This is a genomic window from Ancylobacter radicis, assembly GCF_018449475.1.
Taxonomy (GTDB): domain Bacteria; phylum Pseudomonadota; class Alphaproteobacteria; order Rhizobiales; family Xanthobacteraceae; genus Ancylobacter; species Ancylobacter radicis.
Window position 1 is genome coordinate 11,772 of the sequence record NZ_JAHCQH010000021.1, and the last position, 56,867, is coordinate 68,638.

At 67.9% G+C, this 56,867-nt stretch carries 49 protein-coding genes, 2 pseudogenes and 2 riboswitches (1 of these 53 only partly in view); of the genes and pseudogenes, 18 read left to right on the forward strand and 33 right to left on the reverse strand.

The features are described 5' to 3' along the window. The 6 genes and pseudogenes from KIP89_RS16280 to KIP89_RS16305 form a co-directional block, all read right to left on the reverse strand. Positions 1-2,974, reverse strand: a 2,974-nt coding sequence (locus KIP89_RS16280) for a beta strand repeat-containing protein (RefSeq protein WP_213756649.1), incomplete at its 3' end; no start/stop codon positions are given. Positions 2,975-3,255: 281 nt separating this feature from the next. Further along, positions 3,256-4,396: pseudogene (locus KIP89_RS16285) on the reverse strand (IS3 family transposase). Between the two features lie 30 nt (positions 4,397-4,426). Next, complete coding sequence (locus KIP89_RS16290; protein WP_213756650.1) at positions 4,427-5,206, reverse strand: anti-sigma factor family protein; 780 nt, start codon at positions 5,204-5,206, stop codon at positions 4,427-4,429. Then, entirely contained in the window at positions 5,203-5,721 is a 519-nt protein-coding gene (locus KIP89_RS16295) for a sigma-70 family RNA polymerase sigma factor (protein ID WP_213756925.1), read from the reverse strand. The genes KIP89_RS16290 and KIP89_RS16295 overlap by 4 nt, the downstream gene beginning before the upstream one ends. 79 nt (positions 5,722-5,800) lie before the next feature. Continuing rightward, positions 5,801-7,258 carry a YncE family protein gene (locus KIP89_RS16300; protein WP_213756651.1) on the reverse strand — a complete coding sequence of 486 codons (1,458 nt, stop codon included), beginning with the start codon at positions 7,256-7,258 and terminating at the stop codon, positions 5,801-5,803. A gap of 10 nt (positions 7,259-7,268) precedes the next feature. Next, entirely contained in the window at positions 7,269-7,790 is a 522-nt protein-coding gene (locus KIP89_RS16305) for a DUF305 domain-containing protein (protein WP_213756652.1), read from the reverse strand. A gap of 218 nt (positions 7,791-8,008) precedes the next feature. On the opposite strand from KIP89_RS16305, the gene KIP89_RS16310 reads away from it, so the two are divergent. After that, positions 8,009-8,434 (forward strand): nuclear transport factor 2 family protein, encoded by a 426-nt coding sequence (locus tag KIP89_RS16310; protein WP_213756653.1) that lies wholly within the window; start codon positions 8,009-8,011, stop codon positions 8,432-8,434. A gap of 475 nt (positions 8,435-8,909) precedes the next feature. On the opposite strand, the gene KIP89_RS16315 is transcribed toward KIP89_RS16310, so the two are convergent. From KIP89_RS16315 to KIP89_RS16335, 5 genes are read right to left on the reverse strand one after another with little or no spacing between them, the layout of a single operon-like run. Next, positions 8,910-9,869 carry an ABC transporter substrate-binding protein gene (locus KIP89_RS16315; RefSeq protein WP_213756654.1) on the reverse strand — a complete coding sequence of 320 codons (960 nt, stop codon included), beginning with the start codon at positions 9,867-9,869 and terminating at the stop codon, positions 8,910-8,912. Between the two features lie 25 nt (positions 9,870-9,894). Next, the gene (locus KIP89_RS16320; protein ID WP_213756655.1) at positions 9,895-10,893 is read right to left on the reverse strand and encodes an ABC transporter permease; all 999 of its coding nucleotides are present in this window, start codon (positions 10,891-10,893) and stop codon (positions 9,895-9,897) included. After that, positions 10,886-12,385, reverse strand: a complete 1,500-nt coding sequence (locus KIP89_RS16325) for a sugar ABC transporter ATP-binding protein (RefSeq protein ID WP_213756656.1) — start codon at positions 12,383-12,385, stop codon at positions 10,886-10,888. Before KIP89_RS16325 ends, KIP89_RS16320 begins: the two co-directional genes overlap by 8 nt. Then, the gene (locus tag KIP89_RS16330) at positions 12,385-13,533 is read right to left on the reverse strand and encodes a Gfo/Idh/MocA family protein (protein WP_213756657.1); all 1,149 of its coding nucleotides are present in this window, start codon (positions 13,531-13,533) and stop codon (positions 12,385-12,387) included. Before KIP89_RS16330 ends, KIP89_RS16325 begins: the two co-directional genes overlap by 1 nt. Next, positions 13,530-14,588, reverse strand: a complete 1,059-nt coding sequence (locus tag KIP89_RS16335; protein ID WP_213756658.1) for a sugar phosphate isomerase/epimerase family protein — start codon at positions 14,586-14,588, stop codon at positions 13,530-13,532. Before KIP89_RS16335 ends, KIP89_RS16330 begins: the two co-directional genes overlap by 4 nt. Positions 14,589-14,764: 176 nt before the next feature. Here KIP89_RS16335 and KIP89_RS16340 point away from each other — a divergent pair, with 176 nt between their 5' ends. The 4 genes and pseudogenes from KIP89_RS16340 to KIP89_RS16355 all read left to right on the forward strand — a co-directional run. Then, complete coding sequence (locus tag KIP89_RS16340) at positions 14,765-15,760, forward strand: LacI family DNA-binding transcriptional regulator (protein WP_213756659.1); 996 nt, start codon at positions 14,765-14,767, stop codon at positions 15,758-15,760. Between the two features lie 233 nt (positions 15,761-15,993). Beyond that, positions 15,994-16,335 (forward strand): ArsR/SmtB family transcription factor, encoded by a 342-nt coding sequence (locus KIP89_RS16345; RefSeq protein WP_213756660.1) that lies wholly within the window; start codon positions 15,994-15,996, stop codon positions 16,333-16,335. Next, positions 16,332-17,252 (forward strand): SRPBCC family protein, encoded by a 921-nt coding sequence (locus KIP89_RS16350; protein ID WP_213756661.1) that lies wholly within the window; start codon positions 16,332-16,334, stop codon positions 17,250-17,252. The genes KIP89_RS16345 and KIP89_RS16350 overlap by 4 nt, the downstream gene beginning before the upstream one ends. Positions 17,253-17,289: 37 nt before the next feature. Further along, positions 17,290-18,112, forward strand: a pseudogene (locus KIP89_RS16355) (integrase core domain-containing protein); the annotation flags it as partial. A gap of 38 nt (positions 18,113-18,150) precedes the next feature. Here the strand turns inward: KIP89_RS16355 and KIP89_RS16360 are convergent. The 4 genes from KIP89_RS16360 to KIP89_RS16375 all read right to left on the reverse strand — a co-directional run bounded on the left by KIP89_RS16360 (position 18,151) and on the right by KIP89_RS16375 (position 22,647). Continuing rightward, positions 18,151-19,365 (reverse strand): beta-ketoacyl-[acyl-carrier-protein] synthase family protein, encoded by a 1,215-nt coding sequence (locus KIP89_RS16360; RefSeq protein ID WP_213756662.1) that lies wholly within the window; start codon positions 19,363-19,365, stop codon positions 18,151-18,153. Beyond that, a complete protein-coding gene (locus KIP89_RS16365; protein WP_213756663.1) occupies positions 19,365-19,643 on the reverse strand; it encodes an acyl carrier protein in 279 nt (92 codons plus the stop codon). The genes KIP89_RS16360 and KIP89_RS16365 overlap by 1 nt, the downstream gene beginning before the upstream one ends. Positions 19,644-19,800: 157 nt before the next feature. After that, positions 19,801-21,267, reverse strand: coding sequence for a GH1 family beta-glucosidase (locus KIP89_RS16370; RefSeq protein ID WP_213756664.1), 1,467 nt, complete (start codon positions 21,265-21,267; stop codon positions 19,801-19,803). A gap of 51 nt (positions 21,268-21,318) precedes the next feature. Next, complete coding sequence (locus KIP89_RS16375) at positions 21,319-22,647, reverse strand: GntT/GntP/DsdX family permease (protein WP_213756665.1); 1,329 nt, start codon at positions 22,645-22,647, stop codon at positions 21,319-21,321. 372 nt (positions 22,648-23,019) lie between these two features. Here KIP89_RS16375 and KIP89_RS16380 point away from each other — a divergent pair, with 372 nt between their 5' ends. Both KIP89_RS16380 and KIP89_RS16385 read left to right on the forward strand, forming a co-directional pair. Next, on the forward strand, positions 23,020-24,363 hold the full coding sequence (locus KIP89_RS16380) for a glycoside hydrolase family 5 protein (protein ID WP_213756666.1): 1,344 nt from the start codon (positions 23,020-23,022) through the stop codon (positions 24,361-24,363). 99 nt (positions 24,364-24,462) lie between these two features. After that, positions 24,463-25,098 (forward strand): LysE family translocator, encoded by a 636-nt coding sequence (locus KIP89_RS16385; protein ID WP_213756667.1) that lies wholly within the window; start codon positions 24,463-24,465, stop codon positions 25,096-25,098. Between the two features lie 27 nt (positions 25,099-25,125). On the opposite strand, the gene KIP89_RS16390 is transcribed toward KIP89_RS16385, so the two are convergent. Beyond that, positions 25,126-25,401 carry a metal-sensitive transcriptional regulator gene (locus KIP89_RS16390; RefSeq protein WP_213756668.1) on the reverse strand — a complete coding sequence of 92 codons (276 nt, stop codon included), beginning with the start codon at positions 25,399-25,401 and terminating at the stop codon, positions 25,126-25,128. A gap of 86 nt (positions 25,402-25,487) precedes the next feature. On the opposite strand from KIP89_RS16390, the gene KIP89_RS16395 reads away from it, so the two are divergent. Beyond that, complete coding sequence (locus KIP89_RS16395; RefSeq protein ID WP_250152577.1) at positions 25,488-28,034, forward strand: heavy metal translocating P-type ATPase; 2,547 nt, start codon at positions 25,488-25,490, stop codon at positions 28,032-28,034. A gap of 173 nt (positions 28,035-28,207) precedes the next feature. Here the strand turns inward: KIP89_RS16395 and KIP89_RS16400 are convergent, their stop codons facing one another. The 4 genes from KIP89_RS16400 to nadA all read right to left on the reverse strand — a co-directional run bounded on the left by KIP89_RS16400 (position 28,208) and on the right by nadA (position 33,525). Beyond that, positions 28,208-29,503 (reverse strand): D-amino acid dehydrogenase, encoded by a 1,296-nt coding sequence (locus tag KIP89_RS16400; RefSeq protein WP_213756670.1) that lies wholly within the window; start codon positions 29,501-29,503, stop codon positions 28,208-28,210. Positions 29,504-29,574: 71 nt separating this feature from the next. After that, a riboswitch (glycine riboswitch) is annotated at positions 29,575-29,689 on the reverse strand. Position 29,690: 1 nt separating this feature from the next. Continuing rightward, a riboswitch (glycine riboswitch) is annotated at positions 29,691-29,792 on the reverse strand. Between the two features lie 117 nt (positions 29,793-29,909). Further along, complete coding sequence (nadC, locus tag KIP89_RS16405; protein WP_213756671.1) at positions 29,910-30,788, reverse strand: carboxylating nicotinate-nucleotide diphosphorylase; 879 nt, start codon at positions 30,786-30,788, stop codon at positions 29,910-29,912. Positions 30,789-30,929: 141 nt separating this feature from the next. After that, the gene (locus KIP89_RS16410) at positions 30,930-32,435 is read right to left on the reverse strand and encodes an L-aspartate oxidase (protein WP_213756672.1); all 1,506 of its coding nucleotides are present in this window, start codon (positions 32,433-32,435) and stop codon (positions 30,930-30,932) included. A gap of 22 nt (positions 32,436-32,457) precedes the next feature. Continuing rightward, on the reverse strand, positions 32,458-33,525 hold the full coding sequence (gene nadA / locus KIP89_RS16415) for a quinolinate synthase NadA (RefSeq protein WP_213756673.1): 1,068 nt from the start codon (positions 33,523-33,525) through the stop codon (positions 32,458-32,460). Between the two features lie 204 nt (positions 33,526-33,729). Between nadA and ku (KIP89_RS16420) the strand changes: the two genes are divergently transcribed. Next, positions 33,730-34,539: a non-homologous end joining protein Ku gene (gene ku, locus KIP89_RS16420; RefSeq protein WP_213756674.1), complete on the forward strand. Its 810-nt coding sequence runs from the start codon at positions 33,730-33,732 to the stop codon at positions 34,537-34,539. A 2-nt stretch (positions 34,540-34,541) separates the two neighbouring features. Here the strand turns inward: ku (KIP89_RS16420) and KIP89_RS16425 are convergent, their stop codons facing one another. The 11 genes from KIP89_RS16425 to KIP89_RS16475 all read right to left on the reverse strand — a co-directional run bounded on the left by KIP89_RS16425 (position 34,542) and on the right by KIP89_RS16475 (position 44,680). After that, complete coding sequence (locus KIP89_RS16425) at positions 34,542-35,081, reverse strand: MgtC/SapB family protein (RefSeq protein ID WP_213756675.1); 540 nt, start codon at positions 35,079-35,081, stop codon at positions 34,542-34,544. Positions 35,082-35,085: 4 nt separating this feature from the next. After that, positions 35,086-37,551: a DNA ligase D gene (gene ligD, locus KIP89_RS16430; protein WP_213756676.1), complete on the reverse strand. Its 2,466-nt coding sequence runs from the start codon at positions 37,549-37,551 to the stop codon at positions 35,086-35,088. A 6-nt stretch (positions 37,552-37,557) separates the two neighbouring features. Next, on the reverse strand, positions 37,558-38,475 hold the full coding sequence (gene ku / locus KIP89_RS16435) for a non-homologous end joining protein Ku (RefSeq protein WP_213756677.1): 918 nt from the start codon (positions 38,473-38,475) through the stop codon (positions 37,558-37,560). 113 nt (positions 38,476-38,588) lie between these two features. After that, positions 38,589-39,041: a type II 3-dehydroquinate dehydratase gene (locus KIP89_RS16440; protein ID WP_213756678.1), complete on the reverse strand. Its 453-nt coding sequence runs from the start codon at positions 39,039-39,041 to the stop codon at positions 38,589-38,591. Between the two features lie 27 nt (positions 39,042-39,068). Next, positions 39,069-39,698, reverse strand: a complete 630-nt coding sequence (locus tag KIP89_RS16445; RefSeq protein ID WP_213756679.1) for a glutathione S-transferase — start codon at positions 39,696-39,698, stop codon at positions 39,069-39,071. Next, on the reverse strand, positions 39,695-40,132 hold the full coding sequence (locus tag KIP89_RS16450; protein WP_213756680.1) for a GlcG/HbpS family heme-binding protein: 438 nt from the start codon (positions 40,130-40,132) through the stop codon (positions 39,695-39,697). Before KIP89_RS16450 ends, KIP89_RS16445 begins: the two co-directional genes overlap by 4 nt. A 155-nt stretch (positions 40,133-40,287) precedes the next feature. Further along, complete coding sequence (locus KIP89_RS16455) at positions 40,288-40,965, reverse strand: DUF1028 domain-containing protein (protein ID WP_213756681.1); 678 nt, start codon at positions 40,963-40,965, stop codon at positions 40,288-40,290. 13 nt (positions 40,966-40,978) lie between these two features. Further along, a complete protein-coding gene (locus KIP89_RS16460; protein WP_213756682.1) occupies positions 40,979-41,401 on the reverse strand; it encodes a RidA family protein in 423 nt (140 codons plus the stop codon). A gap of 39 nt (positions 41,402-41,440) precedes the next feature. After that, entirely contained in the window at positions 41,441-42,703 is a 1,263-nt protein-coding gene (gene argE, locus KIP89_RS16465) for an acetylornithine deacetylase (protein ID WP_213756683.1), read from the reverse strand. 4 nt (positions 42,704-42,707) lie between these two features. Further along, positions 42,708-43,199: a flavin reductase family protein gene (locus KIP89_RS16470; protein WP_213756684.1), complete on the reverse strand. Its 492-nt coding sequence runs from the start codon at positions 43,197-43,199 to the stop codon at positions 42,708-42,710. Positions 43,200-43,219: 20 nt separating this feature from the next. Continuing rightward, a complete protein-coding gene (locus KIP89_RS16475) occupies positions 43,220-44,680 on the reverse strand; it encodes a 4-hydroxyphenylacetate 3-hydroxylase family protein (protein ID WP_213756685.1) in 1,461 nt (486 codons plus the stop codon). Between the two features lie 90 nt (positions 44,681-44,770). Between KIP89_RS16475 and KIP89_RS16480 the strand changes: the two genes are divergently transcribed. The 7 genes from KIP89_RS16480 to KIP89_RS16510 all read left to right on the forward strand — a co-directional run bounded on the left by KIP89_RS16480 (position 44,771) and on the right by KIP89_RS16510 (position 51,836). Continuing rightward, entirely contained in the window at positions 44,771-45,715 is a 945-nt protein-coding gene (locus tag KIP89_RS16480; protein WP_213756686.1) for a LysR family transcriptional regulator, read from the forward strand. A 165-nt stretch (positions 45,716-45,880) separates the two neighbouring features. Beyond that, entirely contained in the window at positions 45,881-46,471 is a 591-nt protein-coding gene (locus tag KIP89_RS16485; protein ID WP_213756687.1) for a HutD/Ves family protein, read from the forward strand. A 268-nt stretch (positions 46,472-46,739) separates the two neighbouring features. Beyond that, positions 46,740-47,675, forward strand: coding sequence for a 2-hydroxyacid dehydrogenase (locus KIP89_RS16490; RefSeq protein ID WP_213756688.1), 936 nt, complete (start codon positions 46,740-46,742; stop codon positions 47,673-47,675). 57 nt (positions 47,676-47,732) lie between these two features. Continuing rightward, positions 47,733-48,758 (forward strand): ABC transporter substrate-binding protein, encoded by a 1,026-nt coding sequence (locus KIP89_RS16495; protein ID WP_213756689.1) that lies wholly within the window; start codon positions 47,733-47,735, stop codon positions 48,756-48,758. Between the two features lie 276 nt (positions 48,759-49,034). Next, positions 49,035-49,892 carry an ABC transporter permease gene (locus tag KIP89_RS16500; protein ID WP_213756690.1) on the forward strand — a complete coding sequence of 286 codons (858 nt, stop codon included), beginning with the start codon at positions 49,035-49,037 and terminating at the stop codon, positions 49,890-49,892. A gap of 10 nt (positions 49,893-49,902) precedes the next feature. Beyond that, positions 49,903-50,694: an ABC transporter permease gene (locus KIP89_RS16505; RefSeq protein WP_213756691.1), complete on the forward strand. Its 792-nt coding sequence runs from the start codon at positions 49,903-49,905 to the stop codon at positions 50,692-50,694. Positions 50,695-50,723: 29 nt separating this feature from the next. After that, on the forward strand, positions 50,724-51,836 hold the full coding sequence (locus KIP89_RS16510) for an ABC transporter ATP-binding protein (RefSeq protein WP_213756692.1): 1,113 nt from the start codon (positions 50,724-50,726) through the stop codon (positions 51,834-51,836). Between the two features lie 78 nt (positions 51,837-51,914). Here the strand turns inward: KIP89_RS16510 and KIP89_RS16515 are convergent, their stop codons facing one another. After that, positions 51,915-53,942 carry a putative bifunctional diguanylate cyclase/phosphodiesterase gene (locus KIP89_RS16515; RefSeq protein ID WP_250152603.1) on the reverse strand — a complete coding sequence of 676 codons (2,028 nt, stop codon included), beginning with the start codon at positions 53,940-53,942 and terminating at the stop codon, positions 51,915-51,917. Positions 53,943-54,263: 321 nt separating this feature from the next. Between KIP89_RS16515 and KIP89_RS16520 the strand changes: the two genes are divergently transcribed. Together KIP89_RS16520 and KIP89_RS16525 are read left to right on the forward strand one after the other, a co-directional pair. Continuing rightward, on the forward strand, positions 54,264-54,416 hold the full coding sequence (locus tag KIP89_RS16520) for a hypothetical protein (RefSeq protein WP_213756694.1): 153 nt from the start codon (positions 54,264-54,266) through the stop codon (positions 54,414-54,416). Positions 54,417-54,471: 55 nt separating this feature from the next. Further along, positions 54,472-55,059 (forward strand): SCO family protein, encoded by a 588-nt coding sequence (locus KIP89_RS16525; protein WP_213756695.1) that lies wholly within the window; start codon positions 54,472-54,474, stop codon positions 55,057-55,059. On the opposite strand, the gene KIP89_RS16530 is transcribed toward KIP89_RS16525, so the two are convergent. Next, positions 55,004-56,867 carry the 3' portion of a glycosyltransferase gene (locus KIP89_RS16530; protein WP_369807180.1) on the reverse strand. 47 nt of this gene lie beyond the right edge of the window, so 1,864 of the gene's 1,911 nt are visible here — the last part of the coding sequence; the start codon falls outside the window, past its right edge; the stop codon is at positions 55,004-55,006. The two genes, KIP89_RS16525 and KIP89_RS16530, sit on opposite strands and share 56 nt — an antisense overlap.

The window sequence follows — 56,867 nt, forward strand, 5'->3', positions numbered from 1 at the left end:
TGGAAGCGAAGCGCACATCGTTGCGCGCCAGCGTCAGATAGACATTGCTGGCATCATAGCTCAGCGAAGGCAGCAGATAGGCGTAATTGGTGGTGACGGTGGCGAAGCTGCCGGTCACGCCTCCCTGCGCGGTGAGGATGGTGTAGGTGGCGAGCGGGTTGGCATAGCCGGCCTGCGCCAGCACCGCGACGGTGCCGCCCGACAAAGTGGCGGTCCCGGTGGCGCTGATCAGGTCATGCGTGCCGTCGGCCCACACCTCGACCGTGTAGGTCGAGCCGGCCGCGAAGCTGACATTGCCGGCGACCGTGACCGTGCCCGGCGAATAGCCGGGCGAGACGGTGCCGCCGCTCAGCACGGTGAGCCCGCCAATGGTGCCGGTGCCGCCGATCGTGCCGCCGCTCTCGACGGTGAAGCTCGAGCCGGTGGTGGAGCCGGCCGCCAGCACGAGGCTGGCCTCCTCGACCGCGATCGGGCCGTCATAGCCGCCGGAGCCGGTGAAATTGACCGTGCCGCCGAGAATGGTCACCGAGCCCGACCCGGTGATGGTGCCGGGGAAGTCATAGGTGCCGGACCGGTAGAACACCAGCGCCGCATTGTTGACGATGCTACCGATCACCGAGCCCGTCGTGCCGCCATTGCCGATCTGCAGCGTGCCCGCGGAAATGGTCGTGCCGCCGGTATAGGTGCTGTCGCCGGTCAGGATCAGCGTGCCCGCCCCGGTCTTCACCAGCGCGCCAGAACCGGTGATCGACCCGGCATAGGTGCCGGTAGTGGTCTGGGCGAATTCCACCGTGCCATTATTGACGATGTTGCCGGTGCCGAGGCTGGCGGTGCTGCCGATCAGCGTGCCGGCCGCGACCGTGACGCCGCCGCTGAAGCTGTTGGCGCCGGTAAGGGTGAGAGTGTTGCCCGCGAGATAAAGCGCGCCATTGCCGCTGATGGTCGAGGAGAAGGTGTAGCTGGCATTGGAGAAGTTGAAGACCAGCCGACCCGTCCCGTCGCCGAACACCACGGAGGGCGCGTCGATGGTGCCGGCCAGCGCCGCCGTGGCGCCCTGCGCCGCGCCGATGTTCAGCGTGCCGGTGCTGTTGGCGCCATAGGCGATGACGACCTCGCGGGTGGTCACCGAGCCGCTGTCGGTGAGGGTCAGCTCGCCATCGCCATCGGTGCCGACGAACAGGCGCCCGGTGGTCGTGGTCCAGTTGGAGCCGGCGCCGGTGACCAGCACCTCGCCCGAGCCGCTCTCCTCATTGCCGAGATAGCTGCGATTGCTGATCACCACGCCGCCGTCGGAAATGGTCAGGTTGCCGGTGCCGAAGCGGCCGACATTGAGATCGCTGGTGTTTTCCCAGCGCGAATTGGCGCCGGTCACCGTCATCGTACCGGAGGAACCCTCGAGGTCGCCGAGCAGGCCCTGCACATCGGTGATCTTGCCGCCGTCGGAAATGGTGACCGTGCCCACCGAACCGGCGCTATGCCCGACGAAGAAGTCGCCCGAATTGGTCCAGACCGAGCCCGCGCCGTCGATCGTGGCGGAGCTGACGGAGCCGAGCTCGGTGCCGACATAGCCGTCGACGCCGGAAAGCGAGGCGCCCAAGAGCACGGAGAGCGTGGCGTCGCCGAAATTGCCGGCATAGATGTTGGCCGTGCTGGTCCAGCTGCTGCCGGTCCCGGTGATGGTGACGGTGGCGGTGCTGGTCGCCTCATTGGCAAAGTTCGCGCCGACGCTGGTCACGTCGCCCCCGTTCGAGACGGTGATCTCGCCCGTGCCGGCGCGACCGATGAAGATGCGCCCGGTCGATTCCAGCAGCGAGCCGCTATCCGTCACGGAGATGGTGGCGCTCGCGCCGCCCACATCGCCGGCGCTGACGCCGCTGGTGCTGACCTTGCCGCCATCCTCGATGGTCAGCGTGCCATCGCCGCCGAGATCGGAGGTGGCGCCGTCGAAGCCACCAACGCGCAGGTCGCCCGCCTCCCAGAGCGAGCCCGTCCCGGTGACCGTCGCCGAGCTGGTGCTGCCGTCGAGACGGGCGATGATGGACAGCGCGCTCGTGACCTTGCCGGCATCCTCGATGGTCAGCGTGGCATCGCCGAAATTGCCGATGAACAGGTCGCCGGTCACGGTCCAGGTGCTGTCCGTGCCACTTACCTCGACCGAGCTTCCGTCGGCGCCGACGAGATTGCCGACACCGGCGCTGCCGGTTTCCACCGTGCCGCCGCCGGAGATGGTCAGCGAGCCGACGCCACCGCCGCCGACCGTCATCAGCCCGGTATTGGTCCAGGTGGAATCGGCACTGGTGAGCGAGGCCGCGCCCTTCGAGCCGACGCCATCGGCGATGATGGCGGTGCCGCTGGTGACGGTGCCGGAGGTGACATTGAGCTCGCTGGTCGCGCTCGACAAGGCATAGCCGACGAACAGCGTGTTGGTGACGTCCAGCGCGCCGCTGTCTTCCAGCGTCACGGTGCCCGCGCCGGCGCCGCCGCCCGCGCCGATATAGAGCGTGTCCTGAATGGTGGCCTGCGCGCCGTCGCCGGTGATGGTGAGGGTGCCCGCGCCCTCATTGCCGATATAGGCCGCGCCGCTATTGGTCCAGCTGGCCTGCGACCCGGTAACGAGCAGCGATCCGAGCGAGCCTGCGGCATAGGCGACAGAGGTGGTCGTGGTGGCAAGGGTGGCGGTCGTGCCGGTACCGTCAATCGTCAGGGTGCCGGTGGTGGAGGTGACGCCGACGAACAGCGAGCCGGCCGCGGCACCCGTCGAGGAAATGATCGGGCTGTTGGGGGACGTCCCGTTGATCTGGGCGGTGTCGTCGGCATCGGGGACATGGCCGTCCCATACCCAGTTCGAATCGGTGAACCAGTCGGAACTGGTGCCGCCCTCCCAGGAAACCGAATCAGCGAAGGCAGTGCTGACGGTGGCGTTTGAGAACAACAACAGGCTGGCGGCGAAGGCCGCATGCGCAACTTTGGACACAGACCACTCCCCCAAGCGCTGCCTGCCTCGACGACGATTCGTGGCCGGCGACACTCCCCTTCCCATCCCTACATACCGTCTGATCTTCTACCGATAAAGAGCTACGTGCCGAAGCGTCAGCCCGGGCTCCACCGGACAGCCGCTTTCTAGCCTTTTGCGACGAGACCGACCTCACGAATGAACCAACCTCGACGATGGTCGGGAACATTCACTTGCACGCCGCCGTGGTCGTGCACGGCGACCCTGGCGGGGTGAAACCGCGGTGACGTTCCCCCCAATTTTTATTCAGCTTTGAGTTCGTTTCCGGCGGTTTTAGAGCCCGTTCGGGCAGGTGAAGCGACGGGTTCTGGCGCTGGCTTGTCACACAGCGCGGCGCCGGGGCCCGGCGCGGGGTGAAGGTCGAGGCGAAGGCCGTGGCCGTCTGCCAATCGAGCTGGGAGTACGGCCGCGCGGTGTTGTAGTCGGTGCGCCAGTTGGCCAATGCGGCCCGCGCCTGCGAGAGGGACGAGAAGAGCGTTTCGTTGAGCAGTGCGTCTCGCTGGCGGCCATTGAAGCTTTCGATGAAGCCGTTCTGCATCGGTTTGCCTGGCGCTATGTCGTGCCATTCGAAGCGGGCCTGATCCGCCCATGCGAGGATCGCTTTACTGGTGAACTCGCTCCCGTTGTCGCCGACGTTCATTTTTGGCCTGCCACGTTCGTCGATCACGCGGTCGAGTTCGCGTGCGATCCGAAGCCCCGACAGCGAGGTATCGGCGATCAGCGCCAGGCTCTCACGCGTGCAGTCATCCACGATGGCCAGGATCCGGAAGCGGCGGCCATCCGTGAACGGATCGGAGACAAAGTCGAGCGACCAGCGCTCGTTCGGCCCGAGCGGAATCCGCATGGGCGCTCTTGTGCCGATGGCTCGTTTGCGGCCACCGCGCCGGCGCACCACCAACTTCTCCTCACGATAGAGCCGGAAGAGCCGCTTGTGGTTCACGACGTGCCCCTCGCGCTTGAGCAGCACATGCAGGCGCCGATAGCCGAAGCGGCGGCGTTCGCGGGCGCTCGCGATCATCAGCTCCCGCAGAGCGCGGTCATCTGGGCGCGCGGATTGTTATCGGACGGTCATGCGGCAGCAACCGATGGCTTTACACGCCTGCCGTTCGCTCATCGCGTGATGCTCCACGAGAGGCGCGACGGCTTCCGCTCGGCGGCGGGCGTCACTATTTCTTTCCCAGCAGCTCCTTCAGCACGACGTTGTAGCATCTCATCGGCCAGCATCCGCTTCAGCTTTGCGTTCTCATCCTCGAGCGTCCGCAGGCGCCTGGCTTCCGAGACATCAATCCCGCCAAACTTCGCTTTCCACTTGTAGATGCTGGCGTCGCTTACACCGTGCTTGCGGCACAGATCGGCGACCGAGACCCCGGACTCCTGGCTCAAGAATAAGCAGCCAGCTGATCGTTGTCCCGCTTAGGCCTCGCTGCGGATTTGGCGGCGCACCTCGTCCGCCAGCGGGTGCAGCCGGTCCGGCGCCACCATCCCGACGAGGCTGTAGCCGAGGCCGTCGTCGGCCCAGGCGAAGCCGTTGAGGGCGCCGTCGGCGTGAGGTGACATCGGCAGTGCCGGCTCGGCCTTCATCGGGCGCGCCAGCATCACGAGGCGCGTTCCGCGATCATCGTCGAACATGAACAGCGCGGCGGGACCGTGCTCGGTCGGCACCACGCGCCCGCCCATGAGCCGGTAACCCGCCGCCGTCAGGTCCGGAATGCCGATCGGACGACCAACGCGCTTGGCGGTCCAGGCCGCGAGCACGTCGCGATCGCTGGCACGGATCTCGACCGGCCGCACCTGGTCGGGCACATAAGTCGCATAGCTCGCGGCCGCCTCGCGGGCGAGCGCCTGGACACCTTCGGAGGCCGAAGGCCCCATGCCGCGCAGCGACCAGCCGCCGACGGCGCCCACCGACAGCAGCAGCACCGCCGCCGCGGCCATCGCCCAGCGCGGCGCCTGCCGGGGAAGGCGGCGTTCCGCCATCATGCGCGACAGGTCGAGCTCCGTCGGCACCGGCTCGTCGATCACCGGCGCGAAGGCGTCGCGCAGCATGTCGCGCTGCTCGCCATAAACCGCGATGCGTCGGCCAATGTGCGGATGTGCGTCGAGATAGGCGCTCACCTCGGCGCGGCGGTCGGGAGTGAGCGTGCCGTCGACGAAACCGTTCAGGTCGTCTTCGGTGATCGGAAGAGGGGTCATTTCACGCTCCGGAGATGGGGCGACTGGCGGGCTGTCCGCGGCTCGGCGGACATCAGCTTCGCAAGGCGTTCGCGGGCGCGCGACAGGCGCGACATCACCGTACCGATCGGAATGTCGAGCACGCGGGCCGCATCGGCATAAGAGAGTTCCTCGACGGTGACCAGCAGGAGAACGGTGCGCTGCTCCTCCGGCAGTTGGGCCAGCGCGTCGAGCAGGTCGCGGTGGCGCAGCCCGTCCTCCTGCCGCGCCGCCGAGGCGAGGCTCGCCGGATCGGCGTCGTCGAGCCCGATATGAACCGGGCGCTGCGTCGTGCGGCGCAGGCGCGTCATGGCGAGATTGTGCAGGATGGTGAACATCCAGGCCCGCGAGTCGTCGCCCGGCCGCCGCTGGTGCCAGCGGCTGATGGCGCGCTCCAGACAATCCTGCACCAGGTCGTCCGCGGCCGCCCGCTCGCGCATCAGCGCGCGCGCATAACGCCGCAAGGCCGGGATCAGCGGCTCGATAAGGCGCACCATCTCGTGATTCACGGCGTCTCCTTTCGAGAAGAAGCGAACCTCCGCCGGGAGCTACTCTCCTGGCGGAGGCGGTGGTCCGTCAATCCAGCGTCTGGCGCTGGACGATGGCGCCGGGCTGCGCGGCCGTGCCCTCCGTGATGACGAGATAGCGGCGCTGTGCCCTGGCCTCGCTGTGCACGATCTGGCGGATCGGTCCGGCGGCGTTGACGATCGCCGCGCCGGCGGGATTGGACATGAAGGCCGAGAGCGGCTCGACCGCGCCCTTGCCGTCGGGCTGGCTGGCCAGCGCCAATACATACGGCTTCTTCGGCGCGAGGCCGGTCACTGACGCCTGCAGGACCTGGATCAGCCCCTGGTCGAACAGCGTGACGCTGGTCGGTGCCTTGTCGGCGGCTTTGCCATCCTTGGTCAGGCTGAGATGGGCCGCCTGTCCGGCGACGCCCAGCGGCTGGAGGTTCTGGGTGCCGTCGCCCTCCGGCACGGCGCCGGGCACATAGGTCACGGCCTGCGGCGCCTGGCCGATCGGGATGGTCGCGATCACCGTGTTGGTCAGCGTGTCGATGGCCGCGAGGGCATCGGCGTTCTCCAGCCCGATATAGATCCGTGAGCCGTCGCCCGACGGCCAGAGGCCATGCGGCAGCTTGCCGACCGGGATGGTGGCGACCTGCGAGAAGTCATCGGTGCGGAACACCTTGACCTCGTTCAATCCGCCGATGGTCACATAGGCGAAGCTGCCATTGGCATTATGGGCGAAGTTGACGTGGTTGGTGAGCGGGCCGGTGTCGATCATCGTGATCACGTCGAAAGGCGGCTGCGCGTTGAACACCTGCGTCTTGCCGATGTCCTTCAGCGTGAACCAGACCTGCTTGCCGTCCGGCGTCGCGGCGATGTCCGGGCAGAACGGGCTCGCCTGCTTCACATGGCCGACAATGGCGTGGTCGGCGACCGAGATCACCACCGTTTCCTGCATGAAGGACGAACAGACATAGCCGTATTTGCCGTCGGGCGAGAAGATCTGCATGCCCGGCCCGTTCGGCACCTTGATGCGCGTCGTCTCCTCATAGGTCGCCGCGTCCAGCACGGCGATATAGTCCTCGCCGCGCACCGTGACCCAGACTTCCTTGCCATCCGGCGTGAAGAACGCCTCGTGCGGCGAGCGGCCGACATAGGTGGTGTGCTTCACTTTGTTGGTCGCGGTGTCGATGAAGGTGACGGAGTTCGAGCCGATCGACACCACGGCGAGGGTCTTGCGGTCCGGCGCGAAGCCCATGCCGTGCACCAGCACCTGCCCCTTGTAGAGCGGGCTGAAATTGACCGGCTGCGGCTCGCCCAGCCGGATGACGCCGACCAGCTTGTTGGTGGCGGGATCGGTGACGGAGATGGTGTTGGAGAACTGCTCGGCGGCATAGACGCGGTCGCGGCCGCTCAGCGGGATGTCGGGGGCGGAGGCGGCGAACGGCGCCTGTCCGGCGAAGGCGGGCACCGCACAGGCGAGCATGACGCCCGCGAGCAGGCCGGTCAGGAGGGGGTTCTTCATGGATGATTTCCTACTTCGTCGGCATCGACAGGCCGAGCACGGACGTGCCGGCGGACAGCGCGCCGTGAGACATCGCGGTGTGAGACATCGCGGTGTGAGGCGCGGCGGAATGGTCGTGCGCCGTGCTTGCCGCCGGCTCGGTCGGGGCCGGCGCGGAGGGCGGCAGGGGCTGGCCGAGCGCGAGCCGCATGGCGGCGATCTCCTGCTGCTGCTCGATGATGATCTCCTGCGCGAGGCGGCGCAGCTGCGGGTTCTGGCCGTAGCGCAGATAGGCCACCGCCATGTCGATGGCGCCCTGATGGTGCGGGATCATCATCGCCGTGAAGTCGGCGTCGATGTCGCCGGTCGGCTTCACCTCCATGTCCGCCATCATCTTGTCCATGGCGGCGGCGTTCTCGGCGAGGAAGGGCGTTTCATCGCTGGCGGCTGCGGCGGTGCCGGCACCGTGATCGTGGTCATGTGTTTCGGCAGCGGCGCCGGTGAGGCATGCCGCAAGCAGCACGCCGACACAGGCGAGGTGTCGCTTTCGCATGGGATTTTCTCCATCCGGCGCGATGGCGCCTTCGGGAAGTGGGACTCCCGGCCCGGCCGATTATTCCGGGACGACACATATTTTCTTCAAGCCCTGGCATCGGCCCGTCCGATGCACGGCCGCGCGGAAAGAAATTCAGCAATCGAAGTCCTGCGGGTGGAATAAATCGGTGTGGCGCGAGTCTCCGGGGTGCAGACCCCATTTGGAGAGACACGCACATGCATCTTTCAACCTTCGCCGCCACCCTCGTCCTCGTCGCCGCTTCCGGCTCGGCCACGCTGGCGGGCCCCATCGAGACCCTTGCCAGGTCGCATATCGATGCCATCGCCAGCGGCGACCTCGCCACCGTGACTGCCGCCTACGACCCGGCGGCCACCCTGCACTGGGTCGGCGGCCCGCTCGACGGCACCTATGGCCAGCCGGAGAAAATCAAGCAGGTGTGGTCGAAGTTCTTCGCCGCCCAGGGCGCCCAGAAGGCGAGCATCGCGGCGACCACCGAGGCGGCCAACCCCAAGGGCGGCACGGTGACGGTGGATGCCACCTTCACGGGCAAGAACACCGTTAAAGTGCGCTACGTGCTGCTCTATCGCGACGGCAAGCTGGTCGACGAAATCTGGCAGGTCAATCCCGCCGCATCCTATTGAGGGATCAATAAGCATCGGCCGGCAGAGGCCGGACCTCCATCATCACCAATCTGACAGCACGGCATCGCGACGGGCGCCAAGTCGTGATGCCGCGTCGTGATGCAGCCCGGGCCGATGTGTTCGATTACATCGCGCACGTCTACAGCACGGGTCGCAGGCACTCGGCCATCGGCTGCATCAGCCCGATCGAATTCGAGGAGAAGGCTGGATGAGGGATGAGGGATGAGGGGCAACGTCCGAACCGTCATGCCCATGAGGCCGACGATGCGCCTGCCGGCAGGGCTTCCACGCCAGCGTCACTTTGGGCGCGGTCTCCGATGGCGCGGGTCGACGGGCCGGATATAGCGGCACGCAGGCCGGTATCGGCGAGCAAGGCCCGCAGGGCCTGATCGGCGGAAGCTGCCGCCCCTACGGCGCTGCTCCCGTGGGAGCAGCGCCGCCATGGCAATGTCGGTCGGCCGGAGGCTCGGCCGCCTCAGAACGGGCTGTTGGGGAAGTAGAACGCGGCGGCGTTCTCCGGGGTGATCAGCGTCGAGCCGATGATGAAGCGGCCATAGACCGGCGTGTCGGAGACGAAGCGCAGCGCGGTGACTTCCAGCGCGGTGGAAATCTGCGCCGGCGGGTAGGAGACGTCGACCGGGACCTGCGGGTCCTTGTCCATCACCCGCTTGATGATTTCCTTCATGCCGGCGCCGCCGACGATCCACATTTCCTTCTGGCGGCCCGACTGCGCGATGGCCTCCATCACGCCGATCGCCATGTCGTCATCCGCCGCCCAGACGGCATCGATCTTCTTGTGCTTGGACAGGTAGTCCTGCATCACGGAAAACGCCTTGTCGCGGTTCCAGTTGCCGTGCTGCATGTCGAGGATCTCGATCCCCGAGCCCTCGATCGCCTTCTGGAAGGCGTCGACGCGCTCATTGTCGAGCGTGGTCGGGATGCCGCGCAGCACCACGATCTTGGCCCCGGGCTTGAGGTTGGCGCGGAAATACTCGCCCGAGACCCGGCCGAAGGCGGTGTTGTCGCCGGCGACATAGAGGTCCTCGATGCCGGGCTGCGACAGGCCGCGATCGACCACCGTCACCCATTTGCCGGCGTCCTTCACCGCCTTGACCGGGCTGGTCAGCGGCTCGGATTCGAACGGCAGGACGACCAGCGCGTCGATATTGCGGGTCGCCACCATGTCCTCGATGTCGTTGACCTGCTTACCGACATTGCCGGCGGTGGCGAGCACGAAATCGAGTTGCGGGTAGGTGGCCTTCAGCCGCTTGATGGTTTCCTGCGCGTGCCAGTTCAGCCCGCCCATGAAGCCATGCGTGGCCGAAGGAATCGAGACGCCGATCACCGCCTTCTTGCCCTGCGCGGAGGCCGGCACGGCGAGGCCGGTCGCGAGCGCCGCCGCGGCGGATGTGGCCAGGAATGTCCTGCGTTCCATGTTGCTTCCTCCCATTGCTCCGCTCTCAGGCGGATGATTTTCCACGCTGCAGAACCACAGCGAGAACGATGATGACGCCCTGGATCGTGCCGTTGAGATAGGGGGACACGAGGTCGGCAAGGATCAGGATGTTGTCGATCAGGCTGAGGATCAGCACACCGACCACGGTGCCCCAGACGCGGCCATAGCCGCCCTTCAGCGCGGTGCCGCCGATGATGACGGCGGCGATCGCCTCCAGCTCCCACAGCGTGCCGGTGGAGCCCGAGGCCGAGCCGAGGCGCGGCACGTACATGATGGTGGCAAGGCCGACGAGCAGGCCGAGCAGCACATAGGTCATCAGCCGGACGCCATCGACGCCCACCGCCGAATAGCGCGCCACCTTGTCGTTGGAGCCGATGGCCTCGCAGTAACGCCCGAAGCGGGTATGGCGCATGGCGATCTGGCCGGCGATGGCCACCACGGCGAACACCAGGATCGGCCAGGCGATGCCGAACAGGCCGGAATAATATACCGGCCGGTAGAGCTGGCGCACCGCGAAGTCGAGGCTGATCGTGCCGCCATCGGCCAGCCAGGTGATGAGCGAGCGGAAAATGCCCATCGTGCCCAGCGTCACGATGAAGGGCTCGATCCGCGCCTGGGTCACCAGCAGGCCGTTCGCCAGCCCGGCGAGCAGGCCGACGACCAGGGCGACGGCCATGCCGGCGAGGATCAGCGGCACGCCGACTCCCATGGCGGGCAGCAGCGCGTTCATGGCGAGGATCATCACGCCGGCGACGAATGCCGCCATCGAGCCGACCGACAGGTCGAGCCCGCCGGAGGTGATCACAAAGGTCATGCCGACCGCGATCATGCCGATGAAGGCGGAGCGCGCCAGCACGTTGGTGATATTGCCCTGCGACAGGAAATTGTCGTTCAGGAAGGCGCCAAGCACGACCAGCAGGATCAACGCCAGCAGCGGACCGAGCGCGGAGAGGCCGGGCAACTGCGCGGTGCGGGCGGGCTTCTGGACGGCAGCATCAGACATAAGCGGGTTCCTCAGCCGTGCCCATCACCAGCCGGACGACGGCCTTTTCGCAGATGCGCTCGCCGTCAAGTTCGCCGGCGACCCGGCCCTGCCGCATCACCAGCACGCGGTCGGACAGGCCGAGGATTTCCGGCATGTCGGACGAGATGACGATGACGCTGCGGCCCTCGGCCGCCAGCGCATCGATGAAGGCGTAGATCTGGCTCTTGGTGCCGACATCGATGCCGCGTGTCGGCTCGTCGATGATCACCACCTCGGGGCTGGACAGCATGGTCTTGGCCAGCAGCAGCTTCTGCTGGTTGCCACCGGACAGGTTGCCAACCGCCATGTCGCGGCGCGGCGCGCGTATGTCGAAATCGCGGATCGCCTCCGTCAGCGCGGTCTCTTCCCGCGCGGCGGAGATGAAGGGCGAGCCGAAGCGCGGCAGGGTGGAGAGCGTCAGGTTCTCGCGCAGCGTCTTGTCGAGCAGCAGGCCGTGCTCCTTCCGGTCCTCGGTGAGATAGGCCATGCCGTGTGCGGCGGCCTCGCGCACGCTGCGGATATGAACCGAAGCGCCATTGCGAAACACCTGCCCGGCGGCGGGGCGCAGCCCCACCAGCCCCTCGGCCAGTTCCGTGCGCCCCGAGCCGACAAGACCGGAAATGCCCAGCACCTCGCCCCGGCGCAGCGTGAAGGAGATGTCCTGAACCAGCGGGGGCACGGAGAAGCCGCGCACGTCCAGCGCGATCTCGCCCATCGGATGGCGGCGGGCGGGGTAGATGTCCTGAAGGTCGCGCCCGACCATGGCGGTCGCCATACCGTCCTCGGTCAGCTCGCCGCGCAAGGCCCGGCGCACCACGGCCCCGTCGCGCAGCACGGTGAGACGGTCGGCAAGACGGGTGACCTCTTCCAGCCGGTGCGAGGTGTAGAGGATCGCCACCCCTTGCGCGCGCAGACGGTCGATCTGGCGGAACAGCACCTCGACCTCCTTATGCGTCAGCACCGCCGAGGGCTCGTCCATGATCAGCACGCGCGCCTTGCGCGACAATGCCTTGGCGATCTCCACCATCTGCCGGTCCGAGACGGGCAGGTCGCGGATGCGGGCGTCCGGGCTGATCGTGCTGTCGAGCTGGTCGAGCAGCGCCTGCGTGCCCGCGCGCATGGCGCGGTGGTCGAGGAACACCCGGCCGAGTTCGCGCCCCAGCCAGACATTCTCGCTGACCTTCAAATCGGCGGCCAGGTTGAATTCCTGATGGATCACCACGACGCCCACCGCCTCGGCCTGCGCGCCGCTGGCATAGGGGACGGGCCGGCCTTCAAGGAGGACCTGCCCCGACGTAGGGGGCAGAAATCCGCCAAGAATCTTCATGATGGTCGACTTGCCGGCGCCGTTCTCGCCGATCAGCGCGTGGACCTCGCCCGGATGCAGCGCAAAGTCGATGCCGTGCAGAATCTCGATCGGACCGAAGCTCTTGCGCACCTCGCGCAGTTCCAGCATCGGGGCCGCCGCCATTACAGCGTCACCCAGGCGGCATTGGCCTGAGAGGACTGCACGCAGGCTTCCACGAAGCGCATCCCCGCCAGCCCATCCGCCAGCGTCGGGTAGGTCGTGCCGAGCGGCGGCGCCTCGCCCGCCTGATGCGCGCGGATCGCCCGCGCGGCCTCGGCATAAAGGTTGGCGAAGGCTTCCAGATAGCCTTCGGGATGGCCCGGCGGAATGCGCGACATGCGTGCCGCCTCAGGGCCGGCGCCGGCGCCGTTGCGGGTGATCAGCCGCTTGGGCTCGCCAAACGGGGTGAACCACAGCCGGTTCGGGTCTTCCTGCGCCCACTCAAGGCCACCCTTCTCGCCATAGACACGCAGGCGCAAACCGTTCTCATTGCCCGGCGCCACCTGGCTGGCCCACAGCATGCCCTTGGCGCCACCGGCAAAGCGCAGCAGCACATGGGCGTTGTCGTCCAATGCCCGGCCCGGCACGAAGCTGGAGAGGTCGGCGGCCAGCGCCTGTGGCTCCAGCCCCGAGACGAAACAGGCAAGGTTATAGGCATGGGTGCCGATATCGCCGGTGGCCCCGCCCGCGCCTGAGCGCGCCGGGTCGGTGCGCCATTCCGCCTGCTTGGAGCCCTTGGTCTCGGCCGCCTCGGTCAGCCATTCCTGCACATATTCCACCTGCACCAGCCGGATGGTGCCGAGGTCGCCCGCCGCGACCATGGCGCGGGCTTGGCGCACCATGGGGTAGCCGGTGTAATTGTGGGTCAGGATGAACAGCGCCCTGGACGCGCGCGCGACCTCGGCCAGCTGGCGCGCCTCGTCCATGGTCGCGGTCAGCGGCTTGTCGCAGATGACGTGGATGCCGCGCTTGAGGAACTCGATCGCCGGGCCGGCATGCCGATGGTTCGGCGTGACGATGGCAACCGCTTCAACGCCGTCCGCGCGCGTTGCCTCCGCTTCCGCCATCGCGGTGAAGTCGTCATAGGAGCGGTCAAGGCCGAGCGCCTGCGCCGAAGCGTGGGCTTTTTCCGGCGTCGACGACAGGGCACCGGCAACCAGCTCGAACTGCCCGTCGAGGCGGGCCGCGATGCGATGCACGCCGCCGATGAAGGCGCCCTCGCCGCCACCGACCATGCCGAGCCGGATCGGGCCGCGGATCGGCGCGCTCATCGGTCCAGCCCCAGCAGGCGGCGATTGGCGGCGCGGTCGGTGCCGGAGGCCGCGAAATCGTCGAATGCCTTTTCGGTGACGCGGATGATGTGGCTTTTCACGAACGCCGCACCCTCGCGCGCCCCGTCCTCGGGATGCTTGAGGCAGCATTCCCACTCGACCACCGCCCAGCCGTCGAAATCCATCGCCGCCAGCTTGGAGAAGATGGCGCCGAAATCGACCTGCCCGTCGCCGAGGCTGCGGAACCGCCCGGCGCGGTTCAGCCAGGGCTGGTAGCCGCCATAGACGCCCTTGCGGCCGGTCGGATTGAACTCGGCATCCTTGACGTGGAACATGCCGATGCGTTCGGCATAGATGTCGAGATGGTCGAGATAGTCGAGCTGCTGCAGCACATAATGCGAGGGGTCGTAGAGCATTTTCGCCCGGGGATGGTGCTCGACCCGATCGAGGAACATCTCGAACGTGTCGCCGTCGTGCAGGTCCTCGCCGGGATGGATCTCGAAACAGATGTCGACGCCGCAGTCGTCGGCATGGTCGAGGATCGGGCGCCAGCGGCGCGCGAGTTCGTCAAACGCCTCCTCGATCAAGCCGGCCGGCCGCTGCGGCCAGGGATAGACGAAGGGCCAGGCCAGCGCGCCGGAGAAGCTCACCATGGCGGTGAGGCCGAGATGCTTGGAGGCGGTGAGCGCCTTCCTGACCTGATCGACCGCCCATTCCTGCCGCACGGCAGGCTTGCCGTGAACGGCCGGCGGCGCGAAAGCGTCGAACATCGCGTCATAGGCCGGATGCACCGCGACAAGCTGGCCCTGCAGATGGGTGGACAGCTCGGTGACCGCGACGCCATTGGCCTTGGCCTGCCCCGCCCAATCCTCGCACCAGCCGCGCGAACCGGCGGCGGCATCGAGGTCGAGAATGCGGGGATCGTTGGTCGGCACCTGGACGCCGGCATAGCCGCAATCGGCCGCCCAGCGCGTGATGCTGTCCCAGCCATTGAAAGGCGCATCCGCGCCAATGAACTGAGCCAGGAAGAGTCCTGGCCCCTTGACGGTCCGCATGGCGTCCTCCCGGCCGGACTTTTTGCCGACCAACCGTTTGTTTTTGTAATCGGTTGCAGGCAGCCTAACCGGCGGATGTAATCGGTTGCAAGAGGATTCGGCAGGCCGTCATGCCGGTTCGCCAGGACGCGCCCGGGCGATTGCAATCCGCCCTGCGGCACGGCTAAGGAGAGGCCATGCAGCACCAGAGGCCGAAGATTGGCGATGTGGCGCGGCTTGCCGGCGTTTCCACCGCCACGGTCAGCCGCGTCTTGTCGAACCCGCAGATCGTCAGCGCGGAAACCCGCCGGCTGGTCGAGGAGGCGATCCGCACGACCGGCTATCGGCTCAACCAGGCCGCCCGCAACCTGCGCCACCGGCGCACCGGCAGCGTCGTCGCGCTGGTGCCGGATCTGTCGAACCCGTTCTTCTCGCAGATCCTGTCCGGCATCGCCTCGGTGCTGGCGCCGGCCGGCTATAATCTTCTGGTGTCCGACACGCGGGCGGAAGGCGGCAACTCGATCCTGCGCTATGCCGAGCCAAGCCGGGCCGATGGGCTGATCGTGCTCGACGGATCCCTGCCCTCCGAAGGGCTGTCACCCCGCATGCCGATGGTGCTGGCCTGCGAATGGATACCCGGCTTTGACGCGCCACGGGTGAAGATCGACAACCGGCAGGCGGCGATGATGGCCGTGAACCACCTCGCCGATCTCGGCCACCGGCGGATCGCCCATGTCGCGGGGCCGCCCGGCAATGTACTGACCCTCGCCCGACTGGCCGGCACCGAACAGGCGCTGGCGGCGCGGGGCCTGCCCCCACCCCAGGTATTTGCCGGCGATTTCAGCCTCGCCTCGGGCCGCCGCGCCGGCGAGGAATGGCTGGCGCTGGCACCCGCCGAGCGCCCGACTGCGGTGTTTCTGGCCAGCGACGCGATGGCCTGCGGTTTCATCGGCGAGGTCCAGCACCATGGGGTGATGGTGCCGCGCGATGTCTCGGTCATGGGGTTCGACGATATCGAGCTCGTATCGCATATGACACCCGCGCTCTCCACCATCCGCCAGCCCCGCGAGGCCATCGGCCGCCAGGCGGCACAACGCCTGCTGGACCGGATCGCTGGAGATGACCGGGCGGACGACACGGTGCTGCCGGTGGAGCTTGTCCTGCGGGGCAGCACGGGACCGGTTTTCAGATGACCGGAAGTGGGAATGGGCGACGGCCGATGTTGCTGGCCATTCCGAAGGAGCCACATCGGACAGTAACGATGCGCGGTGACCCGGCGGCTCGCGGTCCGGCATGCCAAGGCTCTAAATTATTCTTCTAACGCATTTTCTTCACGCGAACCGGAATCCACGCGGCTCGAGAATGCTCCAGCATGTTGACGACGTTTCTCTTGCGCGCCCGCCGCATCGGGATAATAGTTAGCAACATGGCTAAGCATGATCCCAATCTCTCGCGGCTCTTCCACGCTCTGTCCGACCCGACCCGTCGGTCGATCCTGACCCGGCTCGCAGAAGGGCCGGCGCGGGTCACGGAGCTGTCGGAACCCACCGGCCTGCGCCTGCCCACGGTGATGCGGCACCTGTCGGTGCTGGAGGAAGCGGGACTGATCGCCACCTCCAAGGATGGGCGGGTACGCACCTGCGCCATGGTACCCGAGGCCCTGCGACCGGTCCGGACATGGCTCGACGAGCAGCGAGCCCTGTGGGACTCCCGCCTCGACCGGCTGGAGGCCTTTGCGATGAAGTCGATGAAGGAGCGCACCAAATGACAGCGAATTTCAATCCGGTCCGCACGCCTGCGCGCGACCCTGCGAAGGGCCATTTCGCGACCCTTACTTTCGAGCGGGACGTGGCCGCGCCCTTGTCCGTGCTGTGGCAGGCCTGGACCGCCCCCGCCGCGCGGGAGGCATGGGCGGCTCCGACGCCCTCGACCGTCGTGGAGTTCCTGGAGGCCGACACAAGGGTGAGTGGGCGCGAGGTCTCGCTCTGCAAGGTCGAGGGCCAGCCGGATATCCGCTGCGAGTGCGGCTGGCTCGAATTGCAGCCGGCGCGGCGCAGCGTGAACTACGAGGTGGTCTCATCCGAGGGCGTGACGCAATCGGCGGCGCTGGTGACGGCCGATTTCTCCGGCATGGAGGAGCATAGCCGGCTGGTCGTCACGGTGCAGCTTTCCTCGCTGGCCGAGGATATGGAGGCCGGCTACCGGCAGGGCTTCGGCGCGGGACTGGACAATCTCGCGGGAGTGGCCCGGCGAACCATGGTGCTCCAGCGCCTGATACGGGCGCCGCGAAGCGTCGTCTGGAGCACATGGATGAATCCCGAGACGCTGCCGCAATGGTGGGGACCGGACGGATATTCCTGCCGCACCCGGAAGATCGACCTGCGAACGGGCGGCGAATGGGTGTTCGACATGATCGGGCCCGACGGCACGATCTACCCGAACCACCATCGCTACATCGAGGTCCGTCCCGAGGAGAGGATCGGCTATGCGCTGCTCTGGGGCGAGAACGGGCCGAAGCACGCCGACGCCTGGGTCTTGCTGGAAGATCAGGACGGGGCGACCAAGGTGACGCTGGGCATGGTGTTCAGCACGGAGGCCGAGTTCCAGAATGCGAAGGGCTTCGGCGCCATCGAACTGGGCCTGCAAACGCTGGGCAAACTGGAGCGTTTCGTCACGTCTGGCTGAGATGCGGTGAGTTCACGATCAGGCGGAAGCGGCGGCCCTGCCGATGGACGATTGTCTCTACGCGCTCCAGGCTTCGATCCCGCATCTGACGCGCTCGGCCCTGCACCGCTGCTTCCAGCGCCACGGCATCAGCCGGCTGCCTGAGATCGGGAGCGACAAAGCGACGAAGAAGGCCTTTAAGCCCTATCCGATCGGATTCTTCCACATCGACATCGCTGAAGTGCGGACCGAGGAAGGCAAGCTTTATCTCTCCATCGCCGTTGACCGGACCTCGCAATTCGCTTTCGCCCGGCTAATGCCGAAGGCGACCACGCGTGAGGCTCGGACCTTCCTGGAGGCGTTTGGTGGTACCGATTCCCTACGAAATTCACACAGTGCTCACCGACAACGGCATCCAGTTCGCCGCCCTGCCCAGGAACCGCGAAGGGCCGACCGCCAGATTCTGCCGACACCCCTTCGATTGCACCTGCTGGGGTCATGGCATCGAGCACCGCCTCACCAAGCCCAATCACTCATGGACCAATGGTCAGGTCGAACGGATGAACCGCACCCTTAAGGAGGCTACCGTCTGGCGCTACCATCACGAAAGCCACCGGCAACTTCAGGATCATCTCGCCGCGTTCCTAGGCGCCTATAATTTCGCTAGGCGTCTGAAGAACTTACGCGGCCTCACGCCCTACGAGGCTGTCTGCAAGGCATAGGCAGCCGAACCCGAACGCTTCAGGCTCAATCTCGACCACTTGACCTCGGGACTGAACACCTGGCGGCACCTTTCCGTTCAGCGGATCCGGGAAATCTCAAATCTCGCTCACGAGCGTATGTCGGAATCGGTTGAGACAAGCCCGGGGATGACGGTGTGAGAGGATCGCCAGCCGTTCCGACTATCGGAAACCGGCGCTCACCCCGCATACCGCCTCAGCGCCAGCACCGCGTTGAGGCCGCCAAAGGCGAAGCTGGAGGAGATCGCCGTTTCGATCGCGGCGGTGCGCGCGGCGTTCGGCACGCAGTCGAGGGCGCAGTCGGGGTCGGGCTCGTTATAGCCCATGGTGGGGGGCAGGAAGCCCTCGCGCAGCGCCAGCACGGTGGTTACGAAATCCAGCGCGCCGGAGGCGTTCATGGTGTGGCCGTATTGCGATTTCGACGAGGATACCGGCAGCTTCTCGAGATGCGCGCCGAACACCTGACGCAGCGCGGCGGTCTCGGTCTTGTCGTTGAGCGCCGTGGCGGTGCCGTGGGCGCTGACATAGTCGATCCGCTCGGGCGACACCCCGGCATCCTCCAGCGCGAAAGCCATGGCGGCGGCGGCGCTGTCGCGGTCAGGCGCGGTGATGTCCATGCCGTCCGCGCTCATGCCGAAGCCGATCATCTCGGCATGGATGGTGGCGCCGCGGGCGATGGCGCGGTCCATGTTTTCCAGCACCACGGCGCCGGCGCCCTCGCCGATGACGAGGCCGGCGCGGTCCTTGGAGAAGGGCCGGCAGGCTTCCGGGGCGAGCACGCGCAGCGCCTCCCAGCTTTTCAGCATCCCGTAGGTGAGCTGCGATTCGCCCCCGCCGGCCAGCGCGACGTCGAGCATCCCGCTGCGGATCATCTGGAAGGCGGTGCCGATGGAATGGGAGGCGGAGGAACAGGCCGAGGCGATGGAGAAGGCCGGGCCGTGAATGCCGAGATCCATCGTCACATGGCTCACCTGACCGCTCGGCATGGCGCGCGGCACAGTGAAGGGATGCGGGCGCGGCGCCTGCTCCAGATAGAGCTTGCGGTAGCTGTCATCGACCGCATGAAAGCCGACCGAGGCGGCGAAGATGGCGCCAACGCGGTGGCGCGCGACGCCTTCCAGCGCCGGGCCGGCATCCGCCAGCGCCTGACGCGCAGCGACCACGGCGAATTGCGCGGTGCGGTCGACAAGGCCGAGCTGGCGCGAATCGAAATGGTCTTCCGGCACGAAGCCGCGCACCTCGGCGGAGATCTTCGTCTTCATCGCGGAGACGTCGATGCCCTGGGTCGGGCCGATGCCGACCGTGCCGGCGCGCAGGCCGGCCAGATGCGCCGCCACGTCATTGCCGAGGGCGGAGAGCGAACCGAGGCCGGTAATGGCGACGCGCGCAGCCATCAGGCGGACGGGGCGCGGCGCGCGCTCTGGGCGGCGAGCAGTTCGGCGACATGCTCGACCAGCGTGCCGACGGTCACGTCATTGCCGCTGAGCGGCCCGTCATTGGGAATCTCGATGCCGAAGCGGGTTTCCAGCTTGAAGATGGTCTCGATCAGATCGAGCGAGGAAATGCCGAGGTCGGCGATCGGCGTGTCCGCCGTCAGGAGACTGGCATCGACGCCCACTTCGCCGGAGATGAAGGCGACGATTTCGGCAATGGCGGGGTCGTCAGTCTGCATCGATCTGCCCAGGTTCGAGACGTGTGGGAAACGCCACCATGGCCGGCCCGGCGTTTCTCTTTCGGTGTGGTAGCACAAACAGCGGCGGTTCCAGAACCTGCGTCAATTGGCCGACATATGTGTCGGCTGCATGTCAGTGGCACGGCGAGCGCCGCGCTCACGGCACCGCGCCGGCTCCGGTGGCGTGGGCGCGCATGAGCTGGGACAGATAGAGCAGGGAGGATTTCGGCGTGCGCGCCTGCGTGTCGAAATCGACATGGGTGACGCCGAAGCGCCGCCGCTTGCCCTCGGCCCATTCGAAATTGTCGAGCAGCGACCAGACGAAATAGCCGTTCAGCGCGCAGCCCTGGCCGATGGCGCGGGCGCAGGCGTCGAGATGGGCGCGGATATAGGCGGTGCGCTCGGGGTCCTGAACGACGCCATTCGCCGGGGCGGGGTCCTCATAGCAGGCGCCGTTCTCGGTGATGAACACCGGCGGGTTGCCATACTGGTCGCGCAGCCGGGCGAGCACCGCGACCAGTCCGTCGGCGCTGATCGGCCAGCCGAGCAAGGTGCGCGGCGTGCCGTCCGGCACCGCGCCATAGCCGGCTTGGGCCAGAAAGGCGGCGGGGTCGTGCTTGATCCAGGACGGGCCATAGTAATTCACGCCGAGGAAATCGACGGGCACACGGATCGCCTGCATGTCGCCGGCCTGCACCAGCGGGGCGAAGCTGGATTCGAACGCTGCCGGGTAGCGGCCGAGGAACAGCGGGTCGAGATTGATGGTGTTCCAGCAGGCGTCGAAGCGCGCGGCGGCGGCGATGTCCTGCGGCTGCTGCGAGGACGGGAAGATCGGCTGCAGCGAGAACACGGTGCCGAGCTTGAGGTCCGAGCGCATGGACCGCAACGTCGAGATGCCCACCCCCTGGGCGAGGTTCTGGTGGTGCTGGGCGCGGACATAGCTGTCCCAGCCGGTGAGGCCCGGCGCGTGATTGCCGAAGCCATGGCCGAAAATGGCGTGCACCGAGGGCTCGTTCAGCATCGCCCAAGGCTTCACCCGGTCGCCGAGGCGTTCGACGCAGGCGCGGGCATAGTCGGCGAACCAGTTGGCGATGTCGCGATTGTGCCAGCCACCCCGGTCCTGCAATGCCTGCGGCAGATCCCAGTGATAGAGGCACGCCATGGGCAGGATGTTGGCAGCGAGCAGCCGGTCGACCAGCCGGTCGTAGAAGTCGAGCCCCTTGGCGTTCACCGCGCCCGTGCCGTCCGGCATGACGCGCGGCCAAGCGATGGAGAAGCGATAGGCCTGGAAGCCCATTTTCCCCATCAGTTCCACATCCTCGGCATAGAGGTTGTAGTGGTTGCAGGCGACATCGCCATTGGTGCCGTCGGCGATGCGGCCGGGCGTGTGCGAGAAGGTATCCCAGATCGAGGGCTTGCGGCCATCGGCCGTCACCGCGCCCTCGATCTGATAGGCCGAGGTCGAGGCGCCCCAGACGAAGCCGGGCGGAATGCGCGCGCCGCCGGCCGGCGCGGCGCTCTGGCCCGCGCTCTGGGCGAGGCCCGCGCGGGTCAGTGCCGGCAAGGTGGCCGTAGCGGCCGCGGTCGCGGCGGCGGAGGCGAGGAAGTCACGGCGGCGAAGCATGCGGCGTTGCTCCTTCGGGGCCATCACGGCCCAAGCGAGGCTCTGGCGAATTCAGGCGGTGATGGCGCGCAGCGCCACCAGCAGCAAAGCGGCGAGGAGCCCCTGCGCCAGCGTGACCAGCGAGAAGCGCGCGATCATGCTGCCGGCGGGAAGCCGCGCCGCCTGCCCAACCAGCCAGAAGAATCCGTCATTAATGTGCGAGGCGCCCATCGCCCCCGCACCGATGGCGAGCGCGGTGAGCGCCCGGCCCATCGGATCGCCGAGGCCGAGCGGGGCGACCAGTTCCATCATCATGCCGGCGGCGGTGATGGCGGCCACCAGCGAGGAACCCTGCAGCGTCTTCACCGTGGCGGCGAGCGCGAAGGGCAGCAGCAGCGCCAGCGCGCCGAGCGGCGCATAGGCGATGAGGCGCTCGGCGTTCATCTCCGCCATGCCGGTTTCCTGCGCGATCTTGGCGAGGCCGCCGGCGGCGCCGATGAGCAGGACGAGGCCGGCGACGCGGGTGATGGCCCGCCCGGCCCAGCCGGCCTGCGTGAGCCCGCCCGGCTCCCAGTGCCAGCTCAGCAGCAGGAGCGCGCCCGTGCCGGCGAGCAGCAGCACGACGGGACGCCCGAGGGCGATGAGGAGTTCGCGGTTCGAGCCGCCGCCCAGCGGCTCGGAGGCGATATCGCCGAGCGACTGGGTGATGAGCAGCGCGATCAGCCCGAGGCTGACCGCCCACAGCGCCAGCGCGCCGCGCCGGGGCGCGTGCATCGTGTCGCCGTCGATCAGCGGGGCGGTGTCGACCGGGTTCGGCTGGTCGCTGGTCGCGCGGGCGGACAGCATGCCGAAGGCGGCCAGCAGCAGGGCGAGCGGCAGGCCGATGGCCAGCGTCAGCCGCCAGTCGGCGCCGAGAATGGTGAAGCTCGCCAGCATGACCGGGGCGGGCACCAGCAGGCCATGGCCGGCGGAGAGCGCGAGGCCGAGCACCAGCGCCGCGCGCGGGCTGTCGCCGCCGATGCCCCGCCGCAGCGGGTCCAGCACGGCGAAGGCGGCGGCGGGCGCCGAGGCGACGCTGGCGATGAGGCCGAGCACGGCGAGGGGCAGCGAGCGCCGCCTGCGCCCGGCGGCGCCGGCCTGAAGCCGCGCGGTGGCCCCGGTCGCATCCGCGATCTCCGCCATGAAGGCGGCGCCGACCACGATCAGCCCGAGTGCGTTGAGGCTCTGCGCGAAGCCGAGGCTGAAGGCTTTCGCCACATGGCTGGTCGACATGCCCGCCGCATAGCCGAAGCCGATGGCGGTCAGCGTGAGCGCCAGGAAAGGCTGGACGCGGCCCCGCTGGGCGAGCAACGCCAGAACCAACACGGCGACGGCGAAGAAGGCGGCTTGTTGAAGCGACATGAGCGGGAACAGACCGGGCAGGAGACGGCCTTTCGCTTAGCGTGGCGCGGGGCGGGTGTCCATGTGCCCTTGGATGGGGGACGGGGGAGGGGCCGGGCGTTCCGGCGCGGGTCGCGCTCTCCATCCCTCACGCCGTCATCCCCGGACTTGATCCGGGGATCCACGACTTGGGGCCGGGCGCTGCGGGGGCAAGACGTGGATGGCCGGGCTGATCCCCGGATCAAGTCCGGGGACGGCCATGACGTTGTTCATGACGTTGTTTGGGTGGCCAGCCGGCACTCCGCTCACCGTGCCATTGCCCGCGCGCGGCGGCTTGACTAGGTTGCCGGCCATGGCGGCAGACATTGGCCGCAGGCATCGGTTTCCGCGCGCATGGTCTCGACGACGCTTTCCCGTCTCAAAACCCGTTCCCGTTCGGGCGTTATCCTCGCTGGCCTTGCCGCCCTGCTGCTGGCTGGCGCGCCTGCGCGGGCGCAGAATGGCGCCGGGGTTGCCGCATCCCCGGCGCCCGCCGGGACGAGCACGCAGACGGTAGCCACGCCCGTCGTCGCCACGCCCGCCGCCGGTTTCATCCGCACGGAGGGCACGCGCTTCGTGCGGCCGGACGGCTCGACCTTCCCGGTGCGCGGCATGAGCTTCGGCAACTGGCTGCTGCCCGAAGGCTACATGTTCAAGTTCAAGGTCCACCGCTCGCCGCGGGAGATCGAGGACGTGATTTCCTATCTCGCCGGGCCGGAGGAGGCCGCGCGCTTCTGGAAGGCGTTCCGCGAGGTGTACATCCAGGAGCCGGATCTTGCCTTCATGCAGGCGGCGGGCTTCACCACGGTGCGCATTCCCCTGCACTGGAAGTTCTTCCTCGACCCGGCCGACCCGTCAAAGGTCGACCCGAAGGGCGAGGGCTGGGCGCTGATCGACCGCGTGCTCGGCTGGGCGAAGGCGCATGACATCAAGGTCATTCTCGACATCCACGCCGCGCCGGGCGGGCAGACCGGGGTGAACCATGATGACGGCGTCGGCTACCCGCTGACCTTCTATGTGCCGGAGTTCCAGCGCCGCACCATCACGCTCTGGCGCGCCATCGCCGAGCGGTATCGCGATGAGACGACGGTGATGGCCTATGATCTGCTCAACGAGCCGATCTCGCCCTATCACGACACGGATTACCTGAACCCGCGCCTTGAGCCGCTCTATCAGCGGATCGCCGCGGCCATTCGCGCGGTCGATCCCAACCACCCGATCATCCTCGCGGCGGCGCAGTGGAGCACGAATTTCGGCGTGTTTGGCCCGCCCTTCGATGACAATCTCGCCTACACCTATCACAAGTTCTGGGCGAGCCCGGAGCGGCGCGAGGTGCAGGATTATGTGAACTTCGCCAATCGCTGGGGGGTGCCGATCTTCCTCGGCGAGACCGGCGAGCTGACCGACGAGTGGAACGCCAAGTACCGGGCGATGAATGAGCGCTTCGGCATTGGCTGGAGCTTCTGGACCTTCAAGAATCTCGATTCCCGCTCCACCGTCGTCTCCATCACCAAGCCGGAGGGCTGGGACGCCATCGCCGCCTTCGGCTCGGCCCCGCGCGATGAGTGGGCTACCATGCCGAAGCCCTCGCGCGAGGCCGTGAAGGCGACGCTCGACGCCTATATCGAGAACGCCAAATTCGCCAACGCCACCGTCAATCGCGGCTATGTCGCCTCGCTCGGGCTTGAGGCGCCGTAACCGGCGCGCGGGCACGCCGGAGGCAGCCCTTGATGGCTGGTGCGGCACCCTTCATGCTGGAGCCACGCGGTTCCGCCCTGGGCCCGCCGGGAACACGCCATGCCGCGCGCTGAACTGTTTGTCGCCTTCCTTGTCACCGCCGGCCTGTTCGCCTGCATACCCGGCCCGGCCATGCTCTATACGGCGGCGCAGACGCTGGCGCGGGGGCGGGTTTCCGGGCTGATGGCGGTGCTCGGCCTGCATCTGGGTTGCTATGTCCATGTCATCGCTGCGGCGGCCGGGCTTTCCGTGCTGTTCCACGCGGTGCCGGCGCTCTACATGGCGGTGAAGCTGGCCGGCGCGGCCTATCTGATCTGGCTCGGCGTGGCGATGCTGCGCGCCAGGGCGAAGGGGCAGGAGACCGCGCTCCCCGCCTTTGGTGCCAAGTCGGCGCGGCGGGCCTTTCTGGAGAGCGTGGCGGTGGAGGTGCTGAACCCCAAGACCGCGCTGTTCTTCGTGGCCCTGCTGCCGCAATTCATCGACCCGGCGGCGAGCCTGCCGGTCTGGGGGCAGTTCCTCATCCTCGGCACGCTGGTCAACGTGCTGTTCACCTCCGCCGACCTCGTCTGCGTGCTGATCGCCGGGGCGCTGGTCGAGCGGCTGCGCCGATCCGACCGGGCGCAGCGCCTGATGCGCCGGGCGGGCGGAGCGGTGCTGGTCGGGCTCGGCACGCATCTGGCCCTTCAGCGCAACTGAAGGCGCCCGCGCCGCGCGCGCCTGACGTCACCCCTTCAGCTTGCCGAGCACCGCGATCAGCTCGGAAACCTTGGCGCGCTGCTGGTCGGCGTCGCCGGAGCTGATGGCGTGCTCGACGCAGTGCGCGACGTGATCGCGCAGCACCTCCTCCTCCACCTTCTTCAGCGCCGCGCGCACCGCCGCCACCTGGGTGACGATGTCGATGCAATAGCGGTTGTCCTCGACCATGCGGGAGAGGCCGCGGACCTGGCCCTCGATCCGGCTCAGGCGTTTCAGGCAGGCGGTGCGGGTGTCGTGCTGCATGCTTGTCATATACCTATACGGGGTATATACCGCAACTGCTGGATACCCATATGGGGTATGTGGCAGCGCAGCAGAAGGAGGGTGTCATGGCAGAGCACGAGCATAAGCACGGGCATGAGCCGGTGCCGCCGGCCGATGCCGCCGCCAAAACCGCCACCAAAACGGGCGGCTGCTGCGGTGGGTCCGGTAACCACGACCCTCGACCCGAGCCCGCCCATCATGCCCCTGCCAGCGGGCCCGGCCATGCGCAGGACCACGCATGCTGCGGCGGGAAGGGGCATGAGGCGGGGCACGACCACGCCTCTCACGACCACGCGCATGACCCTGCCGGTTGCGGGCACGCCCACATGGCCAAGGATCCGGTCTGCGGCATGGATGTCGATCCGCACACGGCCCAGCACCGGGCCGAGCATGGCGGGCGCACCTATTATTTCTGCTGCAATGGCTGCCGCACCAAATTCATGGCCGACCCCGGCAAATATCTGGAGGGCCGGCCGGACGCGGAGCCGGTGCCGGAGGGGACGGAATTCACCTGCCCGATGCACCCGGAGATCGTGCAGATCGGGCCGGGCACCTGCCCGATCTGCGGCATGGCGCTGGAGCCGATGCTGGTCAGCCTTGATGACGGGCCGAACCACGAACTGATCGACATGACCCGCCGGTTCTGGATCGGCCTGGCGCTGACCCTGCCGGTCTTCGCGCTGGAAATGGGCGCGCATCTGATCCCCGCCCTGCATCACCTCGTGCCGCCGGCCATCTCCGCCTGGGTTCAACTCGTGCTGGCGACCCCCGTGGTGCTGTGGGCCGGCGCGCCTTTCTTCGTGCGCGGCTGGCAGTCGGTGGTGACACGCCATCTCAACATGTTCACGCTGATCGCCATCGGCACCGGCGTCGCCTATGGCTACAGCCTCGTTGCCGTGCTGGCCCCCGGCCTGTTCCCGGCGACCTTCCGCGGCCCGGATGGGTCCGTCGCGGTCTATTTCGAGGCGGCGGCGGTCATCACCGTGCTGGTGCTGCTCGGCCAGGTGCTGGAACTGCGGGCGCGCGAGCGGACCTCCGGCGCGCTGAAAGCCCTGCTCGACCTCGCGCCCAAGACCGCGCGGCGCCTCAATGACGACGGCAGCGAAGCGGAGATCCCGCTCGATCAGGTGATGGTCGGCGACCGGTTGCGCGTGCGGCCGGGCGAGAAAGTGCCGGTGGACGGGCAGGTGGCGGAGGGCCGCTCGGCGGTCGACGAGGCACTCGTCACCGGCGAATCCATGCCCGTCACCAAGGCGGAGGGCGACGCGGTGATCGGCGGCACGCTGAACCGTTCCGGCGGGCTGGTCATCGTCGCGCAGAAGGTCGGCCGCGACACCCTGCTCGCGCGCATCGTGCAGATGGTGGCGGAGGCGCAGCGTTCGCGCGCGCCGATCCAGCGCCTCGCCGATCGCGTCGCCGGCTGGTTCGTGCCGCTGGTCGTCGGCTGCGCGCTGCTGGCTTTCGCCGCCTGGGCAACGTTCGGGCCGGAGCCGCGCTTTTCCCACGCGCTGCTGGCGGCGGTGGCGGTGCTGATCATCGCTTGCCCCTGCGCGCTGGGCCTTGCCACGCCGATGTCGATCATGGTCGGCATGGGGCGCGGGGCGCAGATGGGCGTGCTGATCAAGAACGCCGAGGCGCTGGAGCGGCTGGAGCGGATCGACACGCTGGTGGTCGACAAGACCGGCACGCTCACGGAAGGCGCGCCTTCGGTGACCCGGATCGTTACGGCGGAGGGTTTTGCGGAAGACGAGGTGCTGCGTCTCGCCGCCGCTGTCGAGCAGCCCTCCGAGCATCCGCTGGCGCAGGCCATCGTGAACGCGGCGCAGGCGCGCGGGATCGCGATACCCAAGGTGCGCGGCTTTGACTCACCGGTCGGCAAGGGTGCCTATGGGCTGGTCGAGGGCAAGCGGGTGGTGCTCGGCAGCGCGGCGTTTCTGCGCGAACTCGGCATCGACGCCAGCGGGCTCGCGGCCCCGGCCGATGAGTTGCGGCGCGAGGGAGCAAGCGCGATCTTCATCGCGGTCAACGGCACGCTGGCCGCCACAATCGCCATTGCCGACCCGATCAAGGCGACGACGGCGCAGGCGCTGGCCGATCTCGCGGCCGAGGGTATTCGCGTCGTCATGCTGACCGGCGACAACCGCACCACGGCCGAGGCGGTGGCGCGCCGGCTCGGTATCACCGAGGTCGAGGCCGAGGTGGCGCCCGACCAGAAGGCGGCGGTGGTGGCACGGCTGCGCGCCGAGGGCCGCGTGGTCGCCATGGCCGGCGACGGAGTGAACGACGCGCCGGCGCTGGCCGGCGCCGATGTCGGCATTGCCATGGGGACGGGCACGGATGTCGCCATCGAGAGCGCGGGGGTGACGCTGCTGCGTGGCGATCTCGGCGGCATCGTGCGGGCGCGCCGGCTCTCGCAGGCGACCATGCGCAACATCCGGCAGAATCTGTTCTTCGCCTTCGCCTACAACGCCGCCGGCGTGCCGATCGCCGCTGGTGTGCTGTACCCGATTTTCGGGCTGCTGCTCTCGCCCATGGTGGCGGCGCTGGCCATGTCGCTCTCCTCGGTGAGCGTCATCGCCAACGCGCTGCGGCTGCGGAGCGTGCGGCTGTAGGCCGGGTAGGGTTGTCGAAGCGCCTTCTCTGAGGAAGCGTCTTCTCTGAGAACGTCCTATCTCCACAAGAAAAACCCCGCCCCCGGATGTGCGCCGGAGGCGGGGTGGGAGCCGGAAGGGAACGGCTCCAATTTTCCCGGACGGTTGGAAGGCCCGGGGCGGGGTTGGTGAACCTATTCGGCGGCCATGCGCAGCATCGGGGCGGGGGTCTCGATGGGCATGGCGTCGGCGACCTTGGCGGCGATGATCTCGGCGGTGGCGCAGGACAGCGTCCAGCCGAGATGGCCATGGCCGGTGTTGTAGAACACGCCCGGCTTCTTGCCGGCGGCGACGCGCGGCATCATGTCCGGCATCATCGGGCGCAGGCCCGCCCAGGGCACGACCTTCTCGGTCGAGACGCCCGGAAACAGCTTGCGCACCCAGTCGGTCAGCGGGCGGATGCGGTCGGAGCGGATGTCGCGGTTCTCGCCGTTGAACTCGGCGGTGCCGGCGACCCGGAAGCGGTCCTTGCCGAGGCGGGAGGTGACGATCTTGGTCTTGTCGTCGAGCAGGCTGACCCACGGCGCCGCCTGCTGGCTGCGCTCATCGTCGAGCATCACCGTGATCGAGTAGCCCTTGACCGGATAGATGTTGACCCGGTCGCCGAGGCTGGCGGCGATGGCGCGCGAGCCGACGCCGGCGCACACCACCACCGCATCGAAGCTCATCACCTCGCGCTGCGGGGCGGCATCTTCCTCGTCGGGCAGCAGGGTCAGCGCGATCTCGACGCCGGTGCCATCGGGGCCGCGGCCGGTATGGGTGATGCGCTCGACCGCCGCCTCGTTGACGAAGCGCACGCCGCGGGCGCGGCAGACTTCGGCGAGGCCGAAGGTGAATTTGTGGATGTCGCCGGTCGAATCGGAGGGGGTGTAGAAGCCGCCATAGAACTGGCCGTGCAGCGTCGGCTCGATGGCGCGGATCTCGTCCGGCGTCACCTCGCGGCGCTCCAGCCCACCCTGCGCATAGAGGCCGGAGACGAGGCGGGCATTATCCTGCGCCGCCTTGTCGCGGTAGATGTGCAGGATGCCGCGGGTCTCGTGGTTGAAGTCGATCCCCTCGCGCTTGGCGATGTCGAACATATGGTTGCGCGCCTGAATGGCGAGGCGTGTGGTCTGGACCGTGTTCGCCGTGTAGTTGGGGATGTTGGCGAGGAACTCGGCCATCCAGCTATATTTGTGCCAGGACGGCTTGGGGTTCATCAGCAGCGGCGCGTCGGGGGTGAGCATCCACTTGATGCCCTTGAGCACCGTAGACCAGGAGTTCCACACCTCGGCATTGGAGGCGGAGAGCTGGCCGCCATTGGCGAACGAGGTCTCCATCGCCGCATAGCGGTGACGGTCGATGACGGTGACGTCATAGCCCTTCTCGGTGAGGGCGTAAGCGGTGGTGATACCGGTGATGCCGGCGCCGACAACAGCAATATGGCGCATGGGGAACTCCCGCGCTTGAGGACGACAAGGCCATGGTCGCGGCAACACCGCGTTTCCTGGCCGACTGTCCCCAATCTGTCGCGGTACCTGAGAGCTCGCCCCGAGACGTCCAGCATAGCCGGGCGACGCGGGCTTCCCCTTCGGTGGACGTCCTAGCGCGATGCGCCGACGCCTCTCTCCAGATCGTCCTGTCTATGCGGTCCGTGGTGCCTGAGAGTTTCCTGGGGGGTTGCTCCGTCGGCGTCGACACGTGTCCGGGAGGACTGTCGATCTCTCCCGCATAGTCATTATCAGACGGTTATATGCATCGCACAAAAGCATGCCCGTTTCAAGGGCAGTTCGGCTGCTCACGGCAGGTTGAGGGTGCGACCTTGGGAGGGGAGGGTTGAAAATCGCGGCGCCAGCCTCACGCCTGCGCCGCATCCAGCCCGAGGTCGAGGATCGGCGCGGAATGGGTGATCCAGCCGACCGAGATGAGGTCCACCCCGCTCGCGGCGATCGGCCCGACCGTTTCGGCGGAGACGCGACCCGAGGCTTCGGTGAGCGCGCGCCCGCCGACGATGCCGACCGCCTCCGTGAGCTGCTCCGGCGTCATGTTGTCGAGCAGCACCGCGTCGACGCCCTCCGCCATCGCCTCGTGAAGCTGGGCCAGCGTGTCGACCTCCACCTCGATCTTCACGAGATGGCCGGCATGGGCGCGGGCGGCGCGGATGGCGGGGATGACGCCGCCGGCCACCGCGATGTGGTTGTCCTTGATCAGCACGGCATCATCGAGCCCGAAGCGGTGGTTCGAGCCGCCGCCGGCCTTCACCGCGTGTTTTTCCAGCGCGCGCAGGCCGGGCGTGGTCTTGCGGGTGCAGACGATCCGCGCCTTGCCAAGGGACGGGGCATGCTGGCGGGCGATGGCGACGAGGCCGGCGGTCGCGGTGGCGATGCCGGACATGCGGCAGGCGATGTTCAACGCCACGCGCTCGGCGGTGAGGATGGCGCGGGCCGACCCATCCAGCCGCAGCACCACGTCACCCGGTGCCACCGCGCTGCCGTCGCCGCGCTCGACCGTTACCGTGAGAGACGGGTCGATCAGGTTGAAGGCGATCACCGCCGCGTCGATGCCGGCGATGACGCCGCTCTGGCGCGAGGCGATCACCGCCGTGAAGCGCGCATCGGCCGGCACCACCGCATCGGTGGTGATGTCGCCGGCGCGGCCGAGATCTTCCAGCAGCGCGGCGCGCACGATGGGTTCGACCAGCAGGCGGGGCAGGGGCGATAGGAGGGGCGTGAGCATGGCGGGTATTCCTGCGAAGGCAACGTCATCCTGAGGTGCGAGCGGAGCGAGCCTCGAAGGATGGGACTAAGGGACATCCTTCGAGGCCCGGCTATGCCGGGCACCTCAGGATGACGGTGCGCCGCAAAGGCGCCGGTGTTCTCACGCCACCCGCCGCACCTCGGCGGTGCGTGAGGCGTCCTCGAACCGCGTCTCGGAATGCCGGGCCGCTGTCGCGGGGGTGGGATGGTCGGCGCGGTAATGGCCGCCACGGCTTTCCACCCGGCGCAACGCCGCTTCCGCGACCATCAGCGCGACGAGGGAGAGGTCGTCGCCGTCACGGTCGGCGATCGTGCCGAGGCGGGCGGCGGCTTCCTCCAGCCCGGCGGCGTTGCGGATGACGCCCACTTTCAGGTCCATCAGCGCCCGGATCTCGGCGCGAGCCGGGGAGAGCGGACGCGCCGGGCCGGCGGGCGTGGGCGTGCCGGGGCGGGCATCCTCGCCGGCAATGTCGGCGGCGATCCAGCCGGCATAGGCGAGGGCTTCCAGCAGCGAGTTGCTGGCCAGCCGATTGGCGCCATGCAGCCCCGTCGAGGCGACTTCGCCGCAGGCCCACAGGCCCGGCACGCTGGCGCGGCCGGCTTCATTCACGGCGATGCCGCCCATATGGTAATGCGCGGCCGGGCGCACCGGGATCGCCGCCGCCGCCGGGTCGAGCCCATGGGCCCGGCACAGCGCGACCACGCCGGGAAAGCGTGCCGCGATATCTTTCAGCCGGGCGTCCAGCACGACCGACTGCCCGGTGGCGATCTCCGCGAAGATGGCCCGCGCCACGACATCGCGCGGCGCGAGCTCCTGGCCGGGCACGTCCAGCATGAAGCGTTCGCCGCGCGCATTGAACAGCCTGGCGCCTTCCCCGCGCAGCGCCTCGGTGGCGAGCGGCATCGGGTCGGCGCCGACCGCCATCGCGGTCGGGTGAAACTGCACGAACTCCATGTCGCGCAGCACCGCGCCTGCGTGGGCGGCCAGTGCGAGGCCGGAGCCGACGGCGCCGAGCGGGTTGGTGGTCGAGCCATAGAGCCCGCCAAGCCCGCCGGTCGCCAGCACCATGGCGCGGGCGGGGAGCGCCTGCACCCGCGCCTCGCGGTCGCGCAGCGCGACGCCGGCGACGCGGCCGGTCTCGTCCTTCAGAAGCTCACAGGCCCGCACACCCTCGATCACCGTGATGGACGGGCAGGCGCGGGCGGCGCGGGTGAGGGTTTCCAGCACCACGCGGCCGGTGCCGTCGCCTTCGGCATGAACGATGCGGCGGCGCGAATGGGCGGCCTCCAGCCCCAGCGCGAGGCTGCCATTGGGATTGCGGTCGAAGGGCGTGCCGATCTCCAGCAGCCAGTCGATGGCGGCGGGCGCGGCACCCGCGACGCGCCGCGCCACCGGCGGCTGCGAGAGTCCGGCGCCGGCCGAGAGCGTGTCGATGGCGTGGAAATCCGGCCGGTCGTCGGCGCCGATGGCGGCGGCGATGCCGCCCTGCGCCCAGCCGGTGGCGGCCTCGGCGCCGAGCGGGGCGGCGACGACCAGCGTCACCGGCAGCGGCGCGAGGCGCAGGGCGGTGGCGAGGCCGGCGACGCCGCCGCCGACCACGACGATCGTGTCAGGCGAATGGTTCACGGATGGTGCTCCCGAACGGGGATCAGCTGAGGGCGAGCATGCGTTCCACCGCCGCGCGGGCGCGGACGGCGAGGGCGGGGTCGATCTCGACCTGCGGGCTCATGGTTTCCAGCGCCCGGCGGATGTTCGCCAGCGTGATGCGGCGCATGTGCGGACACAGATTGCAGGGGCGCACGAACTCGACGTCGGGATGGTTCACCGCGACATTGTCGGCCATCGAGCACTCGGTGATGAGCACCACGCGGGCCGGCTTCTCGTCGCGCACATAATCCGCCATGCCGGCGGTGGAGCCGGCGTAATCGGCCTCCGCGACCACTTCGGGCGGGCATTCGGGGTGGGCGAGCACGACCACGCCGGGATGGTTTTCGCGCAGATCGCGAATGTCCTGCGGGGTGAAACGCTCATGCACCTCGCAATGGCCCTTCCAGGCGATCAGCTCCAGCTCGGGCACCTGTTTCTGGACATTCTGCGCGAGATATTCGTCGGGCAGCATGAGGATGCGGGTAACGCCCCATTCCTTCGCCACGGCGCGCACCACCTTCACGGCATTGCCGGAGGTGCAGCAATAGTCGCTCTCGGCCTTCACCTCAGCCGAGGTGTTGACATAGGTGACGACCGGCACGCCCGGATAATGCTGGCGCAGCAGGCGGATATCGGCGGCGGTGATGCTGTCGGCGAGCGAGCAGCCGGCGCTCATGTCCGGCATCAGCACGGTCTTGGAAGGGTTCAGCAGCTTGGCGGTCTCGGCCATGAAATGAACGCCGGCCATGACGATCACATCGGCATCGACCGTTACGGCCTCGCGGGCCAGCGCCAGGCTGTCGCCGACGATGTCGGCCACCGTGTTGAAGATTTCCGGCGCCTGATAGTTGTGGCCGAGCACGACGGCGTTGCGCTCGCGCTTCAGCCGCTCGATGGCCTCGACCTCGCGGGCGATGAGCGGCCATTCGGCGGGGGTGATGTGCTTGGCGACACGCGCATAGAGATGGGGCAGCGGCAGGCTGACAGGTGCCCCGGCAAAGGCGGTGGCGGCGCCGGCAATGCTGTCGGCGGCGTGGTCGGCACGGGCGGCGATGGGCATGTCCAGCATCGCGTCCTCCCTTATGCTCGTTATGAGTATAACTCGGGCCAAACAATACCGGGCTCACGCCCGGCAGACCACTTATGCTAGAACTGAGTATAAGCCTCTGTCAACTGTCTGTCACAAAGCTCCGCCGCGCGTCTGCGCGACGGAACCGACGGTGCTCCGCTCACGTTGAAACCGGCGACCGGTGGATCGATAGGGGGAAGCGGGATGGCGCAGCGCAGCTTCTGGAAGGGCTATCTCAAGCTCTCGCTCGTCACCTGCCCGGTGACGATGATGTCCGCGACATCCGACGCCGAAAAGGTGCGCTTCCACACGCTCAACCGCGCCTCCGGCAACCGGGTCGAGGGCATCTATGTCGACGACGAGACCGGCCGGACGGTCGATGACGACGATCAGGCGCGCGGCTATGAGCGCGGGCCGGGCGAGTTCGTCATTCTGGAGGATGAGGAACTGGACGCGGTGGGGCTGGAGAGCACCCGCACCATCGACATCGAGATGTTCACCCCTGCCGACAGCGTGCAGTGGCTCTGGTACGACAAGCCGCATTTCCTCCTGCCGAACGATCCGGTCGGCGAGGAGGCCTTCGCCGTCATCCGCGAGGCGATGGCGGCGACCGGAACGGTCGGCATCGCCCGCCTCGTGCTCTATCGCCGCGAACGGCCGGTGATGCTGGAACCGCGCGGGCGCGGCATCGTGGTCTGGACCCTGCGCTATGCCGAGGAAGTGCGCCCGCCGGAGGGCTATTTCGAGGATATCGACGCGCAGCCGGAGAGCGAGCTGGTCGATCTCGTCGCCAAGCTGATCGACCGGCGCACGCGCAAATGGGAGGCGAGCCTCGTCCATGATCCGCTGCAGGACAATCTCAAGGCGCTGATCGCCAGCAAGAAGAAGCAGCGCCGCGCGCCGCGCGCCCGCAAGGGCAAGGAGGCGCCGGAGGCCCCGACCAATGTTGTCAACATCATGGACGCGCTGAAGAGGAGCCTCGCCAGCGAGAAGGGCGTCCGCCCGCGCAAATAGCCCTATGGCGCGTCCGTGGTTTCCCGGTTTGTCGAGGGCGGGGTCGGTTTGGGCTCGGCCGGCTTCGGGTCTTCCGCCCGGGATTCGATCATCCGCTCCAGCGGCAGGACCAGAGCGAGCAGCACCAGCGTCACCACAAGGGCGAGGACGATGAGGTGCCAGGTGGCCAGCGCGCAGGCCACGCCCAGCGCCGCCGTGACCCAGACCGTGGCGGCCGTTGTCAGGCCATGGATTTCCAGATCGCGGTGATTGCGCAGGACCACGCCGGCGCCGAGAAAGCCGATGCCGGTCATCACCCCCTGGATGATGCCCTGCACGACGCGGCTCATCGCGTCGGGGTGACCGGCCATGCCATCGACCCGGACGGCGGTCAGCGAGATCAGCGCCGCGCCCATGCAGACGAGGCCCAGCGTGCGCATGCCGGTCGGCTTGCCGCGCAGATCGCGGTTGATCCCGATCAGCATGCCGCAGGCGGCCGCCATGAGAAGGCGCAGCAGAGCCTCGATGTCCGCCGGCGGCAGGAAGGGAAAGGCGGCTGTCATGAGCTTAGCGCCGTCCGCGTCGGTGTTTTGGCACCTCCGGCAGCGGCGCGGCGCTGGCGCGGAAGTCGGTCCATGGGTCTCGTTCGAGATTGGCGAGCCGCGCGGGCGCGTTCTCCAGCGTGAACTGGGCGGCGCTGGCGAGAGCGTCGATCTCCTCCCATGCCACCGGCATGGCGACACCGGCGCCCGGCCGGGCGCGCGTGCCATAGGGGGCGATGGCAGTGGCGCCGCGCCCGTTGCGCAGATAGTCGATGAAGATGCGCCCCTCGCGCTTCGCCTTGGTGGCGACGGCAATGTAGCGGTCCGGCGCGTCCCCGGCCATCGCTTCCGCCAGCGATTTGGCGAAGCCCTTCACCGCATCCCAACCCGCTTCCGACTTCAGCGGGACAACGACATGCAGGCCCTTGCCGCCGGAGGTCTTCACGAAAGCGGGCAGCCCCGCCTCTTCCAGCCGGGCCCGCACATCCTTCGCGCCGGCCACCACATCCGCCCAGCCAAGGCCGGGGCCGGGATCAAGGTCGAAGATCATCGTGTCGGGCGCCTCAAGGCTCGCCAGCGGCGCGCCCCAGGGATGGATTTCAAGTGCTCCCGCTTGCACCAGCGCAATGAGGCCGTCGCGATCCTCGATGAACAGCATCTCCTCGCCATCGCTGTCCTTGGCCAGCTTGATCGCCTTGTTCATCCCGCGCCAGCCATGTTTCTGGAAGAAGCAAGCCTTGGCGATGCCGTCCGGGCAGCGCAGCAGCGCGAGCGGGCGGGCGACGATATAGGGAGCGATGAAGCGCCAGATCTCGGCGTAGTAATCCGCAAGGCCCTGTTTGGTGATGCCGTCCTCGGGCCAGTAGATGCGCTCGGGATGGGTGAGCTTCACCGCGCTTTTGAGCGGCGCCGGGCGGGCGGCAACGGAGGTCGGAGCCGGTTCCTCGCGGATGATCTCGCTTGCGGGCTTGTCTTCGCGAATGCCGCGAAAGGCAGCGTGGCGCAGGTTCTGGTCGCCGGTCCAGCCGCGGAACTCGACCTCGGCGACGCGCTCGGGCTTCACGAAGATCACGCCGCGCCGCGCATCGGCGGAGAGCTTATCGGCGAACGGGCTGCGCGCGCGGGCGAGGGCGGAGAGGTCGCGGTAGAGATCGGCGGCGATGCGGTGGGAGAAGCCGGTACCGACCCGCCCGACATGGCGCAGCTTGCCGTCCTCATGCAGCCCCAGCACCAGCGAGCCGATGGCGTTGGCCATGGCGGTGGAGGGCACGAAGCCGGCGATGACGAATTCCTGCCGCTCGGCGCATTTCGACTTCACCCAATCCTTGCCGCGCCCGGTGCGGTAGCGCGAATCCGCGCGCTTCGACACCAGCCCCTCCAGGCTGAGGCGGCAGGCATGGCGCAGCAGGGTGGCGCCATCGACCTCGAACGGCTCGCTGAGGCGCAGCGGGGCCGGCGCGTCCTTGAACAGCGCCGCCAGCGCCGCCTTGCGGGCGAGCAGCGGCTCGCGCGTGAGGTCGCGGCCGTCGAGATGCAGCAGGTCGAAGCCGTAGAACACAAAGCGGTCACGGCGCCCTTCCGACAGGTCTTGCTGAAGCGCGGCGAAATGCGAGGCGCCCGACGGCGTCTCCACCACGAGTTCACCGTCGATCAGCGCGGTCTGAGCCGGCAAGGCGAGCAGGGCGTCGGCCAGCGCCGGGCCGAAACGCGTCGTCCAGTCGAGCCCCGAGCGGGTGAGCAGGCGCAGCTGGCCCTTCGGCCCGGCGCTGCGGTCGATGCGGGCCTGAAGCCGGTAGCCGTCGAACTTGATTTCATGGATCCAGCCCGCCCCCGCCGGGGCCTTGGCGACCAGCGTCGCCAGTTCCGGCGCGAGGAAATCGGGCAGCTTGGCGGCCCCCGTCTTCCTCCCGCCCTTATGTGCCGGGGCGCCCTCGGTGATCTCGTCCAGCGTGCGCCCGGTCTTCACCGAGTCCGGCGCTTCCTCCAGAATGTCCGGCGCGTCCTCGGTGCGGGCGGCCTCGTCCTCGGCCTTGATGAGCAGCCAGTTCTCGTTTTTCTCGCCCTTTCTCTTGGGCATGCGCACAAGATGCCAATGGCCGGAGAGCTTCTCGCCGCGCAGTTCTAAGTCGAGATGGCCCTTCTTGTAGCCCTTGCGCGGATCGCCCTTGGGCACCCAGCTCCCGCTGTCCCACAGCATCACCGTGCCGCCGCCATACTGGCCCTTGGGGATGGTGCCCTCGAAGTCGCCATAGTCGAGCGGGTGATCCTCGACATGAACCGCGAGGCGCTTTTCGCCTGGCACCAGGCTCGGCCCGCGTGTCACCGCCCAGCTTTTCAGGACGCCGTCCATCTCCAGCCGCAGGTCATAATGCAGCCGGCGGGCGGCGTGTTTCTGGATCAGATAGGTCTGGCCGGCGCCTTTGCCCTCCGCTCCTGCCGGTTCGGCGGTGAGGGTGAAGTCGCGCTTGGCGCGGTAGGTGTCGAGGGCCATGGCGTGTCAGCTCGCCTTGCGCGTGGTGGCCGAGGCGCGTCCCCGCTCCGCCGTGCCGCTTTTCGCCGGGCTTTTTGCGGCGCTTTTTCCACCGCTCTTTGCTGTCTTTCGGGTGGACTTCCTCGCGGGTGCCTTCGCCTCCGCGTCGTTGCCCATGCCGGCACTCTGGCGCAGCGCTTCCATCAGATCGACCACCTTGCCCTTCTTCGGCGCCTTGGGCGCCTTGATCGGGCGGCCCTCGATCTTGGCGCGCACCAGCTCGGCGAGCGCCGCCTCATAGGCGTCGTGGAAGGTGTCGGGCTGGAAGGTGCCGGCCTTGGTGGAGATGATGTGCCGGGCGAGTTCCAGCATCTCGCCCTCGATCTTCACATCCTTGATATCGTTGAAGATTTCATCGGCCGAGCGCACCTCGTAATCATGGTTCAGCGTGGTGGCGATGATGCCGTCATCATAGGCGCGGATCAGCACGGTGCGAGGGCGGCGGAAGAGGACGCCGCTGGCCAGCGCGACCACCTTGCGGCGGCGCAGGCCTTCGCGGATCACGGCGAAGGTGGCCTGCGAGGCGTCGTCGGCCGGGCGGACATAATAGGGCTTGTCGAAATAGAGGTCATCGACCTGCGCGCAGGGCAGGAAGGTGTCGATCGCCAGCGTCTTGTCGCCCTGCGGCGTCACCTCCGCGACTTCCTCCGGCTCCAGCACGATGTACTCGCCCGAGGCCACCTCATAGCCCTTCACCTGGTCCTCCCGCTCGACCGCTTCTTCGGTCTCGGGGTCGATGAAGCGGCGGCGTAACCTGTTGCCCGTCTTACGGTTTACCATGTTGAGGCTGACGCGCTCGGTGGCCGAGACAGCGGTGTAGAGACCGACGCCGCAGACCAGTTCGTCGAGCTTCAGAAAGCCCTTCCAGGTCGCGCGCGGGCTCATCGCGCGGCTCCGGGGCGGCGTAAATGACGGTCGGGGAGGGGCATCGGACGGCCTCCGGGGGGTGAAGCTACCCCATTAAGGCGCCACCCCGCGAAGACGTTCCATAGGCGGCCTCAGACGGCGCGAATATGCCGGATCAATGCCTCGACGGCGGTGGGATAACCCTCCGGGCCGAGGCCGATAATGCAGCCCATCACCGCCGCCGAGAGCGGGGAGTGATGGCGAAAAGCCTCTCTTTTGAAGACGTTGCTGACATGGACCTGAAGCGCGGGCTTTGAAACGGCGGCGAGCGCGTCGAGGATGGCGATGGAGGAATAGGACAGGCTGCCGGCATTGATGACGATGCCGTCCGCTGCCAGCCGCGCCTCCTGAATCCAGTCGACCAGCGCGCCCTCATGGTTGGACTGGCGGAAATCCACCGTTCCGCCAAGGGCTTGCGCGCGAGTGCGGCAGGTCTCGGCAATGTCCTCAAGGGTCAGCGTGCCATAGGGGCCGGTGGGGTCGAGCCCGTACAGATTGGTGTTCGGGCCGTTCAGGACGAACAGGCGGATGGGAGCTAGGCTCATGATATCGCACGCTTTTTCAAGATAGGGTCAGGCCACGCGCTCGCGTGGGCGGGTGGCGGCCATGGCGGGGCGCTCGTCAAAGGCGGCGAACCATTGCGCCGCCGCCGGGCGCCCCTCGCGCCAGCCGAGATCGGCGTAGCGGAAGTCGAGATAGCCGAGCGCGCAGCCCAGCGTAATGAGGCCGATGTGGTGCACAGTCAGGCCGATCAGGCCGGTCTGTGCCATCTCCTCGATGGCGTCGAGCGCGCCGGTGACCTTGGCGAGCTGGGCCTGCGTCCAGCCGGGCCAGCGCAGCTCGGCGGGACGCATCACCGTCTCATAGCGATTGGCGATGGCGGCATCGAGCAGGCCGTCGCCGAGCGCCTGCTGGGTGAGCGCCTGCCAGCGGGCCGGGCCCGGCGCGGGGAACAGGGTGGTGTCGCCGGCGGTGGCGGCGAGGTACTCGCAGATCACCCGGCTGTCATAGAGCGTGGTGCCGTCCTCCAGCACCAGCGCCGGGATCTTGCCGAGCGGATTGGCCCCGGTTAGCGCCGGGTCGCGCTGGAGCGGGCTGGCCGGGTTGAACTCGATCTCCAGCGTGCCGGCGAGGCCGGTCTCGATGGCGACCACCATCACCTTGCGCACGAAGGGGGAGGTGGGGGCGTGGATCAGCTTCATGGGATCTGGTCCTGTGCGCCGATGGCGGCCAGCGCGGCGCGGGCCACCTCGACATCTTCCGCGCCCTTGCCCGAGCCGACGCCGATGCCGCCGACACAGACACCCTCGATGATGATCGGCAGGCCGCCTTCCAGATTGGTCAGGCGCTGGCCGGCGGCGAGCGAGAGCTTGATCTCGTCGGCCGGGTTCAGCCGCGAGGTTGGCTGGCGGTGCGAGGCGGCGGTGATCGCCTTGGACAGCGAGGTCTCGCGCGAGAGCAGCTTGGCGCCGTCCATGCGCACGAAGGCGAGGAGATTGCCGCCCTCGTCGACAATGTTGATGTTCTGCGGCACGCCCATTTCGCTCGCCTTGGCGACGGCGGCGGCGAGCATGGTCAGCGCGCCCTCATGGGTGAGCTTCAGGGCCGGGCGGGTGACGGGAGAGCTGCCGGACATGCGGGCCTCGCGGGGGATTGGCAGGAGGGAAGTGCGGGTCGATTCTGCGTCCTTCGAGGCGCGCTGGCGCGCGCGCCTCAGGATGACGTGGCGTCAAGGGTCGTCATGCTGAGGAGCGGGGCGGCGCCCCGCGTCTCGAAGCACGCAGGTCCCCCTCACTCGTCCCCCGGCACGCCATAGGCGGGCGCGGTGGAGGGGTCGAGGGCGCGGGTGACATAGGCGTCCATCTGCGGCACCCAGAGCGCCCAGAGCGCGGCGAACTCGGCCATCACGTCGCCGTCCGACCAGTCGATGCGCAGATCGGCCACCGGCCAGCCGACGGTGTCGACCAAGAGCATGCCGACCGAATGCACCGGGCCTTCCTCGCCGCCCGCCGCCACCGCCGCTTGCATGGCGGCGACCAGCCGGTCGCCGAGGCCGGCGTCGGGCATCGCCTCGAAGGCGGCGACCATGGCGGTGGGCACGTCCTTTGAGGCCAGTAGATTGCCCGCCGCCGCGACGTCCGCGCCAAAGGCGATGGCGTGGGTGCCGAGCGTCTTCGTGCCGGAATGGCCGGCGGCGGGGCCGTCGCGCCCGAGGATCACCACCTGCCGGTAGTCGAAAAAGTCGGAGGTCGCGCGCAGCTTTTCCAGCACCTCGGCCGCCGGAACACCCTGCGCCAGCAGGTCGAGCCCGCGCGGGCCGAGCATCGGGTCGGTGATGTTCTGCGTGGCGACCACGCCGACGCCGGCGCGGGCATGGGCGCAGCGCGCCGCCACCGCCGGGGAGGAGGAGGAGACGGCGATGCCGAACATGCCGGTGCGGGTGCAGCGGGCCGAGATGGAGAAGGTCACGCGCGCTCTCCGGTCAGGCGGCGTCGGGAATGACGGCGGTCACCTCGATCTCGACCAGCCATTCCGGGCGGGCGAGCGCGGGCACGACAAGGCCGGTGGAGCAGGGGAACACGCCGCCCAGCCACTTGCCCATTTCCAGATACACCGCCTCGCGGTAGCGGATGTCGGTGAGGTAAACGACGATGCGGCAGATATGGCCGAGCTCGCTGCCGGCCTCTTCCAGCAGCATCTTGATGTTGGCCATCGCCTTCTCGGCCTGCTTGCCGGCATCGCCGATGTGGACGCTCTCGCGGGTGTCGAGGTCCTGCGCCACCTGGCCGCGCAGGAACACCATGGTGCCGCGCGCCACCACGCCCTGGCTGAGGTCGTTGTTCAGCTTCTGCTCGGGATAGGTCTGTTTGGTGTTGAACGGGCGGATGCGCGTGTGGGTCGGCATGGACGGTCACTCTTTCTGGTTCAGCGAAATCTGGCTGGTTCAGGCGAAAGCGGGTCGGGCGAAGTCCGAAGGGGCAAGAGGCGTGCCGAGCCGGCCGGCGAGGCGCACCATCAGGGCGCCGGCCTGCGCCAGCTCGTCGAGGCCGATCCATTCATCGGCCTTGTGGGCGCGCCCGATATCGCCCGGCCCGCACACCACGGTGGGGATTCCGGCCCGCGCATAGAGCCCGGCCTCGGTGCCGAAGGCGAGGGTGACGGGCGCGGCATTGCTTCCCGCCAGCGCCGCGACAAAGCGCACCGCGCCGCTGTCTTCGGGCGTGTCGAGGCCGGGATAGTCGCTGAGCGTGGCGATTGCGATGCCGGCCTCCGGCGCCTGCGCCAGCAGCCGGGCGCGGGCCTCGTCGATGATCAGGGCGATGCGGGCATTGAGGCTGTCGAGATCGGTGCCGGGCAAGGTGCGGGCCTCGAATTCCAACGTGGCGTGGTCCGGCACGAGATTGAGCGCGGTGCCGCCATGCAGCGAACCGACATGCACGCTGGTCCAGGGCGGATCGAAGGCCTCGTTGGTCTCGCCGCGCAGCGAGCGGCCAAGCACGCCGAGCCCGACGGTGATCTCGGCGCCGGCCTCCACCGCATTGGCGGCGCGGTGCAGCAGGGCGGAATGCCCGCCCCGCCCGGTGATGGTCAGGCGGCGGGCGAACTTGCCCTTATGGGCGCGGGCGACCTTGAGCGCGGTCGGCTCGCCGACGATGCAGAGCGCCGGCGGCACCGGCAGGGCGGCGACCTCAGCCACCAGATCGGGCGCGCCGAGGCAGCCCAGTTCCTCGTCATAGGAGAAGCAGAGGTGAACCGGCGTGTGCGTCGCTGCCTGCTTGAACAGCGGCACATGGGCGAGCACGACGGCGAGGAAGCCCTTCATGTCGCTGGTGCCGCGCCCATAAAGCCGGCCCTCGCGTTCGGTCAGCGTCCACGGGTCGCTCGACCAGTCCTGCCCGGCGACCGGCACGACATCGGTATGGGCGGAGAGCGCCACGCCCGGCTGCCCCTCCGGGCCGATGGTGGCGAGGAGCGAGGCCTTGCTGCCATCCGCATTGGGGATACGGCGGGCGGTGATGCCCTCGCGCGCCAGATAGGCTTCGATGTAGTCGACGATTGCGAGGTTGGAGCGCGCGCTCTCGGTCGGGAAGGCGATGAGATCGGCCAGAATTGCGCGCGTGCGGGCAAGCGTTGTCGTCTGCGTCGTCGTCTGCGCGGGCTGGTCCGGCTCCGCGGTGAGGATGTCGGCAACGCCCTGAATGGTCATGCGATTAGGCGACCTTGAGGTGGTGATAGGCGCGGTTGGAATAGACCAGCGGGCGAGTCTCGGCGGTTTCCAGCGCCATCACCTCGCCGGCGATGATGTGGTGCGTGCCGAAACCGAACACGCTGGCGATCCGGCAGTCGAAGCGGCAGAGCGCGCCCTTGAGCAGGGGCGCGCCGGTGGTGAGCGCGTCCCAGTCGGCAATGGCGAAACGGTCCTCGCGATATTCCGCGATCAGCCCGGCGAAGCTGTCGGCCACGCGGTGCTGGTCATGGGCGAGGATGTTGGCGGCGAACACGCCGTTCTCCAGCAAAGTGGGCAGCACCCGGCTGTCCTTGTGCAGGCAGAACAGCACGGAGGGCGGCTCCATGGACAGCGAGCACAGGCTCGACACCGTGACGCCGCCCCGCCCGGCCGCGCCGTCGGTCGTCACCACGGTGACGCCGGAGGCGGTGCGGCCCATGGCGGTGCGGAAATGGCCGGCGTCGATCTGGCTCATGATGCTCATCCTTTGCAGGGTTACGCCTTGATCGTCTCGCCCATCACCCGGTCCGACAGGCCGGCCGCCTTGCGCACGAAGTCGAGCGGGCCGTCGAAATCGAACGAGTTGTAGACCGCGTTCAGATGGTTGAAGTGCGGCGCCTGCGCGAACTGCACGAAGGTCAGCCGGTGGCCAGCATAGTCGGAGTTCAGGAGGTCGCGGGCGAAGGCGAGCAGCTTGCGCCGGTCCTCCGATTCCCACTGCTTGTTCAGCGAGTAGAACTTCTTCAGCCAGTGGCCCGAGCCCTCGGCCTCGAAGGCGGCGGAGTTCGGGGTGACGCAGATCTGGCCGCCGCACAGCTCGCGGGCGATGTGCATCATCGCCGGCAGATTGGCGCAGGCATGGACGCGCCCGGCATAGAGCATCGACTGGTTGGGCATCAGCAGCCCGCCGGGGCTCTTTTCCGCCAGCGTGATCGAGGCGGTGAGATGGGCGTTGATGCCCTCGCGGTAGCAGACGAGGTCGGCCAGCTTCTCGCGCACCGACTGGAGCTTTTCGAGGCCGGTCTGGCGGGCGTTCCACATCGCCGCGCCGATCATCATGTCGGCGACATAGAGCAGGCGGTGCACATAGGGGAAGGCCGAGTAGCGGTGCAGCGTGGCGCGGATGTACTGGGCCGCCTTGGTGTGGCGGTAGAAGAACACGTTCTCCCAGGGGATCAGCACATTGTCGAAGATGACGAGGGATTCGACCTCGTCGAACTTGTTGGCGAGCGGGTAGTCCTTCGGGTTGGTGCGGCCGGCGAAGGAGGAGCGGCAGATCTGCTTCACGCCCGGCGCGCCCATGTCGATGATGCCGCCGACCGCATAGTCGGAAAGCTGCTCGCTGGTCCACGCGCCGACGGTCGGCTTCAGGAAAGCCTGGTCTGCGTAAGCTGCGGCCGTCTCGTATTTCGCTCCCCGGATCACGATGCCCGCATCGGTCTCCTTCACGACATGCACCATCATGTCGGGGTCCTGCTCCTGGGGCGGAAGCGAGCGGTCGCCCTTGGGATCGGTATTGGCCGAAATATGGAAAATGTCGTTGTCGAAGATGTTCTGCACGTGCCGGTCGACATTGTCGGCGAAGCGCGGGTCGAACTCCGCCAGAACGTCGCGGCCGTCGATCAGCGACCAGACCTCGCCGATCGTCTCGTCGCCGACGCGTGTGACGACACCGCCAATATCCTGCATGACGGCGTCGACGGCGTCGAGCTTGTCGGTCCAGTCCTTGGTCTCGCGCGGCGGCTTGTAGAAGATGGTGTTGCGCTTGTTGTCCTCAACATAGGTGAGGCGGTCTTGATATTTGGACTCATGCGCCATGTCGTACATGCGGGCACGGACGTCGACGATCGGCTTGAACGCCGGGTGCTGGGTGACGTCCTTCACCCGTTCGCCGTCCATCCAGATTTCGCGGCCGTCCTGAAGTCCCTGCCGGTAGTCGTCGCCTGTACGGATCATTTAGTGCATCCTTTTCCTATGAGGAAATATTGCGCGGGTCCGGTGGATCGGTAAAATATTTTCATTCGTTGTTTGGCATAGAAAAATCCGATGAATGTCTCACTCCGCGCCCTGCGCTACGTCGTTGCCACCGCCGACTTCGGCAATCTCACCGAAGCGGCCAAGCACCTGAACGTGTCGCAACCCTCCATCTCCGCGGCGATTGCCCAGTTCGAGGGGGATTGCGGCGTCCAGGTCTTTGTCCGCCACCATGCAAAAGGCGTGACGACCACCATCGCCGGCACGCGGATCATCAACGAGGCGCGGCTGCTGCTGAATCACGCGCGCGATTTCGGGCAGAATGCCCGCGCCATGGCCGACGAGGTGCGCGGCGAGATCGCAGTGGGCTGCTTCTGGACCATCGCCACCCATTTCATGCCGAGCCTGCTCTCGCGCTTCGCCGAGACCCATCCGGGCATCACGGTGAGCCTCGACGAGGGCGACCAGCAGCAGATTCTCGAAGCCATCATCTCCGGGCGGACCGAGCTGGCGCTGTCCTATGAGTTCGCCCGGCCCGACGAGGTGGTGGCCGAGCAGCTCGCCGAGCTGCCGCCCTATGCGGTGCTGCATCGCGACCACCCGCTGGCCCGGCGCGAGCGCATCAGCCTCGCCGACCTGCGCGACGAGCCGTTCATCCTGCTCGACCTGCCGCATTCGCGGGATTATTTCATGAGCCTGTTCCGCTCGGTCGGCATCGAGCCGCAGATCGCCTTCCGCTCCAAGGCCTATGAGCTGACGCGCGGGCTGGTCGGCCATGGGCGCGGCTACACCATCCAGAACGTGCTGCCGCGCACCCAGACCACCCATGATGGCGGGCGCGTCGCCGCCGTGCCGTTGACCGATGCGCTTGAGCCGGTGCGGGTGGTGAGCCTCAAGCTGCGCCGGCAGGCGCCGCGCCCGGCGGTGGAGGTGTTCGCCCGCCATCTCAAGGCCTGCTTCTCGCCCGGCGGCCTGTTCGAGCCCGGCACGCTCTCCCCGAACAGCACGGTGCGGTGATCTCCTCGAATAGGGATCGCCTATGCCGTGCATCGGCATTCTGTTGGTTGTGCGGGTAGTTGGCCGTTGCCGCGCCCGCCCGCGCCTCGCTAGTGTCCGCGCTCCCTGAATTTTCTTGCCCGGAAAAGGCACGGCGCGGGCCGGCCCGCCGGAGAGTGTGACGCGATGAGCGGATTGAAGGTTCTCAAGATCTCCGACTACACCACCACGCCGTGGAAGAATGGCGGCGGCATAACCCAGGACGTGCTGCTGCTGCCGGACGGCGCCAGCCAGGAGAACTTCGACATCCGCATCAGCCTCGCCCCGATCGTCAGCGAGGGGCCGTTCTCCTCCTTTCCGGGGGTCGACCGGCACATCACCCTGCTGACGCCGGAGCGGCTGGAACTGGTGTTCGCCCATGAGACGCGGGCGCTGAAGCGGCTTGAGCCGCTCTATTTCGACAGCGTGCAGCAGCCCTCCTCGCGCCTGCCGGACGGGGCGGTGCGGGTGCTCAATGTGATGACGCGGCGCGGGCGCTGGAACGCGCAGGTGATGCCGGCCAAGGGCGACAAGGAGCCCCTGCTGGCGGCGCCCGATGGCGGGCTGGTGGTGCTGCACGCGGTCACCGGCACATGGCAGGTCGGCCACCCGCTCGGCGCGGCGCTGGTTCATCCCGGAGAAACGCTGATCGCCCGCGAGGAGGGGACGTTGCGGGCCAGTTGCGCGCCCAATGGCGAGGCCATCGTCGCGTTTCTCTCGCCGACGGGAAGTCGCTGAAGGCGTGCTGACCGCTGCGGCAGGCCGTCGAATGCTGCATCGGCTTTTGCTATCTTGAGTAACAGTTAAAAGTATTTTTCTATCCACTGATCCAAGGCGACATTTCCTCGCAGGAAAAATTTCGCAGCGAGGGATCGGGTCGGATGCAGGGTGCTTGCGCGGCGTCTTTACGAGCGACAGGATGGGCGGCGCGCTGCCTGTCCTTGCGGAAGGCCGCGTCCGGGCGCGCTGTCGGGGTCGGCGCCGCAGCCGCAGGGGCGGTGATCTCATGAGCCGCGACGCTCTGGTCTTCTACAGCGCGGTCGACGATGCCGCGGCCTGGCGCGAGGCGCTGGCCGCCGAACTGCCCGACCTCGATTTCCGCGTCGACCCGGCGGTCGGCGACCCCGCCGATATCCGCTACGCCCTGTGCTGGAACCCGCCCAAGGGGTTCTTCTCGCGCTTTCCGAACCTGAAACTGGTCACCAATCTCGGCGCCGGCGTCGATGCGCTGGTGCGCCGCGACGACCTCGCGCCGGTGACGTTCTCGCGCCTGTCGGACCCCGGCATGGTGCAGATGATGACCTCCTATGTGGTCTTCGCCGTCACCCGCTATGCCCGCGACATCCCGGTCTTCGAGCGCGCCAAGCGTCGGGGCGAATGGGACTATGTGCATCCGCGCGCGCTGTCCGAGGTCAAGGTGGCGGTGCTCGGTCTCGGCGAACTCGGCGGGCCGGCGGCGCGCACGCTGGCGGCGATGGGCTTTACCGTGACCGGCTGGTCGCGCTCGCCCAAGGACATTCCCGGCGTCGCCTCGGAGACCGGGCGCGAGGGGCTGGAGCGCGTGCTCGCCGGCAACGAGATCATCGTCAGCCTGATCCCGCTGACGCCGGAATCGCGCGGCCTGCTCGGCGCGCGCGAATTCGCCCTTATGCAGAAGGGCACGAAGTTCGTGAACGCCTCGCGCGGGGCGGTGGTCGACGAGGCGGCGATGATCGAGGCGCTGCGTTCGGGCCAGATCGGGGAAGCCACGCTCGATGTGTTCGAGACCGAGCCGCTGCCCAAGGGGCACCCGCTCTGGTCGCTGGAGAATGTGCTGATCACGCCGCATATGGCCAGCATCACCGTGCCGAAGCAGGCCGCGCGCGATGTGGCGGAGAGCATTCGCCGCGTCCGGCAGGGTCTGCCGCCGCTGCACGAAGTGGATCCCGCCCGCGGCTACTGAGCCGCCGGCAGGACCAATATGGGCGGCGCAAGGCCGCCCCAATCAAAGAGGTGGGACATGAAGAAGCTGTGCATTGCTTTGGGTGCGCTGGCCGTGATGGCCAGTGCCGGTGCGGCCTCGGCCCAGGAGAAGCTGGTCGTCAGCACCTGGGGCGGCAACTGGAAGGCCGGCGTCGAGATCATCGGCAAGGAATTCACCAAGCGGACCGGCGTCGAGGTCGAGTACATCACCGGCGGTACGCTGGACCGTCTGGCCAAGGCGAAGGTGGCGCGGGGCAACCCGGAATCCGACCTCGTCAACACCACCGCCCATGTCGGCTATCTCTATTATTCCGACGGGCTGATGGAGAAGCTGGACTATTCCAAGATCCCGAACGCGGCGGATCTCTACCCGCTGGCGCGGCGCTCCGACTACACCGTGTCGGACTATGTCTATGTCTACACCCCGGCCTTCCGCACCGATTCCATGCCGAAGGACTTCAAGATCGACAGCTGGGAAGTGCTGTGGAGCCCCGAAGTCGCCGGCAAGCTCGGCCTGCCGGATTTCGACCCCAGCCATATCATCATCGCCGCCACACGCCTCGCCGGCGTGAGCCCGGCCGAGTGGGACAAGGTGAAGCCGAAGCTGCTGGAGCTGAAGAAGAACATCAAGGCCTTCTACCAGTCGGACGCCACCAGCCAGAACCTGATGCGCACCGGCGAAACCCCGGTTCAGGTGCTGCTCAACATCAACGGCTATCACCTCGAAAAGCTCGGCCTGCCGGTGAAGATCGAGGTGCCCAAGGAAGGCGCCGTGGTCGGCACCGATGTGTGGGGCATCAATGCCGGCTCGAAGAAGAAGGAGCTGGCGCAGCAGTTCATCAATCTGGCGCTGGAGCCGGAGATGCTGGCGCAGCTCTGCAACTTCCACAAATGCTCGCCGATGAACCCCAAGGCCAAGCTCGACCCGGCCATCGCCAGCCTGCCCGGCATCTTCACCAGCGCCGAGCAGATCCAGAAGGAAGCGATCCTGGTCGACGACAAGACCTATGCCACCCTGCTGCCGCAGTGGAAGGCGTGGTTCACCGAGAACATGATGCACTGAAGGCGGCGACCTTCCCAAGAATGCCGTCATGGTCGGGTCCGGCCCGGGCATGACGGACCAGGGGCCACCTGCGGGGGCCGTTCTCCGGCGGGCAGCGCCTGCGTCCTTCGAGGCCCGGCTGTGCCGGGCACCTCAGGATGACGCGCGCTTGTTGATGATGGAGGCTGAAAAGCCTCTGTCATTATCGCTCATCCCTGCACCTCGTCATGCTGAGGAGCGGGGCATCGCCCCGCGTCTCGAAGCACCCACGTCAACGCGAACCACCTTTATAGACCCATGACCCAGCGCCGCCCCTTCTTCATCACCTTCCTCGCGCCCGCCGTGCTGACGGCGGTGATCCTGGTCGCGGCGATGTTCGAGGTGCTGCAATACAGCGTGCGCGCGTTCATTCCCGGCGCGCTCGACGTGGGCGGCTTCACGCTCGACAATTTCACCCGCATCAACCGGCCGATCTACTGGTGGGTGATGCTCGACACCTTCTACATCAGCTTCCTGACGGCGATCTTCTCGCTGCTGCTGAGCTATCCGGTGGCCTTCGCGCTGGTGCGGGCGCGGCGCGACTGGGTGCGCTCGCTGCTGGTCTCGCTCTCCATCACGCCGCTGTTCACCGGCGAGATCGTGCGCACCTTCTCCTGGATGCTGATGCTGGGCTCGGACGGCTTCATCAACTCCATGCTGCGCAAGCTGTCGCTGATCGATATGCCCTTGCAGATCATGTACACGCGCTTCGGCGTGGTGGTGGCGCTGGTGCAGTTCTCCATGCCGGTGATGATCATCCTGCTCGCTACCGCGATCAGCCATGTCGACCGTGACTGCGAGAAGGCCGCCGCCAATCTCGGCGCCAGCCCCGGCGCGGTGTTCTGGCATGTGACGCTGCCGCTCACGCTGCCGGGCATTCTCTCCGGCATCGTCGTGGTGTTCGCCTGGACCATGAGCGCCTTCTCCACCCCGCAGCTGATTGGCGGCGGCAAGGTGCTGATGATCGCCAACCTCGCTTATCTCCAGGGCTTCTCGGTGCTCAACCTGCCCTTCGCCGCGACGCTCAGCCTGATTGCGCTGGTCAGCGCGCTCGGCAGCCTCGTCCTGATGAAATCCGCCACCAGCCGCATCGAGAAGCGGCTGGCGATCGCCTGAGGAGGCCGATATGCGATCCTTCGCCTTCTGGAGCCTCGTCACGGCGATCCTCGCCTATATGACGCTGCCGACGCTGGTGGTGCTGATGACCTCGGTCAACCCGACCGAGATCCTCGCCTTCCCGTCCGAGGGCGTGTCCTTCCAGTGGTACGAGAAGGCGCTGACCTATCCCGACTTCCAGATCGCTTTCCGCAACGGGCTGATCGTCACCGGCTTCGCCTCGACGCTGGCGCTGATCGTCGGTTCGGCCTTCGCCTGGCTGGTGCAACGCTACAGTTTCCGGGGCCGGGGGCTGCTGGAGGCGGTGCTGTGGTCGCCGCTGATCATCCCGCATTTCACGCTCGGCTTCGGCTTCCTGCTGCTCGGCGGTGCCTTCGGGCTGCAGCAGGGCTATGTGATGATCGTGCTGGCGCACATGGTGCTGGTGATGCCCTTCGTCACCCGCGCGGTCTATGTCAGCCTCGCCAATATCGACCCGAACCTCGCCCGCGCCGCCGCCAATCTCGGCGCCTCGCCGTTCCAGGTGCTGATGCGCATCGAGCTGCCGCTGGTGCTGCCGGGCATGGCGGGCGGCTGGCTGATCGCGGCGGTGCTCTCGCTCACCGAATTCACCGCCTCCCTCTATGTGACGGGCAGCCGGACCCAGACGCTGCCGGTCGCCATGTATAATTACATCCGCGAATATGCCGACCCGACCGTGTCGGCGGTCTCGGCCATGCTGATCATCGTCACCACGCTCATCATGTTCATCGCCGACCGGGCCTTCGGCCTGCGCCGGGTGCTGGCGATCGACACCCACTGATCCCGTTCGACGTGCCGGAGACCTGCCTCATGACGCCCCACACCCGCCCCGACAGCCCCGCCGGAGATGCCGTCGAGATCGTCCGTGTCCGCAAGGAGTTCGGCGCGGCGGTCGGCGTCGCCGATGTGTCGCTGACGGTCGGGCGCGGCGAGTTCATCACCCTGCTCGGGCCGTCCGGCTGCGGCAAGTCCACCCTGCTGGGCATGATCGCCGGCTTCGTCACCCCGACCGCCGGCAAGATCATCGTCGACGGCGTCGATCTCACCGAGGTCGAGCCCTATCGCCGCGACATCGGCATGGTGTTCCAGAGCTACGCGCTCTTTCCGCACATGAATGTGTTCGACAACGTCGCCTTCGGCCTGAAGATGCGCAGGCTGCCCAAGGCGCAGATCGAGGCCGAGGTGCGCCGGGCGATCGAGATGATGAAGCTTACCGGCATGGAATCGCGGCGCGTGCGCCAGCTTTCCGGCGGCCAGCAGCAGCGCGTGGCGCTGGCCCGCGCCATCGTCATCCGCCCGAAGGTGCTGCTGCTCGACGAGCCGCTCTCCGCGCTCGACAAGAATCTGCGCGCGCAGATGCAGGTCGAACTGTCCGACCTGCATCGCAAGACCGGGCTGACCACCATTTTCGTCACCCATGACCAGGGCGAGGCGCTCAGCCTGTCGGATCGGATCGTGGTGATGAATCGCGGCGAGGTGCAGCAGGTGGCGACGCCGATCGAGCTGTACCGCACGCCGGCCAATGGCTTCGTCGCCTCTTTCATCGGCGAGATCAACGCGCTGCCGAAAGCGCGCTACGAGCGGGCCGGGGAGATGGCGGCGCTGGTGCTGCCGGGCGTCGGGCGGCTGACCGCGCCGGCGCGGGCGCAGTGGAGCTTCAATGACGGCGCCGAGGTGCAGGCCTTCCTGCGCCCCGAGCAGGTGCGCCCGGCCTTGCCCGGCGAGGCCGGAGCGAACCTCCTTACCGGCACGGTGGCGGCGCATATCTACCAGGGCTCGCACACCATCACGCGGGTGGAGGTGCCGGGCATCGGTCTGGTCGAGACGCGGGTGACGGGCGCGGAGATCATCAGCGCGCACCCGGTCGGCACGCCGATCACGCTCAGCCTCGATATTGGCGAGGCGGTGCTGATCGCCGCCTGAGATCTTGTTCTGCGATGAGGCGGGGCAGGGGACCTGACGGCGCCGGGCCTCGGGCGAGAACCGCTCGGGTCAGCACGCTCAGGCCAGAACGCTCTCGGCGTCGGCCGGGCGGTGGAACAGGAAGCCCTGATACATGGTGGCGCCCAGCTCGCGCAGCTTGGCGAGCTGGATTTCGTCCTCGACGCCCTCGGCCACGAGTTCGAGGCCGAGCGAACTGGCGATGGAGATGGCGGCCTTCATCAGCGCCTTGTCGATGGGGTCGCGCAGTATGTCGCGCGTGACCGTCCAGTCGATCTTGATGCCGTCCACCGGCAGGCGCTTGAGCGACTCGAACGAATTGTAGCCATTGCCGAAATCGTCGAGATAGACATGCACGCCGCGCGCCCGCAGCTCGGTGAGGAAGCTGGTGATCTCGCCGAGATCGTCGAGGCCCTCGGTCTCCGTCACCTCGATCCGCAGCGCCGCCTCGATGCCGGGATTGAGGTCCAGCATGTCCATGAAATTGCGCTGGAACGCGATATCGGCCAGCGAGTGGGCGCCGATATTCATCGAGACATATTGATTGGCCCCGCGCTGGATCAGGCGCAGCGCGTAATCCACCGCGTGGCGGCAGACCCAGGCGTCGATCCGTCCCATCAGGCCGAGGCGCTGGGCGGCGGGCAGGAATTGCGAGGGCTGGCACCAGGTGCCGGTCTCGTCCACCAGGCGGATCAGCGCCTCATAGCCGAGCACCTTTTCATCATGGCCGACGATCGCCTGCAGATGCATGTGGAAGCGGTCGAGTTCCAGCCCGAGCTGGATACGCTCGGCCCAGCTCATGCGCTGGCGGGTGCTGTTCACCTTCGGATCGCCGAGATCGTAGAGCTGCACCCGGTCGCGGCCGGATTCCTTGGCGACATAGCAGGCGGTGTCGGCGGCGGCGAGCAGGCTTGAGACCGATTTCTGCGTCCCGTTGGCCCGCACCAGCCCGATGCTGAGCCCGAGGGTGAAGGCGCGCCCGCCGATGTGGAAAGGGTGGTTGTGCACGGCGGTGTTGATGCGGCGGGCGATGCGCAGCGCGTCGCGCTCGTCGATATCGGTCAGCATCATCGCGAATTCGTCGCCGCCGACGCGCACCAGCAGATCGTCGCCGCGCAGCTGGCCGCGCAGGAAAAACGCCACTTCCCGCAGCAATTCATCCGCCGCCGCATGGCCGACGGCGTCGTTGACGCCCTTGAAATGGTCGATGTCGATGATGCCGACCCAGATGTTGCGCGGGTCGTTGTCGCGCAGCATCTGGTCGAGCCGCTCCTCCAGCGCGAAGCGGTTCGGCAGGCCGGTGAGCATGTCGCTGCGCGCCTGAAGCGCGACCAGGCGGGCGAAATCGGCCAGCGCCTCGGTCTGCTGGCGCAATTGCTCGCGCACGGTAATCAGCTCGTTCTCGCGCCGCTTCTGCGCGGTCAGGTCGGTCCAGATGCCGACCGTGCAGCCATTGGGGATCTGCCGGTGGCTGGCGAGCATCCAACTGCCGTCGCGCAGCGGGATCTCGGCCCGCAATTCGCGCGACTGGCGGACCTGCGCCAGCATCTGGTCGATCGAGCCGGCCTCGGCGGCGAACAGGCCACGGGCCTGCGCCTCGCCGAGAATGTCCGACAGGCGGGCGCCCGTGGTGATCTCGATCCCGGCATTGGCGAACATGTGCTTCAGGCAGGCATTGGACAGCACGACACGCTCGTCGGGATCGAGCAGGATGAAGCCTTCATGGATGCCGTCAACGGCCTCCAGCAGCTTGGCCTCGGCCAGCTTGATGCGCGTGACATCGCTCCACAGCGAGACGATGCCCCCATCCGGCGTGCGGCATTCGCGGACCTGAACCGAGCCGCCATCCTCCAGCGCGATCTCGAACGGCGTGCCGTCGGCCGCCGCGTGCCGGCGCATGCGCTCGGCCACATAGGATTCCGGGTCGGCCACCCGTGCCCATTCGCCGCTCGGCACCGAGGCGAGGGCAAAGAAGGTGAAGCCGTGGAGGTCGCCCAATTGTTCAAGGAAGGGAAAGAATTCCACAAAGCGGCGATTGTGGATCACAAGGCGGTCCTGGGGGTCGAACAATGCAAAACCGTCAGCCATGGAGTCGATGGCTGCGATCACGCTGGCAAACCGGGGATCAGCCGGCTGCTGTTCTGACGACAATTGCGAACCCGGCGGGTTCGGTTGCCCGATTTTGACCGTAACCAATTGGTCCGCCCACCCATCCGCGCGTGATCGACCTCGTGAAAGACCTTGGAGCACGCGCCCTGACTAAATCAGGGAGGTTGCCCGCACAACCACCCATGGTGTCATTTGATTACTAATCTCTAACGAGTGCAAGCCAGGCACATCAATCCGTTTGAATCCAAGTCATCACGGTTTACACAATATGATGTGTCGGGTAACCCCACGGCGGACGAGATGACATTCTTTTGCACGCAGGCGCAACTCGCACGCTGGGCCGTGGGGCTGGGCATCGTCTTGCTGCTCGCTGCGGCGATCGGCCTTTGGGCGCGCCACGGTGCCGCCGTTTTCTTCGACATCGTGGCGGCCGGGGTGGCCTATTGTTTCTAGGCGCCCGCGCCGGGTCTCGGGCCGGCGTCCACTCATTTCGCAAGGGCGTCTTCCCATGGCCAACCGCCGCGTTCTCATCCTCCTCTCGGCCTTCGTGATCGGCGCCGTGATCATTGTCGGCGGTGCGCTGGCGCTGCTGCCGCGCGGCCCCGTGCCGGCGAGCACGGTGGCGATCGGCGGGCCGTTCGAGCTGGTCGACCAGGATGGCCAGACGGTGACGCAGGAGACCTTCGCCGGCGAGCCGACGCTGGTGTTCTTCGGCTTCACCCATTGCCCGGACATCTGCCCGACCGCGCTGTTCGAGATGTCGCAGCTTTTCGAGGCGCTGGGGCCGGATGCGCGCAAGGTGGCCGGGCTGTTCATCACCGTCGATCCCGAGCGCGACACGCCGGAGACGCTGAAATCCTATCTCGGCAGTTTTCACCCGAGCATTCAGGGGCTGACCGGCACGCCCGAGCAGGTGGCCGCCGTGACCAAGGCCTACCGCGCCTATGCCAAGAAGGTGCCGACGCAGGGCGAGGACTACACGATGGACCACACCGCCATCGTCTATCTGATGGGCAAGGACGGCGAGTTCATCGCCCCGTTCAACCTGAAGCGCCCGCCGGCCGAAGCCGCGGCCGATCTGCGCCGCTATTTGTAGCGCGCGGCGCCCGCACCAGCCGGGGCCGCCGGCGCGAGGTGCGGGCCAGGCCGTGATCGGTCTTCTCCCAATGCTGCGGGGCGACGATGAGCTGGAGCACGGCGCGCCAGGCGGCGAGCGACATCATCAGCCAATAGAGCGGCATCAGCGCGAGGGTGCGCGCCATGCCGGGAAGGCCGCGCCGCCGCATGCCGAGGCCGGTGACCAGCAGCGCGCTCGCATAGCCGACCGTCAGCACGGTGACACCGAGGCCGTCGACCAGCGCCAGCGCCGTCGAGGGCGGCGCGGGGGTGGTGGCGGTCAGGTCGCACAGCACCGCCAGCAGAAAGAACGGGTGCACGAGCGCCGCCCCGACGCCGCCGGCAAGCTGGACGAACAGCGCGAGGGCCGCGCCGGGGCCGGCCTCGCGGACGAGGCGGCGCGGCTGGCGGGCATGCACCAGCAGCGTCTGCATCCAGCCCTTGTACCAGCGCGTGCGCTGGCGCAGCCAGGCGCGGAAGCGGCGCGGGGCTTCCTCGTCGGTGGTCGAGGCGATCACCGCCATGTGCCAGCCGCGCCGCGCGAGGCGCACGCCGAGATCGGCATCCTCGGTGACATTGTGCGGGTCCCAGGCGCCGATGCTCTCCAGCGCCTCGCGCCGGAAATGGTTCGAGGTGCCACCGAGCGGGAATGGCATGCCATTGGCGCCGAGCATGGGCAGCAGAACGTCGAAATGGCCGGCATATTCCGCCGCGAACTGGCGGGTGATCCAGCCATCGTCGAGATTGTCGATGGCGAGCTGGGCCTGCACGCAGCCGAGGCGCGGGTCGCCGGTCAGCCGGAACCGCGTGCAGACCCGGCGCAATTGCAGCGGATCGGGCTGGTCCTCGGCGTCATACACGCCGATCAGGCCGCCGCGCGCGAAGGCCAGCGCCGCGTTGAGCGCCTTGGGTTTGGTGCGCGGGCCGAGATCGGGCGCGGTGATGATCTCGACATGGGCCGGCAGCTTCTGGGCGAGCAGGGCGGTGGCGGTTTCCGCGTCGTCCGGCTCGATTACCAGCAGGATCTGAAGCTTCTCGCGCGGATAGTCGATCGCCAGCAGCGCCTCGATCAGCTGCGGCACCACGCGCGCCTCGCGGTAGAGCGGGACGATCAGGCTGTAGCGGGGCAGCAGCCGGTCGGCCAGCAGCGGCGGATCGGCGGGCTCGGGCGGGGTGATCACGGCGGTGAGCCGCAGGCAGCTCCAGCCGAGCAGCACCACGCCGATGGCCAGCGCCAGCGCGACGGCGAGCGGGCCGGGCGCGCTGTGCAGCAGGAAGGGCAGCAGGGCGAGCAGCACCGCGCACAGGCCGAAGATCAGGCGCGAGGGGCCGAGCGTGCCGGCGCTGAGATCGGGACTGCGTTCGATCAGGCCGTAGGCGGCATGGCGCGCCAGTGTCGGGGCGAAGCGGCGGCGCACATAGAGGGCGAGGCGCTCCGGGGTGGTGAGCGCGATCTCCTCGCGCAGCTCGGGGCGGAGTGCCAGCCGCGCGGCGAGCGCGCGCAGCCCGTCACCGCGCGGGGCGAGGACGAGCCGTCCCTGAGTGCCGCGCATCAGCCCGGAGCGCATCAGCGCGAGAAGATCGGCATGGGGCGGGTGCGGGCCGGAACCGGAGGCGACGGTCTCCAGCCGGGTGAAGGGCAGGCCGAGCCGGCGCGCGGCGGCCTCGCCGACCGCGTCTGTGGTCACCACGCCGCTGGCGATCAGCACCTCGTCGGCGCTCACCCCGATCAGGCGCGCGCGCCTCTGGGCATAGGCGAGGTCGCCGGGCTCCAGCCGGTCGACAATG

Coding starts and splice junctions, on each gene's coding strand:
- KIP89_RS16310 (WP_213756653.1), top strand. CDS start 8,009: ATGCATCTTTCAACCTTCGCCGCCACCCTCGTCCTCGTCGCCGCTTCC.
- KIP89_RS16500 (WP_213756690.1), top strand. CDS start 49,035: ATGACCCAGCGCCGCCCCTTCTTCATCACCTTCCTCGCGCCCGCCGTG.
- KIP89_RS16345 (WP_213756660.1), top strand. CDS start 15,994: ATGGCTAAGCATGATCCCAATCTCTCGCGGCTCTTCCACGCTCTGTCC.
- nadA (WP_213756673.1), bottom strand. CDS start 33,525: ATGCTGGACATGCCCATCGCCGCCCGTGCCGACCACGCCGCCGACAGC.
- KIP89_RS16365 (WP_213756663.1), bottom strand. CDS start 19,643: ATGCAGACTGACGACCCCGCCATTGCCGAAATCGTCGCCTTCATCTCC.
- KIP89_RS16445 (WP_213756679.1), bottom strand. CDS start 39,698: ATGAAGCTGATCCACGCCCCCACCTCCCCCTTCGTGCGCAAGGTGATG.
- KIP89_RS16520 (WP_213756694.1), top strand. CDS start 54,264: ATGACATTCTTTTGCACGCAGGCGCAACTCGCACGCTGGGCCGTGGGG.
- KIP89_RS16525 (WP_213756695.1), top strand. CDS start 54,472: ATGGCCAACCGCCGCGTTCTCATCCTCCTCTCGGCCTTCGTGATCGGC.
- KIP89_RS16440 (WP_213756678.1), bottom strand. CDS start 39,041: ATGAGCCTAGCTCCCATCCGCCTGTTCGTCCTGAACGGCCCGAACACC.
- KIP89_RS16295 (WP_213756925.1), bottom strand. CDS start 5,721: ATGGTGCGCCTTATCGAGCCGCTGATCCCGGCCTTGCGGCGTTATGCG.
- KIP89_RS16485 (WP_213756687.1), top strand. CDS start 45,881: ATGAGCGGATTGAAGGTTCTCAAGATCTCCGACTACACCACCACGCCG.
- KIP89_RS16515 (WP_250152603.1), bottom strand. CDS start 53,942: ATGGCTGACGGTTTTGCATTGTTCGACCCCCAGGACCGCCTTGTGATC.
- KIP89_RS16510 (WP_213756692.1), top strand. CDS start 50,724: ATGACGCCCCACACCCGCCCCGACAGCCCCGCCGGAGATGCCGTCGAG.
- KIP89_RS16330 (WP_213756657.1), bottom strand. CDS start 13,533: ATGAGCGCGCCGATCCGCGGCCCGATCCGGCTCGGCATGGTCGGTGGC.
- KIP89_RS16325 (WP_213756656.1), bottom strand. CDS start 12,385: ATGGCGGCGGCCCCGATGCTGGAACTGCGCGAGGTGCGCAAGAGCTTC.
- KIP89_RS16380 (WP_213756666.1), top strand. CDS start 23,020: ATGGTCTCGACGACGCTTTCCCGTCTCAAAACCCGTTCCCGTTCGGGC.
- KIP89_RS16425 (WP_213756675.1), bottom strand. CDS start 35,081: ATGACAGCCGCCTTTCCCTTCCTGCCGCCGGCGGACATCGAGGCTCTG.
- KIP89_RS16400 (WP_213756670.1), bottom strand. CDS start 29,503: ATGCGCCATATTGCTGTTGTCGGCGCCGGCATCACCGGTATCACCACC.
- KIP89_RS16305 (WP_213756652.1), bottom strand. CDS start 7,790: ATGCGAAAGCGACACCTCGCCTGTGTCGGCGTGCTGCTTGCGGCATGC.
- KIP89_RS16340 (WP_213756659.1), top strand. CDS start 14,765: ATGCAGCACCAGAGGCCGAAGATTGGCGATGTGGCGCGGCTTGCCGGC.
- KIP89_RS16495 (WP_213756689.1), top strand. CDS start 47,733: ATGAAGAAGCTGTGCATTGCTTTGGGTGCGCTGGCCGTGATGGCCAGT.
- KIP89_RS16460 (WP_213756682.1), bottom strand. CDS start 41,401: ATGCCGACCCACACGCGCATCCGCCCGTTCAACACCAAACAGACCTAT.
- KIP89_RS16390 (WP_213756668.1), bottom strand. CDS start 25,401: ATGCAGCACGACACCCGCACCGCCTGCCTGAAACGCCTGAGCCGGATC.
- nadC (WP_213756671.1), bottom strand. CDS start 30,788: ATGCTCACGCCCCTCCTATCGCCCCTGCCCCGCCTGCTGGTCGAACCC.
- KIP89_RS16490 (WP_213756688.1), top strand. CDS start 46,740: ATGAGCCGCGACGCTCTGGTCTTCTACAGCGCGGTCGACGATGCCGCG.
- KIP89_RS16335 (WP_213756658.1), bottom strand. CDS start 14,588: ATGCGGACCGTCAAGGGGCCAGGACTCTTCCTGGCTCAGTTCATTGGC.
- KIP89_RS16320 (WP_213756655.1), bottom strand. CDS start 10,893: ATGTCTGATGCTGCCGTCCAGAAGCCCGCCCGCACCGCGCAGTTGCCC.
- argE (WP_213756683.1), bottom strand. CDS start 42,703: ATGACCATTCAGGGCGTTGCCGACATCCTCACCGCGGAGCCGGACCAG.
- KIP89_RS16290 (WP_213756650.1), bottom strand. CDS start 5,206: ATGACCCCTCTTCCGATCACCGAAGACGACCTGAACGGTTTCGTCGAC.
- KIP89_RS16480 (WP_213756686.1), top strand. CDS start 44,771: ATGAATGTCTCACTCCGCGCCCTGCGCTACGTCGTTGCCACCGCCGAC.
- KIP89_RS16300 (WP_213756651.1), bottom strand. CDS start 7,258: ATGAAGAACCCCCTCCTGACCGGCCTGCTCGCGGGCGTCATGCTCGCC.
- KIP89_RS16370 (WP_213756664.1), bottom strand. CDS start 21,267: ATGCTTCGCCGCCGTGACTTCCTCGCCTCCGCCGCCGCGACCGCGGCC.
- ku (WP_213756674.1), top strand. CDS start 33,730: ATGGCGCAGCGCAGCTTCTGGAAGGGCTATCTCAAGCTCTCGCTCGTC.
- KIP89_RS16350 (WP_213756661.1), top strand. CDS start 16,332: ATGACAGCGAATTTCAATCCGGTCCGCACGCCTGCGCGCGACCCTGCG.
- KIP89_RS16475 (WP_213756685.1), bottom strand. CDS start 44,680: ATGATCCGTACAGGCGACGACTACCGGCAGGGACTTCAGGACGGCCGC.
- KIP89_RS16385 (WP_213756667.1), top strand. CDS start 24,463: ATGCCGCGCGCTGAACTGTTTGTCGCCTTCCTTGTCACCGCCGGCCTG.
- ku (WP_213756677.1), bottom strand. CDS start 38,475: ATGAGCCCGCGCGCGACCTGGAAGGGCTTTCTGAAGCTCGACGAACTG.
- KIP89_RS16505 (WP_213756691.1), top strand. CDS start 49,903: ATGCGATCCTTCGCCTTCTGGAGCCTCGTCACGGCGATCCTCGCCTAT.
- KIP89_RS16315 (WP_213756654.1), bottom strand. CDS start 9,869: ATGGAACGCAGGACATTCCTGGCCACATCCGCCGCGGCGGCGCTCGCG.
- KIP89_RS16395 (WP_250152577.1), top strand. CDS start 25,488: ATGGCAGAGCACGAGCATAAGCACGGGCATGAGCCGGTGCCGCCGGCC.
- KIP89_RS16450 (WP_213756680.1), bottom strand. CDS start 40,132: ATGTCCGGCAGCTCTCCCGTCACCCGCCCGGCCCTGAAGCTCACCCAT.
- KIP89_RS16360 (WP_213756662.1), bottom strand. CDS start 19,365: ATGGCTGCGCGCGTCGCCATTACCGGCCTCGGTTCGCTCTCCGCCCTC.
- ligD (WP_213756676.1), bottom strand. CDS start 37,551: ATGGCCCTCGACACCTACCGCGCCAAGCGCGACTTCACCCTCACCGCC.
- KIP89_RS16470 (WP_213756684.1), bottom strand. CDS start 43,199: ATGAGCCAGATCGACGCCGGCCATTTCCGCACCGCCATGGGCCGCACC.
- KIP89_RS16375 (WP_213756665.1), bottom strand. CDS start 22,647: ATGTCGCTTCAACAAGCCGCCTTCTTCGCCGTCGCCGTGTTGGTTCTG.